General features: G+C 65.6%; 54 protein-coding genes, 1 tRNA gene and 1 riboswitch (1 of these 56 only partly in view). Of the genes, 25 read left to right on the top strand and 30 right to left on the bottom strand.

Features of this window, described 5'->3' with window-relative positions; genetic code table 11:
- Positions 1-921, bottom strand: the start of a protein-coding gene (locus IEW01_RS09860) for a Hint domain-containing protein (protein WP_188527469.1). It extends 1,728 nt beyond the left edge of the window; 921 of the gene's 2,649 nt are visible here — the first part of the coding sequence; the start codon lies at positions 919-921; its stop codon lies beyond the left edge, outside the window.
- Positions 922-1,304: 383 nt separating this feature from the next.
- Between IEW01_RS09860 and IEW01_RS09855 the strand changes: the two genes are divergently transcribed.
- Positions 1,305-2,906, top strand: a complete 1,602-nt coding sequence (locus IEW01_RS09855; protein WP_188527468.1) for an FMN-binding glutamate synthase family protein — start codon at positions 1,305-1,307, stop codon at positions 2,904-2,906.
- An 8-nt stretch (positions 2,907-2,914) separates the two neighbouring features.
- Here the strand turns inward: IEW01_RS09855 and folE2 are convergent, their stop codons facing one another.
- The 3 genes from folE2 to metZ all read right to left on the bottom strand — a co-directional run bounded on the left by folE2 (position 2,915) and on the right by metZ (position 6,346).
- Complete coding sequence (gene folE2, locus IEW01_RS09850; RefSeq protein ID WP_188527467.1) at positions 2,915-4,018, bottom strand: GTP cyclohydrolase FolE2; 1,104 nt, start codon at positions 4,016-4,018, stop codon at positions 2,915-2,917.
- Positions 4,019-4,134: 116 nt separating this feature from the next.
- Positions 4,135-5,175: an ATP-grasp fold amidoligase family protein gene (locus IEW01_RS09845; RefSeq protein ID WP_229738185.1), complete on the bottom strand. Its 1,041-nt coding sequence runs from the start codon at positions 5,173-5,175 to the stop codon at positions 4,135-4,137.
- Entirely contained in the window at positions 5,165-6,346 is a 1,182-nt protein-coding gene (gene metZ / locus IEW01_RS09840; RefSeq protein ID WP_188527465.1) for an O-succinylhomoserine sulfhydrylase, read from the bottom strand. Before metZ ends, IEW01_RS09845 begins: the two co-directional genes overlap by 11 nt.
- A gap of 52 nt (positions 6,347-6,398) precedes the next feature.
- A riboswitch (SAM riboswitch) is annotated at positions 6,399-6,476 on the bottom strand.
- A 65-nt stretch (positions 6,477-6,541) separates the two neighbouring features.
- Between metZ and IEW01_RS09835 the strand changes: the two genes are divergently transcribed.
- The gene (locus IEW01_RS09835; RefSeq protein ID WP_188527464.1) at positions 6,542-7,240 is read left to right on the top strand and encodes a glutathione S-transferase N-terminal domain-containing protein; all 699 of its coding nucleotides are present in this window, start codon (positions 6,542-6,544) and stop codon (positions 7,238-7,240) included.
- A gap of 87 nt (positions 7,241-7,327) precedes the next feature.
- On the opposite strand, the gene IEW01_RS09830 is transcribed toward IEW01_RS09835, so the two are convergent.
- From IEW01_RS09830 to IEW01_RS09810, 5 genes are all read right to left on the bottom strand, one after another.
- On the bottom strand, positions 7,328-7,936 hold the full coding sequence (locus tag IEW01_RS09830) for an inner membrane-spanning protein YciB (RefSeq protein WP_188527941.1): 609 nt from the start codon (positions 7,934-7,936) through the stop codon (positions 7,328-7,330).
- 23 nt (positions 7,937-7,959) lie between these two features.
- Complete coding sequence (locus IEW01_RS09825) at positions 7,960-8,871, bottom strand: DMT family transporter (protein WP_229738183.1); 912 nt, start codon at positions 8,869-8,871, stop codon at positions 7,960-7,962.
- On the bottom strand, positions 8,868-9,404 hold the full coding sequence (locus IEW01_RS09820) for a hypothetical protein (protein WP_188527463.1): 537 nt from the start codon (positions 9,402-9,404) through the stop codon (positions 8,868-8,870). Before IEW01_RS09820 ends, IEW01_RS09825 begins: the two co-directional genes overlap by 4 nt.
- Before the next feature lie 95 nt (positions 9,405-9,499).
- Positions 9,500-10,957, bottom strand: a complete 1,458-nt coding sequence (gene ftsY / locus IEW01_RS09815) for a signal recognition particle-docking protein FtsY (RefSeq protein ID WP_188527462.1) — start codon at positions 10,955-10,957, stop codon at positions 9,500-9,502.
- A 55-nt stretch (positions 10,958-11,012) separates the two neighbouring features.
- On the bottom strand, positions 11,013-11,648 hold the full coding sequence (locus IEW01_RS09810; protein ID WP_188527461.1) for a lysoplasmalogenase family protein: 636 nt from the start codon (positions 11,646-11,648) through the stop codon (positions 11,013-11,015).
- 123 nt (positions 11,649-11,771) lie between these two features.
- On the opposite strand from IEW01_RS09810, the gene IEW01_RS09805 reads away from it, so the two are divergent.
- On the top strand, positions 11,772-12,815 hold the full coding sequence (locus tag IEW01_RS09805; RefSeq protein WP_188527460.1) for an alkane 1-monooxygenase: 1,044 nt from the start codon (positions 11,772-11,774) through the stop codon (positions 12,813-12,815).
- Positions 12,812-13,213, top strand: a complete 402-nt coding sequence (locus IEW01_RS09800) for a hypothetical protein (protein ID WP_188527459.1) — start codon at positions 12,812-12,814, stop codon at positions 13,211-13,213. Before IEW01_RS09805 ends, IEW01_RS09800 begins: the two co-directional genes overlap by 4 nt.
- A gap of 75 nt (positions 13,214-13,288) precedes the next feature.
- On the opposite strand, the gene xseA is transcribed toward IEW01_RS09800, so the two are convergent.
- Both xseA and IEW01_RS09790 read right to left on the bottom strand, forming a co-directional pair.
- Positions 13,289-14,842: an exodeoxyribonuclease VII large subunit gene (xseA, locus tag IEW01_RS09795; RefSeq protein WP_188527458.1), complete on the bottom strand. Its 1,554-nt coding sequence runs from the start codon at positions 14,840-14,842 to the stop codon at positions 13,289-13,291.
- Positions 14,843-14,890: 48 nt separating this feature from the next.
- The gene (locus IEW01_RS09790) at positions 14,891-15,478 is read right to left on the bottom strand and encodes a glycine-rich domain-containing protein (RefSeq protein ID WP_188527457.1); all 588 of its coding nucleotides are present in this window, start codon (positions 15,476-15,478) and stop codon (positions 14,891-14,893) included.
- 147 nt (positions 15,479-15,625) lie between these two features.
- On the opposite strand from IEW01_RS09790, the gene purD reads away from it, so the two are divergent.
- The 3 genes from purD to IEW01_RS09775 are packed head-to-tail and all read left to right on the top strand — an operon-like array spanning position 15,626 to position 18,083.
- Positions 15,626-16,891, top strand: a complete 1,266-nt coding sequence (purD, locus tag IEW01_RS09785) for a phosphoribosylamine--glycine ligase (RefSeq protein ID WP_188527456.1) — start codon at positions 15,626-15,628, stop codon at positions 16,889-16,891.
- Positions 16,888-17,490, top strand: coding sequence for a hypothetical protein (locus IEW01_RS09780; protein ID WP_188527455.1), 603 nt, complete (start codon positions 16,888-16,890; stop codon positions 17,488-17,490). Before purD ends, IEW01_RS09780 begins: the two co-directional genes overlap by 4 nt.
- Positions 17,491-17,495: 5 nt before the next feature.
- Positions 17,496-18,083, top strand: a complete 588-nt coding sequence (locus IEW01_RS09775; RefSeq protein ID WP_188527454.1) for a DUF6962 family protein — start codon at positions 17,496-17,498, stop codon at positions 18,081-18,083.
- Here IEW01_RS09775 and IEW01_RS09770 read toward each other — a convergent pair.
- Complete coding sequence (locus IEW01_RS09770; RefSeq protein ID WP_188527453.1) at positions 18,080-18,796, bottom strand: FG-GAP repeat domain-containing protein; 717 nt, start codon at positions 18,794-18,796, stop codon at positions 18,080-18,082. The genes IEW01_RS09775 and IEW01_RS09770 overlap by 4 nt on opposite strands.
- A 64-nt stretch (positions 18,797-18,860) precedes the next feature.
- On the bottom strand, positions 18,861-19,184 hold the full coding sequence (locus IEW01_RS09765; RefSeq protein WP_188527452.1) for a 2Fe-2S iron-sulfur cluster-binding protein: 324 nt from the start codon (positions 19,182-19,184) through the stop codon (positions 18,861-18,863).
- Positions 19,185-19,310: 126 nt separating this feature from the next.
- Here IEW01_RS09765 and IEW01_RS09760 point away from each other — a divergent pair, with 126 nt between their 5' ends.
- Together IEW01_RS09760 and IEW01_RS09755 are read left to right on the top strand one after the other, a co-directional pair.
- Positions 19,311-19,685 carry an OB-fold nucleic acid binding domain-containing protein gene (locus tag IEW01_RS09760; RefSeq protein WP_188527451.1) on the top strand — a complete coding sequence of 125 codons (375 nt, stop codon included), beginning with the start codon at positions 19,311-19,313 and terminating at the stop codon, positions 19,683-19,685.
- Positions 19,686-19,744: 59 nt separating this feature from the next.
- Positions 19,745-20,296, top strand: coding sequence for a peptidoglycan-binding domain-containing protein (locus tag IEW01_RS09755; protein WP_188527450.1), 552 nt, complete (start codon positions 19,745-19,747; stop codon positions 20,294-20,296).
- Between the two features lie 4 nt (positions 20,297-20,300).
- On the opposite strand, the gene IEW01_RS09750 is transcribed toward IEW01_RS09755, so the two are convergent.
- The 4 genes from IEW01_RS09750 to IEW01_RS09735 form a co-directional block, all read right to left on the bottom strand.
- The gene (locus tag IEW01_RS09750; RefSeq protein ID WP_188527449.1) at positions 20,301-20,648 is read right to left on the bottom strand and encodes a hypothetical protein; all 348 of its coding nucleotides are present in this window, start codon (positions 20,646-20,648) and stop codon (positions 20,301-20,303) included.
- A gap of 97 nt (positions 20,649-20,745) precedes the next feature.
- Positions 20,746-21,618, bottom strand: a complete 873-nt coding sequence (locus tag IEW01_RS09745; RefSeq protein WP_188527448.1) for a 50S ribosomal protein L11 methyltransferase — start codon at positions 21,616-21,618, stop codon at positions 20,746-20,748.
- Between the two features lie 136 nt (positions 21,619-21,754).
- Positions 21,755-22,402 (bottom strand): peptide-methionine (S)-S-oxide reductase MsrA, encoded by a 648-nt coding sequence (msrA, locus tag IEW01_RS09740; protein WP_188527447.1) that lies wholly within the window; start codon positions 22,400-22,402, stop codon positions 21,755-21,757.
- A gap of 33 nt (positions 22,403-22,435) precedes the next feature.
- On the bottom strand, positions 22,436-23,671 hold the full coding sequence (locus IEW01_RS09735; RefSeq protein WP_188527446.1) for an MFS transporter: 1,236 nt from the start codon (positions 23,669-23,671) through the stop codon (positions 22,436-22,438).
- A 132-nt stretch (positions 23,672-23,803) separates the two neighbouring features.
- On the opposite strand from IEW01_RS09735, the gene IEW01_RS09730 reads away from it, so the two are divergent.
- On the top strand, positions 23,804-24,868 hold the full coding sequence (locus IEW01_RS09730) for a YeeE/YedE family protein (protein WP_188527445.1): 1,065 nt from the start codon (positions 23,804-23,806) through the stop codon (positions 24,866-24,868).
- 63 nt (positions 24,869-24,931) lie between these two features.
- On the opposite strand, the gene IEW01_RS09725 is transcribed toward IEW01_RS09730, so the two are convergent.
- A complete protein-coding gene (locus IEW01_RS09725; protein ID WP_188527444.1) occupies positions 24,932-27,130 on the bottom strand; it encodes a primosomal protein N' in 2,199 nt (732 codons plus the stop codon).
- A 132-nt stretch (positions 27,131-27,262) separates the two neighbouring features.
- Between IEW01_RS09725 and fsa the strand changes: the two genes are divergently transcribed.
- The 5 genes from fsa (at position 27,263) to IEW01_RS09700 (ending at position 31,286) form a co-directional block, all read left to right on the top strand.
- Entirely contained in the window at positions 27,263-27,916 is a 654-nt protein-coding gene (gene fsa, locus IEW01_RS09720; RefSeq protein ID WP_188527443.1) for a fructose-6-phosphate aldolase, read from the top strand.
- A 188-nt stretch (positions 27,917-28,104) separates the two neighbouring features.
- Positions 28,105-28,809 carry a DUF484 family protein gene (locus IEW01_RS09715; protein WP_188527442.1) on the top strand — a complete coding sequence of 235 codons (705 nt, stop codon included), beginning with the start codon at positions 28,105-28,107 and terminating at the stop codon, positions 28,807-28,809.
- A gap of 72 nt (positions 28,810-28,881) precedes the next feature.
- On the top strand, positions 28,882-29,817 hold the full coding sequence (locus IEW01_RS09710; RefSeq protein ID WP_188527441.1) for a tyrosine recombinase XerC: 936 nt from the start codon (positions 28,882-28,884) through the stop codon (positions 29,815-29,817).
- Between the two features lie 101 nt (positions 29,818-29,918).
- Complete coding sequence (locus IEW01_RS09705; protein ID WP_188527440.1) at positions 29,919-30,341, top strand: hypothetical protein; 423 nt, start codon at positions 29,919-29,921, stop codon at positions 30,339-30,341.
- Positions 30,342-30,578: 237 nt separating this feature from the next.
- Positions 30,579-31,286 carry a CDP-alcohol phosphatidyltransferase family protein gene (locus IEW01_RS09700; RefSeq protein ID WP_188527439.1) on the top strand — a complete coding sequence of 236 codons (708 nt, stop codon included), beginning with the start codon at positions 30,579-30,581 and terminating at the stop codon, positions 31,284-31,286.
- 18 nt (positions 31,287-31,304) lie between these two features.
- On the opposite strand, the gene ileS is transcribed toward IEW01_RS09700, so the two are convergent.
- The 7 genes from ileS to IEW01_RS09665 form a co-directional block, all read right to left on the bottom strand.
- The gene (gene ileS, locus IEW01_RS09695; protein WP_188527438.1) at positions 31,305-34,277 is read right to left on the bottom strand and encodes an isoleucine--tRNA ligase; all 2,973 of its coding nucleotides are present in this window, start codon (positions 34,275-34,277) and stop codon (positions 31,305-31,307) included.
- Between the two features lie 174 nt (positions 34,278-34,451).
- The gene (locus IEW01_RS09690; RefSeq protein ID WP_188527437.1) at positions 34,452-37,139 is read right to left on the bottom strand and encodes a DUF2339 domain-containing protein; all 2,688 of its coding nucleotides are present in this window, start codon (positions 37,137-37,139) and stop codon (positions 34,452-34,454) included.
- 73 nt (positions 37,140-37,212) lie between these two features.
- The gene (locus IEW01_RS09685; RefSeq protein ID WP_188527436.1) at positions 37,213-37,698 is read right to left on the bottom strand and encodes a DUF2269 family protein; all 486 of its coding nucleotides are present in this window, start codon (positions 37,696-37,698) and stop codon (positions 37,213-37,215) included.
- On the bottom strand, positions 37,698-39,011 hold the full coding sequence (locus tag IEW01_RS09680) for an SDR family oxidoreductase (RefSeq protein WP_188527435.1): 1,314 nt from the start codon (positions 39,009-39,011) through the stop codon (positions 37,698-37,700). Before IEW01_RS09680 ends, IEW01_RS09685 begins: the two co-directional genes overlap by 1 nt.
- Positions 39,012-39,014: 3 nt before the next feature.
- Entirely contained in the window at positions 39,015-40,034 is a 1,020-nt protein-coding gene (locus tag IEW01_RS09675) for a YcjF family protein (protein WP_188527434.1), read from the bottom strand.
- On the bottom strand, positions 40,031-40,507 hold the full coding sequence (locus tag IEW01_RS09670; RefSeq protein WP_229738181.1) for a GNAT family N-acetyltransferase: 477 nt from the start codon (positions 40,505-40,507) through the stop codon (positions 40,031-40,033). Before IEW01_RS09670 ends, IEW01_RS09675 begins: the two co-directional genes overlap by 4 nt.
- Positions 40,504-41,922, bottom strand: coding sequence for a YcjX family GTP-binding protein (locus IEW01_RS09665; protein ID WP_188527433.1), 1,419 nt, complete (start codon positions 41,920-41,922; stop codon positions 40,504-40,506). Before IEW01_RS09665 ends, IEW01_RS09670 begins: the two co-directional genes overlap by 4 nt.
- 159 nt (positions 41,923-42,081) lie before the next feature.
- Between IEW01_RS09665 and truA the strand changes: the two genes are divergently transcribed.
- The 6 genes from truA to IEW01_RS09635 all read left to right on the top strand — a co-directional run bounded on the left by truA (position 42,082) and on the right by IEW01_RS09635 (position 47,580).
- Positions 42,082-42,852 carry a tRNA pseudouridine(38-40) synthase TruA gene (gene truA / locus IEW01_RS09660; RefSeq protein ID WP_188527432.1) on the top strand — a complete coding sequence of 257 codons (771 nt, stop codon included), beginning with the start codon at positions 42,082-42,084 and terminating at the stop codon, positions 42,850-42,852.
- 111 nt (positions 42,853-42,963) lie between these two features.
- A complete protein-coding gene (locus IEW01_RS09655) occupies positions 42,964-43,146 on the top strand; it encodes a DNA gyrase inhibitor YacG (RefSeq protein ID WP_188527431.1) in 183 nt (60 codons plus the stop codon).
- Between the two features lie 78 nt (positions 43,147-43,224).
- Positions 43,225-43,299, top strand: a tRNA-Phe gene (locus IEW01_RS09650).
- Between the two features lie 137 nt (positions 43,300-43,436).
- Positions 43,437-44,579 (top strand): tyrosine-type recombinase/integrase, encoded by a 1,143-nt coding sequence (locus tag IEW01_RS09645; RefSeq protein ID WP_188527430.1) that lies wholly within the window; start codon positions 43,437-43,439, stop codon positions 44,577-44,579.
- 126 nt (positions 44,580-44,705) lie between these two features.
- Positions 44,706-45,755 carry an SIR2 family protein gene (locus IEW01_RS09640; RefSeq protein WP_188527429.1) on the top strand — a complete coding sequence of 350 codons (1,050 nt, stop codon included), beginning with the start codon at positions 44,706-44,708 and terminating at the stop codon, positions 45,753-45,755.
- Entirely contained in the window at positions 45,748-47,580 is a 1,833-nt protein-coding gene (locus IEW01_RS09635; protein WP_188527428.1) for an ATP-binding protein, read from the top strand. Before IEW01_RS09640 ends, IEW01_RS09635 begins: the two co-directional genes overlap by 8 nt.
- A gap of 127 nt (positions 47,581-47,707) precedes the next feature.
- On the opposite strand, the gene IEW01_RS09630 is transcribed toward IEW01_RS09635, so the two are convergent.
- The 4 genes from IEW01_RS09630 to IEW01_RS09615 all read right to left on the bottom strand — a co-directional run bounded on the left by IEW01_RS09630 (position 47,708) and on the right by IEW01_RS09615 (position 51,528).
- Entirely contained in the window at positions 47,708-49,240 is a 1,533-nt protein-coding gene (locus IEW01_RS09630) for a recombinase family protein (RefSeq protein ID WP_268236817.1), read from the bottom strand.
- Complete coding sequence (locus IEW01_RS09625) at positions 49,237-49,383, bottom strand: hypothetical protein (protein WP_188527426.1); 147 nt, start codon at positions 49,381-49,383, stop codon at positions 49,237-49,239. Before IEW01_RS09625 ends, IEW01_RS09630 begins: the two co-directional genes overlap by 4 nt.
- 115 nt (positions 49,384-49,498) lie before the next feature.
- Positions 49,499-50,251 (bottom strand): DUF932 domain-containing protein, encoded by a 753-nt coding sequence (locus IEW01_RS09620; RefSeq protein ID WP_229738177.1) that lies wholly within the window; start codon positions 50,249-50,251, stop codon positions 49,499-49,501.
- Between the two features lie 116 nt (positions 50,252-50,367).
- On the bottom strand, positions 50,368-51,528 hold the full coding sequence (locus tag IEW01_RS09615; protein WP_188527424.1) for a type IV secretory system conjugative DNA transfer family protein: 1,161 nt from the start codon (positions 51,526-51,528) through the stop codon (positions 50,368-50,370).
- 197 nt (positions 51,529-51,725) lie between these two features.
- Between IEW01_RS09615 and IEW01_RS09610 the strand changes: the two genes are divergently transcribed.
- Positions 51,726-52,259: a DUF3768 domain-containing protein gene (locus IEW01_RS09610; protein ID WP_229738175.1), complete on the top strand. Its 534-nt coding sequence runs from the start codon at positions 51,726-51,728 to the stop codon at positions 52,257-52,259.
- A 110-nt stretch (positions 52,260-52,369) separates the two neighbouring features.
- On the opposite strand, the gene IEW01_RS09605 is transcribed toward IEW01_RS09610, so the two are convergent.
- Positions 52,370-53,281 carry a hypothetical protein gene (locus IEW01_RS09605; protein ID WP_188527423.1) on the bottom strand — a complete coding sequence of 304 codons (912 nt, stop codon included), beginning with the start codon at positions 53,279-53,281 and terminating at the stop codon, positions 52,370-52,372.
- Between the two features lie 348 nt (positions 53,282-53,629).
- On the opposite strand from IEW01_RS09605, the gene IEW01_RS09600 reads away from it, so the two are divergent.
- The 3 genes from IEW01_RS09600 to IEW01_RS09590 all read left to right on the top strand — a co-directional run bounded on the left by IEW01_RS09600 (position 53,630) and on the right by IEW01_RS09590 (position 55,278).
- Positions 53,630-53,980 carry a helix-turn-helix transcriptional regulator gene (locus IEW01_RS09600; protein WP_188527422.1) on the top strand — a complete coding sequence of 117 codons (351 nt, stop codon included), beginning with the start codon at positions 53,630-53,632 and terminating at the stop codon, positions 53,978-53,980.
- A gap of 49 nt (positions 53,981-54,029) precedes the next feature.
- Positions 54,030-54,449, top strand: a complete 420-nt coding sequence (locus IEW01_RS09595; protein WP_229738174.1) for a hypothetical protein — start codon at positions 54,030-54,032, stop codon at positions 54,447-54,449.
- Between the two features lie 202 nt (positions 54,450-54,651).
- Entirely contained in the window at positions 54,652-55,278 is a 627-nt protein-coding gene (locus tag IEW01_RS09590) for a hypothetical protein (RefSeq protein WP_188527420.1), read from the top strand.
- The last annotated feature ends 345 nt before the right edge of the window (positions 55,279-55,623 follow it).

Raw genomic sequence — 55,623 nt, 5'->3', positions numbered from 1 at the left:
CGGATCGCCGCCGCTGCCGCGCGCGTCGTTGACGAGCTGGGTGCTGTCGAAACCCTGCGTGGTGCCGGTGCCGGCGAGGGTGCCGCTCTCGGCGTCGAAGGCCTGGCCGCTGGCGCTGGTGAAATTGTGGTTCCAGACCTCGTAGGCCCACAGCCCCGGGTCCGAGGGCCCGTCGCCGTAGATCACGTCGTCGCCGTCGCCGCCCGAGATCACGTCATCGCCCGCGCCGCCGGTGACGGTGTCATTGCCCGCGCCGGCGAAGATTGTGTCGTTGCCCGCGCCCGCGTGGATCACGTCGTCGTCGTTGCCCTGCGCGTTGTCGGCATTGTCGACGCGGTCGCCCTCGGGATCGTCGAGATAATCGGCGTCGATCACATCGTCGCCGCTCGTGCCCTCCACGACGCCGTCCCTGAGAGACAGCTGGAAGCGGTCGGCATACATGCCGTAAACGCCCGTGCCGCCCGCGGGCTGGGCGGTGCCGAGCGTCACCGCCTCGATCGGCTTGGCCTCCAGCGCGTCGGTGTAGGCGGTCGGCCCCGAGGAGGACGGGATCAGGTAGAGCCCGCCGTCGGTATCCTGCATCACGATCGCCTCGACCGTCGCCGTGGTGCCATCGGTATAGGTCAGCTCGGTATTGGCGTAGACCATCAAGGCATCGAAGGTGCGCGGGGCGCCGCCGTCGATCACGAAGCGCTCGTTGACCGCGTTGTTGTTGGCTGCGTAGGCCCCGGCATCGCCATCGGTGACCGGCCCCTGCACCGGATCGGGCGACAGCGTCTGCACCTGCAGCGCCAGCGGGTCGCTCCCGCTGCCGAAGGACAAGCCGTTCAGCGCATTGTGGTTTTCCGAGGTGTAGTTGCCCTCGACCGTATCGAACTCCGGCCCGACACCAAGGTAGAAAAGATCAAACGTCGTCGGCATGGTCAGACACTCGCACTCCGGGCGCGCTGGGCAGCGCCGGTTCGGCGGCAAGGCGCCGCGGACATCCCAACGCCCCCGTACGGGCCATAGCGCGAACCTTTCCGCCAGCCCTCATTGCCACCCGCAAGGGCCATAGAGCTCATTCCTCCAACACACCCGGACCCGGCAACAACCTGCGCGGCAATTCTTCATGGGCGGTAAACTCGCTCGGTAAAATGGCGCGGTTTTGTCTCCAATTGGACCGAACGGGGGAGGTTTCGCGGCGGGCGCAGCGGATCGCGGCCTTGACAAATTGTCGCACCCTGCCCGAGGCTGAAGCGGGGGAGCAGGCGCCGGCCAACGCGGAAAGCGGGACGGAGCCGGGGGTCTAGGGAGGTTTGTCCATGGTCGACGTGCGCTATCTGCCCTATCTCGGCTTCCTTGCCGCCGTTCCTGTCGGCGGCGCTCTGAGCATCGCCGTGCCATTCTGGGGCGGCGCCGTGCTGGCGCTCGGGCTCGCCGGCTCGGCGATCGGCACCTACGACATGCTCCAGCGCAAGCGCGCGGTGCTGCGCAATTACCCGGTGCTCGCACGGATGCGCTTTTTCCTCGAGAGCATCCGCCCCGAGATTCGCCAGTATTTCCTCGAGAGCGATCACGACGAGGTTCCGTTCTCGCGCGAACAGCGGGCGCTGGTCTACCGGCGGGCGAAGAACATCGAGGGGCTGCGCCCCTTCGGCACGCTGAAGAACCAGCAGCGGGTGGGGCACGAGTGGATCAACCACTCGATGCAGCCCAGCCATATCGACAGCGCCGATTTCCGGGTCACCTTCGGGGCCGCGCGGGCACAGCCCTATCACGCCTCGGTGCTCAACATCTCGGGCATGTCCTTCGGCGCGCTTTCGCCCAACGCGGTGGAGGCGCTCAACATCGGCGCGGCGCGGGGCAATTTTTGCCAGACCACCGGCGAGGGTGCGATCTCGCGGTTCCATGCGGCACACGGCGGCGACCTGGTCTGGCAGATCGGCTCGGGCTATTTCGGCTGCCGCGACGCGCAGGGGCGGTTCGACCCGGAGGCCTTCGCCGAGAAGGCCACCGGCGCCCAGGTGAAGATGGTCGAGATCAAGCTCAGCCAGGGCGCCAAGCCCGGCCATGGCGGCATTCTGCCCGGCGCGAAGGTGACCGAGCTGATCGCGGAATCGCGCGGCGTGCCGGTGGGGGTGGACTGCATCAGCCCGCCCTCCCACAGCGCCTTCTCGACCCCGATCGAGATGCTCGAATTCCTCGAACAATTGCGGACACTCTCAGGCGGCAAGCCGGCGGGGCTGAAGCTTTGCGTCGGCCATCCGTGGGAAGTGTTCGCCTTGGCCAAGGCGATGATCGAAACCGGGATCCAGCCGGATTTCATCACCGTCGACGGCTCGGAGGGCGGCACCGGGGCGGCGCCGGCCGAGTTCGCCGATCACCTTGGCGCGCCGCTGCGCGAGGGGCTGATGCTGATGCACAACACCCTGGTCGGCCTCGGACTGCGCGAGGGCACCCGGATCGTGGTATCGGGCAAGCTGATCTCGGCCTTCGACCTCGCCCGCGCCTTCTCGCTCGGGGCCGACACCTGCAACATGGGCCGGGGCTTCATGTTCGCGCTCGGCTGCATCCAGGCCCAGACCTGCCACTCGGGGCGCTGCCCCACCGGGGTCACGGCGCAGGATCCGCGCCGCTACAAGGCGCTCGACGTTTCCGACAAGGCCGCGCGGGTGGCGAATTTCCACGACAACACGCTTGGAACGCTCAAGGAAACCATCGAGGCCTGCGGGCTGAGCCACCCTGCCGATCTCGGCCCGGAACACCTGATGATGCGGATCAACAGCCGGGAGGTGCGGTCTGCGCAAAGCCAGTATGACTGGGTCGGCCCCGGCGAGTTGCTCGATCACAACGTCGCGCACCCGGCCTTCGCCAAGTTCTGGGACATGGCCCGCGCCGACAGCTTCGCCCCGGCGCGCGCCTGACCCTTGCCTCAGCCGGTGTGGATCAGCGTCGAGAACAGGCGCGGATCGAGCGACTGGCTGCGGAACGTCTCGCCCTCGGTGAGGATCGAAACCGCGTCGTGGCTGTGCAGGCTTTCCTGGTGGCTGGCCACCACGCGGAAATCGCCGATCCGCTCGTCACGCTTGAGCTGTTCGGTGAACAGCCGCGCGGCATCTTCCACGAAGATCGGGTTGGCGGCGTTGAGTTCGGCAAAAGCCTGCTCGTCTTCGCGCTTGACCATCACCTGCGTTTCCGTCGGAACCGCGTCGCGGGCCATGTCGACAAGGTCTTCGAACCACAGGCAGGATTTTTCGCAGATCACCTCGACGGAGATCCGCGCCACCGAGCGTTGGCTGTGCGGCGTGGCGAGTTGGCCGCGCACCTGGCGGGCGTGTTCGCTCAGTTCCAGCGAGCAGGGGCAGGTGGAGGAATAGACGTAATCGAGATGGACGAAGCGCCGCCGCACCCCGGCCTGTTCCACCAGTTCCAGCGCGATGTTGTAATATTGATAGCCTTCCAGCCCGGACCGCAGGCTCTGCACCTTCATCGGGAAGGAAAAAGACATCTCGATGCGCGCGTCGAGGCTCTCAAGGTCGGTCTTGTAGTCGTCGAGCGCGGCTTCGATCACCTCGAAGGAGAAGGTTTTCTCGGCATGGGCATAGAACGACCGCATGATGCGGCTCATGTTGATGCCCTTCTTCTCCGCTTCCAAGCTGACGGTGCCGGTGACGGAGGTTTGCAGCGTGAGATCGCCGTTGTCGCGAGTGTGGTAGCGGATCGGCAGGCGGAAATTCGAGATCCCGACGTGCTGGATCATCTGCTTCTCGCCCTGGATCAGCGAGGCGGGGCCGTTCTGCAGATCGGGCATTTCGGCCTTGTAGGCTGCATCGGGCACGAAATCGTGCGGATAGTCGCGGCTGAGGTCGGGATAGTTCGACATCACCCGCTCCGGCAGCAACCGGGCGATCGCCGGATCAAGCCGCGCAACCTCGGAAGGCTCCGCGCCACGGGCCCAATCGCGCAGGGTTTCGAGTGCCTGCCTTGCGTCTTCGGTGTCGGGCGCAGACAGGATCTTGGGGGTCAAATGGTTCATCGCGGCCTCCCGGCTTGGGGATCAAACATAGGGCCATCCGACCCGAGTGCAAGGATTACGCCGGGAAGAACCGCCCGGATCACGCAAGCCGCGAACTTTCCCGGCGCGCACCGCGCTCAGCCCCCCGCGGCGTCGATCCGGTCGAGTTCGCGCCGCAACGCGCCCTGATAAATCCCGCGCCAACCGCGCTGACGCTGGCTCAGGAACCTCGAACGACGGATGTCCCACAGCCGGTTGTCGCGGTAGTCCTCTTCAAAGCCGTGATGGGAATACTTGCCCGATAGGTTATAAACCGTCAGTTCCCCCAGGAAGAATTCCGTATCATTACACAGGAAATCCACCCGCATGTGATCGAAATGGGCGCCGATCTCGGAAGCGATAGCCAGCATCTCGTCGATGTGCTGCGGCAACGGCGTCTGGTCGATTTCATCGGAAACCGCGGTGTACTCGTCCGACAGGCGCAAGACCCCATCGTCCTCCATAAGCCACATCGCGGCGTTGCGCTGATCGCCCCGGGTGTAGATCGGCACAACCTGGCCGATCTCGCGCCCGAAGGTGTAGATCTTCACATCGAAACACCAGTCGCCCGCAAACAGCAGTTCCTCCACGATCAGGCCGGAGGGAACATCGGAATAGGCCCATTCATGAGCTTTCTCGCCATGGCGCTTCCCGACGAAGGCATTGGCTTCGGCGATGATGGCATCACGGTCGGCGGAAGGTTCGCGCAGGAAGATGTTCATCTTGCAGCCGTGCCGCGCCTTTATCACCGAGGGTGTATTGAACGCTTGCCAAGGGATTTGCGAAGCGTCGGCGCCGGTCCAGAGGGTCTTTGGCATTCGCACATCGCGGAAATGTCGACGCACCCAATCCTTGCAGGCCACCTTGTCGCTCAGCACAGTGAACCTGGGATCGTGGTCGAAGATCTTCCGCCAGGCGAATTTTTCATTGACGGTGCGGGGCACGGCGATGTTGATGCGCCCCTTGCCGGTCTGCCGGCGCCTGGCCTTGCGCAGACCGCGCACGATTCCCGGATGGGTTCGGGCGATCCATCGGTTCACGCGCGACAGAACCATAGCATCGAAACGGCGCAGGAGCCCGGGGGTTCCCGGAATCCCGGTCTTTCCGGCCAAGGCGGCAGCCCCGTTTTCAGCCGGCATCGTCGAGGGCGGCGAGGAGATCGGCCACGAGATCATCGGTGTCTTCCAACCCGACCGAAAGCCGCACCAGGCCGGGGGTGATGCCGAGGGCCTGCTTCTGGTCCTCCGGCAGGCGCTGGTGGGTGGTGGTGGCGGGGTGCGTCACGATGGATTTCGCGTCGCCGAGGTTGTTCGAGATCACGGGGATTTGAAGCGCGTTCAGGAAGGCGAAGGCCGCCGGCTTGCCGCCGGCGAGATCGAGCCCGAGCACGGTGCCGCCATGGTCCATCTGGCGCGCGGCCACGGCGCGCTGGGGGTGGCTGGCAAGCCCGGCATAGAGCACCCGCGCAAGCCTGGGGTGACCCTCCAGCGCCTCGGCGATGGCCTGGGCTGAAGCGGCGGCGGCACGCACGCGCAGCTCCAGCGTTTCCAGCCCCTTCAGCATCACCCAGGCGTTGAACGGGGAAAGCGCGCCGCCGGTGTGCTTCATGTAGGGTTCGACGGTGCCGCGGATGAACTCCGCCGTGCCGAGGATCACGCCGCCGAGGCAACGGCCCTGCCCGTCGATATGCTTGGTGGTGGAGTAGATCACCACGTCGGCCCCCTGCCCCAGCGCGTTCGAGCCCACGGGCGTGGCAAAGACGTTGTCGACCACCACCAGCGCGCCGGCCGCGTGCGCCAGTTCCGCCACCGCCGCGGTGTCGACCACCTCGAGCGTGGGGTTCGAGACGGTTTCGAAGAACACCGCCCGCGTGCCCGGCCGGATCGCCGCGCGCCACTGGTCCATGTCGGTGCCGTCGACCAGCGTGATCTCGACCCCGAAGCGCCCCAGCACCTCCTCGAGAATATAGAGGCAGGAGCCGAACAGCGCCCGCGCCGCCACCACGTGATCGCCGGCCTTGCAGATCGCCATCAGTGCGCCGTTGACGGCGGCCATACCGGAGGCGGTCGCGAAGGCATCCTCGGCGCCTTCGAGCGCGGCGATGCGGTCTTCGAACATGCGCACGGTGGGGTTGCCGTAGCGGGCGTAGATGAACTCGTCGGGCCCGGCCTCGAGAAAGCGCGCCTCGGCCTGCTCGGCGCTTTCGTAGACGAAGCCCTGGGTGAGGAAGATCGCCTCGCTCACCTCGCCGTACTGCGACCGGCGGGTGCCGCCGTGAACGGCCCTGGTTCGCGATTTCCAGTTGTCCATGCGCGCCTCCCGCACAAAAAAGCCCCCACCGCATGAGCGCCGGGGGCCGTCGGTCGTCCAGTCCCTGACTTTTTAGCGGCATGTTTAACGTGGCCCGCAATCCAGTGCACAAATCGCCACGAGCCGCTCGGTATCGTGACTTGCACCTTGCGTCAAGCAGTCGCAGTCTGGCGCGCGACGCAAAAGGAGAGGCAAATGACCCCGATCGAGCTCTATTACTGGCCAACGCCGAACGGATGGAAAATCACGATCGCGCTCGAGGAGATGGCGCTGCCTTACGAGGTGAAGCTCGTCAACATCGGCAAGGGGGAGCAATTCGAACCCGGTTTTCTCAAGATCGCCCCCAACAACCGGATGCCGGCGATCGTCGATCCCGACGGCCCCGACGGCGCGTCGATCAGCGTGTTCGAATCCGGCGCCATCCTGCAATACCTCGCCCGCAAGTCGGGCATGCTCTACGGTGAAGGCGAACGCGACCGGGTAGCGGTGGAGCAATGGCTGATGTGGCAGATGGGCGGGCTCGGGCCGATGGCCGGCCAGGCACACCACTTCCTCAGATACGCCCCCCGTCTCGATCCGCCGCAAGACCTGCCCTACGCCAAGGACCGCTACCGGGCCGAGGTGGCGCGGCTCTATGGCGTGATGGACCGCAGGCTGGCCGAGGCCGAGTTTCTCTCCGGTGATTTCTACTCCATCGCCGATATCGCCTGCTACGGCTGGGCCACCCTGTGGGAAGGCCAGGAACAGACGCTGGACGACAAGCCCAACCTGGCACGCTGGCTGGATACCCTGGGCGCGCGCGCGGCGGTGCAGCGCGGCATGGCGGTGGGTGCGGAGAAGCGCAAGAACGTGGCCGACGACAAGGACGCGCAGAAAGTCTTGTTCCGGCGGTGAAGCTTGGCGGGGGCGAAATCCGCAGCGGATTTCGTGTCGTTTTCTGCTGCAGAAAACGGGCCGTTTTCCGACCCGGAAAACGCGCCCCTACCCGTCCTTTTCCTCTTCGGCGATGCCGTGCCGGGCGAACAGGCCCGATTGCGCCATGAAGAAGGCGAAGATCGAAAGCGGCAGGCCGAAGGTCTTGAAGTTGACCCAGGCGTCAGTCGACATCGTGCGCCAGACCGCCTCGTTGGCCAGCGCCAGCGCGAAGAAGAAGGCGGCGAGGCGGCGCGTGAGGATCATCCAGCCCTCGCGCTTGAGCGGCATGGCCTGGTCCATCACCGCCTCGAGGTAGGATTGCCCGCGCAGGAGGCCAAAGCCGAGGATGCCCGCGAACAACAGGTAGATGATCGTCGGCTTCATCTTGAAGAAGCGTTCGTCGTTCAGCCAGACCGAGAGCCCGCCGAAGGCGACGACGAGCACCAGCGTGGCGATCTGCATCTTCGACAGGTGGCCCGACAAGCGCCACTGCAGGAAGGTGGCCACCGCGAGCAGCGGGATGAACATCGCCGTGACCGCGACGAAGCCGGAATAATCGGTGCCGGCCACGGTGAAGGTGCGGTCTTTCAGGAGCACGTATCCCACGAAGAACGCGATGATCGGCCCGTATTCGAGCGCGATTTTCACCGCCGGTTTGATCGCCTTGTCCGTCATCGCCTCGTCCGCCATGAAACCCCCTAGCCTCCGGCTTCCACTATCACAGCTCCCAGCGCGATCAAAGCCATCAGCGCGATGCGGCGCGGGCCCACCCGTTCGCCCAGAACCAGCCAGCCGATGAGCGCGGCGAAGACGGTCGAGGTCTCGCGCAGCACCGCCGCCTGGCCGACCTGGTCGAGTCGCGTCGCCAGCATGATCGCGCCGAAGGAAAAGAAGGCGACGAAGGCCCCGATGATCCCTCGCAGCGCCAGCGGCGCGAGCGCCGGCGGCGCCGCCATCCGCCGCCAGCGGATCGCCGCGAGCACCGGGAAGACGAGCCCGTCGATCATGAAGAACCAGGCGAGGAAGGTGAAGGGATCGGGCGTGGCGCGGATGCCCCAGGCGTCGACGGTGGTGTAGAGCGCCACGAAACCGCCGGTGAGCACCGCCATGGCGAGCGCGGGCCTGAGCCTGTCGCGGCCGATCTGCCAGTGCCGCAGGTTGTAGATCGCGAGGCCGTAGATGCCCGCGAGCAGCGTCGCGACGCCGAGCCATTGCACCGGCGTGAACCTTTCGCCGAACACCAGCCCCGCGCCGATTACGGCAAACAGGGGCCCGGTGCCCCGCACCACCGGGTAGACCACCGTGTAGGACCCGAGGCTGTAGGTGTAGCCCTGCGCCAGCTTGTAGGTGGTGTGCACCAGCCAGACCAGGGCGAAGAACGGGATCAGAGAGGGATCGGGCCAGGGCACGACGAACAGCGCCACCGGCGCCGCGATCAGCCCGTAGGCCGCGTCGATCGCACCGCGCGAGAGCCATGGGTCGTGCCGCCCCTTCTGCAAGGCACCGAACAGCGCGTGCAGCAGCGCCGCCATCAGGGCCAGCACCAGCGCCGCATCATGCCCCGCCGGCGTGCCCTCGATCGCGGTGATCCAGTCGGCCGCACCGCTCAAAAATGGAACCCTTTCGGCGCGCGCGGGATGCCGTCACGCGGGCCCGCGGGCACCGCTCTCGGCCGCCGGCGCCGGCCCGGCGGCGGCGGGATCGTGATCCGCCCGATCGGCTGCGGCCGCATCGCCTTGTCCTCGGCACGATTGGAGCGGCGGCGGGCAACGAAACCGGCGATCTCCATCGGCTCGCGATACCCATCCTCGATCACCCCGGTCTCGGTCAGTTCGTGGCTCGCGTCGGCGATCAGCCGCCAGGTGATCCGGCGCAGGAGCTCGTCCGACTGGAACCCTGGCAGCAGCCCGACCTCGACGATCCGGGTGATCGAGCCCGCACGCACCAGCGCGCCTGCGCCCACGACTTCCCAATCGGAAAACAGCACCGCCCGCGCCAGCACGTCGGCCATCGACGAATAGCCCGCCTGCCCCGCCTCCGGGTAGGGATGCGAGATCGCCAGCCGCCGCGCTTCGGCAACGAAGGACATCGCGGTGCGCGTGCCCTTGAGCATGAGATGCCTGTCGCGGCCTGCCTCGATCATCTGCTCCACTATCCTCGCCGCGCGCGCCTTCCGCGCCTGCCCGGCTTTCGCGTCGTATTTGCCACACGCCGGTTAACAGCGCGCATATGGCGCTATCAGGCCCCGGTGAGGGCGCGGGCGAAATCCTCCGGATCGAAGGGCGCGAGATCGTCGATCTGCTCACCCACGCCGATCGCGTGGATCGGCAGGCCGAACCGGTCGGCCAGCGCCACCAGAACACCGCCCTTGGCGGTGCCGTCGAGCTTGGTCATCACCAGCCCCGAGACATCGGCCATGCGCTGGAAGGTCTCGACCTGCGAGAGCGCGTTCTGGCCGGTGGTCGCGTCGAGCACCAGCAGCGTGTTGTGCGGCGCGCTCGGGTCGCGCTTGCGGATCACGCGCACGATCTTGGCAAGCTCTTCCATCAGGTCGGCCCGGTTCTGCAGCCGCCCGGCGGTGTCGATCATCAGCAGGTCAGCCCCCTCGGCCTCGGCCTTCGTCATCGCGTCGAAGGCGAGCGAGGCCGGGTCGGAGCCTTCCGGCGCGGTCAGCACCGGCACGCCGGCGCGCTCGCCCCAGACCTGGAGCTGCTCGACGGCGGCGGCGCGGAAGGTATCGCCGGCGGCGATCACAACGCTCTTTCCCGCTGCCTTGAACTGGCTCGCGAGCTTGCCGATGGTCGTGGTCTTGCCCGACCCGTTGACCCCGACCACGAGCACCACCTGCGGTTTCTTGGGGTAAAGCGGCATTGGCCGTGCCACCGGCTCCATGACACGGGCGATCTCGGCGGCCATCAGCGCCTTGATCTCGTCGACCGAGAGCTTCCGGCCCAGCCGCCCCTCGGCGATGTTGGCGGTAACGCGCACGGCCGTGTCGACCCCCATGTCGGAGGCGATCATCAGTTCCTCGAGGCTCTCCAGCATATCGTCGTCGAGCACCCGGCGGACGACGCTGCGCTTTTCCTTGCGGCCGAGAAGACGGCCGAGAAAACCGGGCTTCTGCGCGAACTCGACATCCGGCGCGCCGATGCTGGCGGGCATCACGTCGCCCAGTTCCGGCGGCGGGGCATCGGGCATCGGGTCGGTGGGTTGGGGCGCCTCCTGCGGCGCCGGTTCGGGGCCTTCGGGCGCAGCGGGCGGCACCTCTCCGGGCGTCTCGTCGGGGGCCTCCTCGGGCGCGGGTTCGGGCACTTCCTCGGGCTCGCTCGGGGCCGGACCGGGCACCGGCTCTTCCTCCGGTTCCGGCTCGGGCACCGGCGCCGGTTCAGGCTCCGGCAGCGGCTCGGGCTCGGGCTCGGGCGCCGGTTCGGGTTGCGGCACCGGGGTCGGCTCCGGCGCGGGGGTCGGCTCGGGTTCCGGCGCCGGCTCAGGCTCCGGCGCGGGCGCGGGCTCCGGCGCAGGTTCGGGCGCGGCCTCGCGCGGCAGGGTCTCCTCCGGGTCGGGCGCGGGTTCGGGCCGCGGTTCGGCCTCTTCCTCCTCCGCCACGCCACCTTCCTCGACAATCGCCTCCAGCCCTTCCTCGAGTTTCGACGAGGAGCGGGTGAGCTTGTCCTTGAGTTTCTTAAAAAACGACATGGGCCCTCCGATCTTGCCCTTCACCTAATGGGGATCGCGCGCCAAGGGAAGAGCCTCACCCCACCACCACGGCCAGGATCAGCGCCTGGCCCGCGACATAGAGCCCCCAGACCAGCCAACGCGCGGCGGCGGCGCGCGCATCGGTTTCGCGCAACCGGAAAAGCTGCACCGCGAGCAGCGTATCGGAGGCGATGAACAGCCCCGCACCCAGTGCGAGGAGGCCGAGCGGCTGGGTGAGCACCGCAAGCCCCATGGCGACGATCAGCGCCACGTAGCTCCGCACCGGCCAGGCCAGCCGCCCCACATGGGGCGTGAGCCAGAGCTCCGCCGAGAGGCCGAAGGCGACGAGCCCGGCGGCAAGCAGCGGGTTGAGCGCGAAGGCTTCCCACGGCGGACGCTGCGACATCGCGGTGAAGACCAGCACGTAGAGCAGATGCGCCAGCGCGAAGGCGGCAAGACCGTAAAGGAAGGCGGCGTCGCCGCGGCGCGAAAGCGCGAAATCGCCCGCTGCCGAGAAAAGCAGCGCGGCGGTGAACAGCGGCGGCGCGCCGACGCGCTCGGCGGCCAGGGCAAAGGCGAGAAGCGGCGCGGTTTTCAACACCGACCGTGGCCATGAAATCGGCGCGGGCAACCAGCGCAGGTAGACGATCGCAAGCGCAATCCCGGCCCAGAATGCAGGGTGGAATGTCATCGGCTGCCCCTTTCGGCGCAAGGATCACCCGCGCGCCGCCGCCGGTCAAGCCACCGCGACGCCGGTGCCCCTTGTGCCGCGGCGCGGGCGGGGTAGACTCGACAGCACTCCAAGGAGGTCTTCATGCACCCGGTTCGCGCCTTCGCCGTCGCCTCGCTCGCCCCGGTCGGGCTGATCGCGCTCGCGGCACTGTTCGGCGGGGCCTGGACCTGGGCGGCGCTCGCCTACATGACGCTCTTCGCCTTCGCGATGGACCAGATCATCGCCCGGATCGCCCCGCCGGCCGACCCCGACGCCGCACTGCCCGCCGCCGACGGGCTTTCGGCGACGCTGGCGCTGGCGCATTTCGCCCTGCTCGCGCTGGTGATCTCCGCGCTGGCCGGCGGCGGGCTCGACCCCGTCCACTGGATCGGGCTCTACGTCGCCGCCGCGCTGTTCTTCGGGCAGGTCTCGAACTCCAACGCGCATGAGCTCATCCACCGGGGCGACCGGCTGCTCTTCAACCTCGGCAAGTGGGTCTATATCAGCCTGCTGTTCGGCCATCACACCTCGGCCCACACCAAGGTGCATCACCGCTTCGCCGCTTCAGGGGACGACCCCAACACCGCCCGCCCCGGCGAGAGCTTCTACCATTTCGCGCCGCGCGCCTGGGTGGGCAGCTTCATTGCCGGCTACCGCCAGGAGCGGGCCGATCTCGCCCGGCGCGGGCGCGGCGGCTGGACGCCCTACCCGATCTACATCGGCGGCGCGCTGGCGCTTCTGGCCCTGAGTTACCTCGCCTTCGGCTGGGCCGGTCTCGGTGCCTATCTCGCGCTCGCGGCCTATGCCCAGCTGCAGCTTCTGCTTTCGGACTACGTCCAGCACTATGGCCTCACCCGCGCACGCGATGCAGACGGCAAGCTGGAGCCGATCGGCCCGGCGCACAGCTGGAACAGCCGGCACTGGTTTACCTCGCACCTGATGCTGAATGCCCCGCGCCATTCCGACCATCACGCCCACCCTGCCCGGCCCTACCCGCAACTGCAGCTTCACCCGGCGGCGCAAGCGCCGATGCTGCCCTCCTCGCTGCCGGCGATGGCCGCGCTGGCGCTGTTTCCCCGCGCCTGGCGGCGGGTGATGGGGCGGGCGCTGGCGAAGTGGCAGAAGACCGGGGGAGCGGCGGCATGATCCGGACCTGTCTCGCGCTCGCCTTCTCCCTTGGCCTCGCCGCCCTGCCCGCGATGGCCCAGGACCCGATGACCGGGCCCGAATTCGAAGCCTATACCACCGGCAAGACGCTGCTCTACGGCATCGGCGGGGAGGTTTACGGCGGCGAAGACTACCTGCCCGGCCGCCGTGTGCGCTGGTCGTTTCTCGACGGCCGTTGCCTTGCGGGGGAATGGTACGAGGAGGCACCCTTCATCTGCTTCGCCTACGAGGACGGTACCGCGCCGGTGTGTTGGACCTTTTTCGAGACCCCGGACGGCCTCGTCGCCTACCTCGACGGTGACGAGGGGCAGGCGCTGTATGAAACCGGCGAGGCGGTGGAACCGCTCATGTGCCTTGGGCCGGAAGTCGGCGTTTGAGGTGATCCGGCCGGGCGGCGGCGGAGGCGCGCATCGGCGTGACACCGTGTAGATGTTGACGGCCCCAGCAAGAGATCAGAACAACGAACCCTGCTCGGGCGGCGGTTTGGGCGGGGTCTTCTTCGCCGCCGGCTTCACCCCGGCCTCGGCCGGGGTGAAGCGGCCATCGGCGAACTCGATTTCAAGGCTGGCGGCCGATTTGGCGGCCTTGCGGCTGGTCACCACCGCGCCGTCGCCGCGCACCACGGCGTAGCCGCGCTTGAGGGTTTCGGTGTAGCCCAACGTCTGGCGGGTGCGGTCGAGGCTTTCGAGCCGGGCGCGCCAGGCCTGGGCCTGCGCCGCCGCGGCGCGGGCAAAGCGGGTGCTGAGCGCGTCGAGATCGCGGCCGCGCCGGGCGCGGGCTTCGCGGATACGCTCGGGATCGAGCCGGCGGGCACGCTCTTCCAGCTCCCGCGCCTTCAACCGGGCGGCCCGCGCCAGGGCCGGGGCGAGGCGGCCGGCGGCGTTTTCGAGCCGGGCGCGGCGATGGTCGATCCGGGTGCTGAGCAGGCTGGGCCGAAGCCCGGCCCCGGCCCGAGTCAGGCGGACGTGGCCGAGGTTGGCACGCATGGTGAGCGCGGCGGGAAGCCGGTCGGCGGCGCGGTCGAGGCGTTGGCGGGGGCCATCGAGCAGCGTCTCGGGGCGCGGCAGAAGGCGCGAGAGATCAGACAGCCGCTGGCCGCGGCGGGCAAGCGCCTGGGTCAGCGCGGCGGTGAGGCGCGCCTCCTGCTCGGCGGTCCAGGCCAGGAGGTCACGGCGCACCGGCACCGCCATTTCCGCCGCCGCCGTGGGCGTGGGCGCGCGCCGGTCGGCGGCGTAATCAATCAAGGTGGTATCGGTCTCGTGCCCCACCGCCGAGATCAGCGGAATCCCTGAGGCGGCAGCGGCGCGCACCACGATTTCCTCGTTGAAGCCCCACAGATCCTCGATCGAGCCGCCGCCGCGCGCGACGATGATCAGGTCGGGCCGGGGCAGCGCGCCGCCCGGCGCGAGCGCGTTGAAGCCCTCGATCGCGCGCGCCACCTCCGGCGCGCAAGCCGCGCCTTGCACCGCCACCGGCCAGATCAGCACGCGGCGCGGGAAGCGGTCGCGCAAGCGGTGCAGGATATCGCGGATTACCGCGCCAGAGGGCGAGGTGATCACGCCGATCACCTCCGGCAGGTAGGGGATGGGCGTCTTGCGTTCGGGCGCGAACAGCCCCTCGGCGGCGAGCTGGGCCTTGCGTTTTTCCAGCATCGCCATCAGCGCGCCGACGCCCGCGGGAGCGATCTCCTCGATCACGATCTGGTATTTGGACTGGCCCGGAAAGGTGGTGAGCCGCCCGGTGGCGACCACTTCCATGCCCTCCTCGGGCTGGGTCGCGAGGCGCCCGGCGACGCCCTTCCAGATCACGCCCGAGAGCACCGCGCGATCATCCTTGAGATCGAGGTAGACATGGCCGGAGCGCGGCCGCGAGACCCGGCCCACCTCGGCGCGGACGCGGACATGGGCGAACTCGCCCTCGATCATGCGTTTGACCGCGCCGGAAATCTCCGAGACGGTGAATTCCGGCGCGTTGCCGGCCTGGGAGGGATCGTCGATCAGGTCCATGGCGCCCAGATTAGCCCCGGGCACGACGCGGGGCCAGAGCCGATCCGTCTATTGCCCGGGCGTCCGGTTGAGAAAATGGCTCAGATCGTCGCTCATCCGGTCGCCGAAAGCGCGCCGCTTGCGGCCGAGGTGGGCGGTGTAGAGATCGGCCCCGTAAAGCACCAGCGCGAGGCCGACGCCGGCCGCGAGGAACAGCGGCTCACCCCGCCCGTAGGCGAATGCACCGGAGAGACCGAGAATCGCGGCATGAGCCACCAGCCATCGCGGCACCCGGGGCGCGACCCCGTCGGGCCAGTACAGCGCAGGCGGGCGATGGCCGAATTCGCGCATATAGGCGGCGCGGGTCTGGTGATAGGCCCGGGACGCGCCGAGCATGCGGGTGGTATCGTCAAGCGGCAGGGGCTTGCCCAGCACGCTGGTGCAGAAGTGCACGTAGTCGGGGTTGCGGGCGTGCATCTGCCAGGCCTGGCGGATCTGGGCGGGAACCACGCGTGGCGCGTCGGAGATCGCCGCGAGGTAGAGGAAGCGGCGATATTCGACCTCGATCTCGCGCGCATCGGCAAGCGGCAGATCATTGGCCTGGGCCAGCGCGCCGTGGAACTCGCGCCCGTCGCGCGTGGCGGGCAACGGGGCCATGAGGATTCGACTCCACAAACGGGGATCGGTCATGCCATCCGGCCGGACGGCGGATTTCTTCGTGGTGAACATGGTTCCTGCCACTTGTCTCAAGAGGGCCATGGGCCTAGACCCTGCCACGTAATTGCGACGACAAAAGGGCGGGCAATGAACATTCTTATCCTCGGCTCCGGCGGGCGCGAACACAGCATCGCCTGGGCGGTGAAACAGAACCCGAAATGCGACCGGCTGATCGTCGCCCCCGGCAACGCCGGCATCGCAGAGATCGCCGAGTGCGCCCGGCTCGATATCGAAGACGGCGGCGCGGTGGCGGAGTTCTGCGCCGAGAATGCGATCGATTTCGTCATCATCGGGCCGGAAACACCGCTGGCGGCAGGGGTGACCGACCGGCTGACGGAGGCGGATATGCTGGTTTTCGGCCCCAGCGCCGCGGCGGCACAGCTGGAGGCGTCCAAGGCGTTCACCAAGGAGATCTGCGACGCCGCCGGCGCCCCCACGGCCGCGTGGGCGCGGTTCACCGAAGCGCAGCCGGCCAGGGATTACATCCGGTCTCGCGGGGCGCCGATCGTGGTCAAGGCCGACGGGCTCGCCGCCGGCAAGGGCGTGATCGTGGCGCAGGACGAGGCCAGCGCGCTCGCCGCCGTCGACGAGATGTTTGCGGGCGCCTTCGGCGCGGCCGGGGCGGAGGTCGTGGTCGAGGACTTCATGACCGGCGAGGAAGCGAGCTTCTTCGTGCTCTGCGATGGCGAGAACCTTTTGCCGATCGGCACCGCGCAGGATCACAAGCGCGTTGGCGAGGGCGACACCGGGCCGAACACCGGCGGCATGGGCGCCTATTCGCCGGCGCCGGTGCTGACCGACGCGGTGGCCACGCGGGCGATGGAGGAGATCATCCGCCCGACGATGCGGGTGATGGCCGAGCGCGGCATGCCCTACCGGGGGGTGCTCTATGCCGGCCTCATGATCGAGAACGGCGAGCCCCGGCTGGTGGAATACAACGTCCGCTTCGGCGACCCGGAGTGCCAGGTGCTGATGATGCGGCTTGGCGCGCAGGCGCTCGACCTGATGCTCGCCACCGCCGAAGGCCGGTTGGACAAGATGCGGGTGAACTGGGCCGACGACCACGCGATGACGGTGGTGATGGCGGCCCGCGGCTACCCGGGAGCATACGAGAAGGGATCGGAGATCCGCGGACTGGAGGCGCTCGCCGAGGACTCGCGCCACATGGTCTTCCACGCAGGCACCACCGAGCGCGACAGCCGGGTCACGGCGACGGGGGGACGCGTGCTCACCGTTACCGCGCGCGGCGCGAGCCTCGCCGAGGCGCGCGACGAGGCCTACGCGATGATCGATCGGATCGACTGGCCCGAGGGCTTCTGCCGCCGGGATATCGGCTGGCGGGCGCTGGGGTGACGGCACCGCGCGCATATGCCTTCAAACCGGCGGCCCTGCGCGCCCCCATCCGCTACGAACTCGAGGCCGAACAGCTGCGCGAGACGGGCGGCTGGGACATCACGCTGAACGAAGTCACCGCCGCCGCCTTCGCGACGCAGGTGATGAAGGGCACGCGCTTCGTGCGGCTCGACCTCTGGGTGGGCGAGACGCGGCGCAGCCTCAGCTACAGCGGCGCCGCCGCCGGCTGGACGGCCGATCCCGACGCGCGCGCCTTCCTCGAACTCGCCCGCGACACGCTCGACGCCCTGGCCGGGCTGCGCCCCGATCTCGACGTGGCGCTGGGGGCCGCGGGTGGGCCGCGGCTGGCGATGTTCGGCATCGGGATCGCCGCGATCGTCATCGGCGGCGGTATCTTCGCGGCGGCGCTGGCGAGCGGTGTCTCCACCGACAGGCTGATCGCGGCGGCCGTACCGATGGCGCTTCTGGCGACGGTCGGCGCGCTCCTTGCCTTCGCCAACAGCCCGTGGCGCAAGCTGCCCGTGGGCCGGCCGCAGGCGGTGGCCCGGGTGATCGACGGGCTGATCGCGAAGCTCGCGGCCCCGCCGCCCGGAGCCTGAGCGGAATGACCGAGCGCGACACCACCTTGACCGATTTCGCCCTCGCCGCGCTCTGCGCCGCCTTCGCGGCAACCCTGCTCCAGGCGAGCGGTGCGGCGCTGCTCTACGCGGGCCTCTTCGCCGCGCTGGGGGCGGCGGCGCTGTTCGGGGCGCTCTGGCACGGGTGGTTCGCCGGGCGGCAGCAGGGCGCGGGCGGCGCGCTCTGGCTCGCGGTGATGCTGGCGATCGGGCTTGCCAACACGGCGCTCTGGCTGATCGCGGGCCGCGTGCTCGACCAGCCCGGCGGCCTCTTCGCGGCTCTGGCCTGGGGGCAATTCGCCGTCTTCGCCGCGGTTGTCCTGCTCGGCACGCGCAGTTTCCTGCTCACCTCGGCCTTCAGCCTGCCGCCGGTGCTGGTGCTGATCGCCGGCCATGCGATGCAGCCGGGGGCGGGGCACCGGCTGGCGCTGGCGGGCTTCGTTCTGGCGCTCGTCGCTGCCGGGTTGCAGGCGAGGCGGGTGGGGCTCGCCCGGTTCGGTCTGGGGCACAACGCGCTTTACCACCTTTTGCAGGCGCTGGCCTTCACGCTCGTGTTCCTGTCCGTGCCCCGCTAGGGACAGGCGAGGAACGGCGCGAAGCTTTCGGGGCCTTCATAGCGGGCCACGGGGGTGCTCACGAGGCGGCCCGCCTTGAGCCGCGTTTCCTCCACCTCGCGCCAATCGGCATCGGCGGTGACGATCAACGGCGCTGCGCCGGGGCAGGCGCGCACGCCGCCCTCGATCATCTCCGCGCCGTAGCGGTGGTTGCTGAAGCCGGTGGCGCTGGCCACGGGGGTGAAACGGGCCTGTCCGTCTTGAAGCACCACCCTCACGAGACGCAGGGTCTTGGCGAGGTGCGGGCGATCGACATAGGCGATCTCGTCATGACCATCGCCGTCGAAATCGGCGATCCCGGCGATGGCGAGCCAGCGGTGGCGCTCGCCGATCGCGGCGGTCTGGCCGAGCGGGCGGACCGCTGCGCCGTCATGGCCGAAGACCATCACCATCGCGCCGACTTCGAAGCCGGAGAGCACCGCCACCACCTCGGGCGCGCCGTCGCCATCGAAATCGTGCAGCCTTGGCGCGGTATCCTCGAACACCGCGCCATCGAAGCGGAAGATGTTACCACCGCCGTCGGCGTAACGCAGTTCCAGCCCGGCGTATTCGCCGTCTTTCAACGCGCCGTGACCATAGGCCCCGGTGGGATCGACATAGGCCGCGGCCACGATCTTTTGTGCGGCCGAGGGAGCGGGGAGCAGCGCAAGCGCGAGGCTGAGGGCGAGGCGCATGGAGCGGTCCTTTCGCCTCCTTGTCGCCCACCCGCCGCGCGCCTGTCCAGCAACGGCTGCGTGATCAGATCTGCTTTTCGGGCAGGTTCACCACGAGGCCGTCGATCGCGTCGGTGACCTGGATCTGGCAGGTCAGGCGCGAGCGCACCGGGTCGGGTTCCCAGGCGAAATCGAGCATGTCGGCTTCCATCGCCTCGCGGGCGGGGAGTTTTTCCACCCAGTCCTCGGCAACGTAGACGTGGCAGGTGGAGCAGGCGCAGGCGCCGCCGCAATCGGCCTCGATCCCCGGCACGCCGTTGTCGCGCGCGCCCTCCATGACGGTAAGGCCATTGGCGACCTCAACCACGTGTTCGGTCCCGTTGTGCTCGATATAGGTGATCTTCGCCATTGCGCCGTGCCTCCGCTCTGATGTTCCGCCGGGGTTCTAGCGAAGGCAGATGGGGGCTGCCAGCCCGTTTTGCCAGATCTCGGCGCAGGGCTTGCCTTCATCGAGCTATGTTCTATTTCTGTTCTCATGATACCCGCCTCATCCCCCGCGCGCTGGCCGCGCCCGCCCTCGGCGATCCCGCATCGCTGGCTCAGCCGCCCGCCGGTGGGCGCGCGGGTGACGGTGGCGGGGCTGGTGATGGTGCGCCAGCGCCCAGGCACGGCGAAGGGCGTGATCTTCATCACGCTGGAGGACGAGACCGGCATCGCCAACGTGGTCGTCTGGCGCCAGGCCTACGAGCGCCACCGCCGCGCCGTGGTGGCGGGGCGCGCGCTCAGGGTGACCGGACGGCTGCAACGCGAGAGCGGGGTGGTGCAGATCGTGGCGGAGGTGATCGAGGATATCTCGCCACTGCTCGACCGGCTGGCGCGCCCCCCCGGCGAGGCCAACGAGGCCCCCTAGCCCGGCGCGCAAATATCGGCTATGTTTCGCCAAACGGTCCACAGAACCGAAACGAGCAGATGACCAGATTTTTCAGCTTCCGTCCCGCCGCCGGGATCGTTCTGGCCGCCTTCGGGTTCACCGCCTGCACCGCGGACGGGGGCGAAGACGTCGCCCGTGCCGACCTCGGCGAGGAAGTGGTGATCACCGATTTCACCCTCGGCCCGCCCGGCGCCCGCCCCGGCGCCTGCTATGGCAAGGACGTGACCCCGGCGGTGATCGAGCAGGTGACCGAGCGGATGCTCGTCGCGGAGGCCGAGATCGGCCCCGAGGGCAATATCATCACCCCGGCGAAATACGAGGAACGCACCAGCCACCAGGTGGTGACCGGCCGCGAGGTGATCTATTTCGAAACCCCCTGCCCGCCGCGCTGGACACCCGACTTCATCGCCTCGGTGCAGCGGGCGCTCGCCGCGCGCGGGATCTACAAGGGCACCCCCAGCGGCACACTCGACCATGCCACGCGGCAGGCGATCCGCGCCTTCCAGGTTCGCAACGGCCTCAACTCGGGGATCCTCTCGACAGAGAACGCCCGCGCGCTCGGCCTTGTCGAGATAGATCTCACCGGCTGAGAGATCAGATCAACGCGCCGAACTGGCTGGCGATCCACAGCGTGATCGGATCGGCGCCCATGACCCAGCCGCCGAGCCGTTCAACGACGTTGCCCGCCTCCAGCATGGCCAGCCGGTCACCGTAGGTGATCGGGCCGATGTAGTTGAGCAGGAATCCCTTGAACAGCAGGAACGCCACGAGCGAAAGCGTGATACCGCGCAACGGAAGAGACCGGCGCGGCCGCGCACGCTCCACCGGCACGAGCACGCCATCGCGCTCCTCGAGCCGCACATAGCCCGCTGAAAGCCGCTTGTGACGCCCTTCGATCTCTCGAAGGCGCTTGCTGAATCTGGCGTAGTTCGCGTCAGCCATGACCAACTCCAAACCTCGCCCCCACCGGATGCAATTAAGGGCAGAAATGTGGCAAAAACGTGGCGGAGCGCGGGAAACAGTTTGTTTCCCCTTATTTTTAAGGGTTTCTGGTGAGCACCAATGTCGTCCAATCGCCATATTCTGCGCGTGACGCCAGCACGAAGCCCTGCGCCTTGTAGGCAGCCACCACCTCGTCGGCCTGGTGGTTCAGGATTCCCGACAGGATCGCGTGCCCACCGGGGGCGACGTGCACCGCCATTTCCGGCGCCAGCGCCAGCAGCGGGCCCTTGAGGATATTGGCGAAAACGAGATCGAAGGGCGCGGCGGCAGCGAGGTCGGGATGGTCGAACCCGGCCGCCTCGATCGCGTGCACGCGCTCCGAAAGCCCGTTCGCCTCGATGTTGGCGCGCGCCACGTCAACCGCCACGGCGTCGATGTCGGAGGCGATCACCGGCCGCGGCCAGACCTTCGCCGCCGCCATCGCCAGCACCGCCGTGCCGCAGCCGATATCGGCGATGTTGCGCTTCACCAGGCCTTGCGTCACCAGCGCGTCGAGCGCGCTCAGGCAGCCGAGCGTGGTGCCGTGATGGCCGGTGCCGAAGGCCATGGCGGCCTCGATCCGGAGCGCCACCTTGCCGGCGGGCACCCGATCGGCATCATGGCTGCCATAGACGAAGAAGCGCCCCGCCTCGACCGGCGACAGCGCGCGTTTCACATGCGCCACCCAATCGGTCTCGGGCAGTTCCGACACGGTGAAATCGCCCGCGCCGTGCACCTTGGCGAGCAGCGCCAGCGCGATCTCGTCGGGCGCCTCGGTGAAGTAGCCGCCCACCTCCCAAAGCCCCGAGCCGTCTTCCACTTCGAACACCCCCACCCCGGTGGGCGCGGGATCGAGATCCTCGAGCGCCGCGCCCAGCGCCTCGGCGGGAGCGTGGCCATCAAGCGTGGTGAAGGCGGTGAATGTGGGCATCGGCGGTCTCCTGCTGGCGCCCCGGCCTACCCCCGGCCCGCCGGGCGGTCAAGAACGCCCCCTGCTTCTTGGGTCCACAAATACCTCGGGGGGTGAGCCCGAAGGGCGAGGGGGGCAGAGCCCCCCTGCCCCGCCCTCAAGCCCCGGTGCCGATCGGGCAGCTCACGCCGGTGCCGCCAATCCCGCAATAGCCGTTGGGATTCTTGGAGAGGTATTGCTGGTGGTAGTCCTCGGCCCAGAAGAACGGCCCGGCCTCGGCGATCTCAGTGGTGATCGCGCCGTATCCCGCCGCGCCGAGCCGCGGGGCGAAGGCATCGCGGCTGGCCAGCGCGGCGTCACGCTGGGCATCGCTCGTCCAGTAGATCGCCGAGCGGTATTGCGTGCCCCGGTCGTTGCCCTGGCGCATGCCCTGCGTCGGGTCATGCCCTTCCCAGAACACCTTGAGAAGCTCGTCATAGGAAATCACGCCCGGATCGTAGGTAACCCAGACCGCCTCGGTATGCCCGGTGCGTCCCGAGCAGACCTCCTCGTAGGTCGGGTTCGGGGTGTAGCCGCCGGCGTAGCCCGCAAGCGTCATCCAGACGCCCGGCAACTGCCAGAACATGCGCTCGACACCCCAGAAACATCCCATCCCGAACACCGCCACCTCATGGCCCGGCGGCACCTCGAGCGTGAGCGGCCGGCCGAAGACGTGATGCGTCGCGGCGGTGGGGATCGCGGTGTTGCGCCCCGGCAGGGCCTCGGCCGGCGCGACCATCTCGATCTTTTTCGTCAAACCAAACATGCGCTTCTCCTTTGTCCTCGATATAGTCCCGCGTTACTCGGCCGGCGAGACGGCAAGGCCCGCGAACACCGTTTCGTGACCCTTCTCGGGGTGGCGCGGGATCATCAGCGCGAGCGTGAGTGAGCCGATCGCCATCGCTGCGGCGAGCAGGAAGACCCCGCCGGGCGAGGTGACCCAGAGGTAACCGAGCAGCGCGGGCAGGAACACGGCGGCGACGTGGTTGATGGTGAAGGCCACCGCCGCGGTGGGGGCGATGTCGGGAATATCGGCGATCTTCTGGAAATAGGTTTTCAGCGCGAAGGCGAGCGCGAAGAACATGTGGTCGATCACGTAGAGCGCCGCGGCCAGCGCCACGCCCCAGCCGAAATAGTAGATCCCGCCATAGGCGAGAAACACCAGCGCGAGGCCGATGTATTCGAAGGCCAGCGCGTTGCGCTCGCCCCACTTGCCCACCGCCCGCCCCATCAGCGGCGCGAAGACCATGTTGGCGAGGAAGTTGATCATGAACAGCGCGGTCACCTCGTGCACCTCGAAGCCGAAGCGCTCGACCATCATGAAGGCGGCGAAGACCACGAAGATCTGCCGCCGCGCGCCCGCCATCGCCTGCAGCGCGTAGTAGAGCCAGTAGCGGCGGCGCAGCACGAAGGTTTTGAGCTGCGGCTCGGGGCTTTCGAATTTTGGGTAGAGGGCCCAGGCGAAGATCGCGACCGCGAGGGTGAAACCGCCCGAGGCGAGGTAGACGAAGTTGTAGGAGAGATCGAAGGTTTTCCACGTCACCACCAGCAGCCCGTAGGCCACCAGCGAGGCGCCCGAACCGACCGCCATCAGCCAGCCCAGCATCTGCGGCGCGCGGGCGCGGTCGATCCATTGCAGTTGGAGCGACTGGTTGACCGTCTCGTAGTAGTGGAACCCGATCGAGCTGAGCATGGTGATCGTGAGGATCCCGCCGAGCGAGGGAAACCACGCCGTCATCGCCGTGGCCGCCCCGAGCAGGCCGAGGTTGAAGACCAGCAGCGTCTGTTCGCGAAAGAACATGATGAGCAGGATCACCCCGATCGCGAGAAAACCCGGCAGTTCGCGCACCGAATGCAGCCAGCCGATCTCGACCCCGGTGAACCCCGCCATCTCGATGACGAAGTTGTTGAGCAGGGCCGACCAGGTGGCGAAGGCGATCGGCATCGCCGCCGCCATCAGCATCAGCAGCGTGACCGGCTGGCGCCAGCGCGGCAGGCTTCGGGCCTGTTCGAGAGTCAGAGTTTGCGTCCGCATGGCGATTGATAGGCCGCGGCCCGGCACGAGGCGAGCGGAAAAACACATTCATTTTCACTTATGCAACTTGACGTCGATCAAGGCGGAGCGCGCGAATCGGGTGCATCTGCGCGCCACGCAGGAGGCATCACCATGGATATCATCGCACTCTTGGACCGGGTCGGCGAAGCCGAAACCGCCGCGCTCTTCGGACTGGCCACGGGGATCGTCTTCGGCGTCTCGGCGCAGCGCTCGCGGTTCTGCCTCCGGGCGGCGACGATCGAGTTCGCCCGCCGCACGCTGGGGGCCTCGGTTTCGGTCTGGCTTCTGACCTTCTCGACGGCGATGGTCTGGGTGCAGGCCGCTGTGCTCCTGGACTATATCCAGCCCGCCGACGCGCGGATGATGGCCGTCACCGGCTCGTGGTCGGGGGCGATCATCGGCGGGCTTCTGTTCGGCGTCGGCATGGTGCTGGCCCGCGGCTGTTCCGGCCGGCTTCTGGTAATGGCGGCCTCGGGCAACCTGCGTTCGATCGTCTCGGGGCTGATCTTCGCCGTGGTGGCGCAGATGAGCCTCAAGGGCTGGCTCGCGCCGCTGCGCGACGATCTCGCCATGCTCTGGACCACGAAAGGCGGGCGCAACGTCGATCTGCTCGCCGCGCTGCGGCTGCCCGACTGGGCCGGGCTCGCCCTCGGGCTGGCGATCGCGGCGCTGGCGCTGGTGCTGGCGCGGCGCAACCGGATCGGCGCATCGCGGCTGGTGTTCGCCTCGGGCGTTGGCTTTGCCGTGGCGCTCGGCTGGGCGCTCACCTCGGCGCTGGCGCGGGTGGCCTTCGAGCCGGTCACGGTCACCTCGGCCACCTTCACCGGCCCCTCCGCCAACACGCTGATGTTTTTCCTCGAGCGCAACCCGGTGCTGGAATTCGACGTGGGCCTCGTGCCCGGCGTGGTAATCGGCGCCTTCCTCGCGGCGCTGATCTCGCGCGAGTTCAGGTTCCAGGGGTTCGAGGGCGAGGCCAACATGCGCCGGGCAATGGTCGGCGCGGCGCTGATGGGCTTCGGCGGGATGTTGGCGGGCGGCTGCGCCATCGGCGCGGGAGTCACCGGCGGGTCGATCTTCGTGGCCACGGCGCTGGTGGCGCTGTTCTTCATGTGGGTCGGCGCGATGGCGGCCGATTACCTCGTCGACCAGCGCAGACTGGTGTTCCAGCCCGCCTGAGCCGGGCGGCAGACGCGATCGCGCGATCGCGTGGCACGCCGCCGCGTGGCGGCGTCCGCCCGGTCAGTAGAAACTCTGCGGGTCGATATCGACCGAGAGCCGTGTATCGCCCTTCGGCGTGAACTGCGCGATCCAGGCCTTGAGCGCAGTCTGCAGCGGCGCGCCCTTGTCGGCCTTCACCAGCAGGCGCACCCGGTGGCGGCCGCGAATGCGCGCGATCGGCGCGGGGGCCGGGCCGTAGAGCTGCGCCCCGACCTGGCGGAGCGGCGCGTCGGCGCGCGCCAGCGCGTTGCCGAGATCGAACGCCGCCTCCGCCGTCGAAGCCGAGATCACGATCCCCGCAAGGCGGCCATAGGGCGGCACCCCGGCCGCCTGCCGTTCCGCCGCTTCGGCCCGCCAGAACCCCTCCTCGTCGCCCGACAGGATCGCGCGGATCACCGGGTGTTCGGGCTGGAAGGTCTGCAACAGCGCCAGCCCCGGCTTTTCGGCCCGCCCGGCGCGCCCGGCCACCTGCCGGATGAGTTGGAAGGTCTTTTCCGCCGCGCGCAGGTCGGAGCCTTGCAAGCCCAGGTCGGCGTCGATCACGCCCACCAGCGTGAGCAGCGGGAAGTTGTGCCCCTTGGCCACCATCTGCGTGCCGATGATGATATCCGCCCCGCCGCCCGCGATCAGCTGGATCTGCGCCTTGAGCGCGCGGGCGGAGGCGAAGAGATCGGACGAGAGCACCGCCACCCGCGCCTCGGGGAAGCGTTCGCGCACCTCCTCGGCGAGCCGCTCCACCCCCGGCCCCACCGGCGCGAGCTTGCCTTCGGCCTCGCAGGACGGGCAGACCTCGGGCATCGGTTTGGTCTCCCCGCACTGGTGGCAGACGAGGCGTTTCAGGAACCGGTGCTCGACCATGCGCGCGTCGCAATGGTCGCAGCCGATCTGGTGGCCGCAGGCCCGGCAGATCGTCACCGGCGCGTAGCCCCGGCGATTGAGAAACAGGAGCGCCTGTTCACCGTTCTCGATCCGGGCGCGCACATGGGCCTCCAGCGTCGGGCTGATCCAGCGGTTGGCGGGCAGGTCTTCCACCCGCATGTCGATCGCGCGCATCTCGGGCAGCACCGCCGGGCCGAACCGCGATGAAAGATCGAGCCGGGTGTATTTGCCGGCCTCGGCATTGGCCCAGGTTTCGAGCGAGGGGGTGGCGGTGGCCAGCACCACGCGCGCGGCATTGATCGAGGCGCGCAGCACCGCCATGTCGCGCGCCGAGTAGAGCACGCCGTCTTCCTGCTTGTAGGATTGGTCGTGCTCCTCATCCACCACGATCAGCCCGAGATCGCGGAACGGCAGGTAGAGCGCCGAGCGCGCGCCCACCACCAGCGGCGCCTCGCCCTCGCCCGCCATGCGCCAGAGCCTCCGCCGCTCGGTCATCGTCACGCCGGAGTGCCACTCCGCCGGCCGCGCGCCGAACCGCGCCTCGACGCGCTTGAGGAACTGCGAGGTGAGGGCAATCTCGGGCAGAAGCACCAGCGCCTGCCGCCCCATCCGCATAGCCTCGGCCACCGCCTCCATGTAAACCTCGGTTTTCCCCGAGCCGGTGACGCCGCGCAAGAGCGTGGTGCCGTAGTCGCCCGAGCGCAGGCCCGCGCAAAGCGCCTCGGCGGCAAGGGTTTGATCGTCGGTCAGCGGCTTGCCGGGGGCGCTTGCGTCGAGCCGGGGATAGGGCAGATCGCGCGGGCTTTCCTCCTCCGCCACCGCGCCGAGCTTCACCAGCCCCTTCACCACCGACGAGGTCACCCCCGCCATCTCCGCCAGTTCGCCAAGCGTGAAGGCCAGCCCGCCGTATTGCTTCAGAACCTCCAGCACCCGCGCCCGCGCTTCCGTCATCCGTTCGGGACGGCCGGCGCCGAGGCGGTAGACCTTGCGCATCGAGGGCGGATCGGTGAGCCCCGGCGCGCGGGTGGCGAGCCGCAGCATCTGGTGCAGGGGCGTGAGCGTGTAATCACCCACCCGGGTGAGAAACTCCGCCATCTCGCGCCGCATGGGCGCCACGTCGAGCACGCGGGCAACCGCGCGCAGCCGGGCCGCGTCGAACCCGGTCTCGCCCGGCCCCCAGACCACGCCCATCACCTTGCGTGGCCCCAGCGGCACCTCGACGAAGGCCCCCTGCCAGCAGCCGCCCTCGGGGGCGCGATAGGTCAGCATCCGGTCGAGCGGCTGGGTGGTGAGCACCGCCACGCGTGTGCCCGCGTCGAAGAACGCCGCCCCCGCGCTCATTCCTCCGCCCCCCGGCAGAGCCACGGATTTGCGCCGGGCCGCGCCGCACAGGCCGCTTTGCCCTTTCTGCCGCGCTCGCCTTCCTGTATGAGGCGGGCGACGAAAAACCGCAGCAGACGACCGAGGGATGCCATGAAGTTCTTTGCCGATACCGCCGATGTCGACGCCATTCGCGAGCTTGACGAACTCGGGCTTGTTGACGGGGTGACGACCAACCCTTCGCTGGTCAAGAAATCCGGCCGCGACATCATCGAGGTCACCAAGGAGATCTGCTCCTTCATCGACGGCCCGGTTTCGGCCGAGGTGCTGGCGACGGAGGCCGACGCGATGATCGCCGAGGGCCGCAAGCTCGCCGACATCGCCAAGAACATCGCGGTGAAGGTGCCGCTTACGCTCGATGGCCTCAAGGCCTGCAAGGTACTCTCCGGCGAGGGCCACATGGTCAACGTCACGCTTTGCTTCTCCGCCACCCAGGCGCTGCTCGCCGCCAAGGCCGGCGCGAGCTTCATCTCGCCCTTCATCGGGCGGCTCGACGATATCGGCATCGAGGGCATGGAGCTCATATCCGAAATCCGCCAGATCTACGACAATTACGGTTTCGAGACGGAGATCCTCGCCGCTTCGATCCGCACCGTCAACCACGCCAAGGCGGCGGCGCTGATCGGTGCTGACGTGATGACAGCCCCGCCCTCGGTGATCAAGGCGATGGCGGCCCACCCGCTCACCGACAAGGGGCTCGACACCTTCCTGAAAGACGCGGCGGCGGCCGGGCTGAAGATCCTCTGAGCGCCGCTGGCCGGTTTTTGACGGGCGCCTTCGGGCGCCCGTTTTCATTTGCCGCGCCTTGCGCCGAATGAGAACTTTTTCGCTCTTGCCCCGTCTGAACGCAGGTTGCTGCGGAAAAAAGTTGCAGAAATCCGATCTCGCCTCTGCTATTCTTGGCGCAAACAAGAAAATACGAGGCAGCGACAGACATGACGAGCCAGGCTCCGATCAGCGACGAATTGCGCGAACAGCTCATATCCCAGCCCGAGGTGATCCTGGAGGATCACGACATGATGCGCGCGCTGGTGGCCGCGAACGAGCGCGCCATGGGCGCCAATATCGTCGACCTTCGCGGCATCGCGATGGAGCGGCTCGAGGCCCGGCTCGACCGGCTGGAGGAAACCCACCGCAGCGTCATCGCCGCGGCCTACGAGAACCTCGCGGGCATGAACCTCATTCACCGCGCCGTGCTTCGGATGCTCGACCCAGGGGATTTCGAGGTGTTCATGAACGATCTCGGCGGCGAAGTGGCCGAGATCCTGCGCGTCGATTGCGTGCGGCTGGTGCTGGAAACGGCGGTGGCCGAAGAGAGCCCCGCGGTCAAACGGCTGGGAAAGGTGCTGGTGGTGGCCGAGCCGGGCTTCATCTCCACCTATCTCGGCCAGCAGGCCCATACCGAACGCCCCGTGACATTGCGCCAGATCCGCGAACAGGACGGACAGATCTACGGCGACAGCGGTTTCTGGGTGCGGTCCGAAGCCTGCATCCGGCTCGACCTCGGCGCGGGCCGTCTGCCTGGGTTGCTGGTGATGGGCGCGGAAGACCCGCACCAGTTCAAGCCGGGCCAGGGCACCGATCTGCTGGCCTTCTTCGGCGGCGTCTTCGAACGTGCGATGCGCCGCTGGCTTTCGTGAGTTATTGTTGGAAAACTGAAAACGCTATCCGGCTATCGCGCCAGTCAACGCGCCAAAATGTTCGAAAATTCGATGTCTGACACACTCGCCATATCGCCGGGCGCGCGCGATGCCCTTGCCGGCTGGCTCGATCACATCCGCGCGCTCGACGGCGCCGCGGAGAACACGATCGAGGCTTACCGCGCCGACGTAGCCGGGTTTCTCGCCTTCATGGCAGAGCATCACGGCGCCGGCCAGGGGCGCGCGGCGCTGGCCCGGGTGGGGCTCAGCGACATGCGCGCCTGGATGGCGCATGAGCGCGGGCGCGGCGTCGGCCCCCGCTCGCTGGCGCGCGCACTCTCGGCGGTGAAAGGCTTCTACCGCTGGCTCTCGGAGCGCGACGGGTTCGACGCCACGGCGGTGCTCTCCACCCGCAGCCCGAAGTTCACTCGCAAACTGCCGCGCCCGGTCTCGCAGGACGCAGCACGCGAGGTGATCGCAACCGCCGAAACCCAGGCCCGCACAGGCTGGATCGGGGCGCGCGACGCGGCGGTGATCACCCTGCTCTACGGCTGCGGTCTGCGGATTTCCGAAGCTCTCGGGCTCACCGGGCGCGATGCCCCGCTCGGCGAGGTGCTGCGGATCCGTGGCAAGGGCGGCAAGGAGCGGCTGGTGCCGGTTCTGCCCGCGGCGCGCGACGCGGTGGCGGCCTATCTCGCGCTCTGCCCCCATCCGCGCGAGGCCGGCGCCCCGCTGTTTCGCGGCGCGCGCGGCGGCGCGCTCAACCCCCGCATCGTGCAGAAGGCGATGGAAACCGCGCGCCTCCAGCTTGGCCTGCCCGCCACGGCCACCCCGCACGCGATGCGCCACAGCTTCGCCACCCACCTGCTCAACGCCGGCGGCGATCTGCGCGCGATCCAGGAGTTGCTCGGCCACGCTTCGCTGTCGACGACCCAAGCCTATACCGCCGTCGACACCGCGCGGCTGATGGAGGTTTACGAGGCGAGCCACCCGCGCGCGCGATCGTGACGATTTGAGCCAAATCGTGCAGATCGCTGCACGGTTTGTTCATCCTTCCGAGTCATCCTGATGCGGTTTGAAGGCCCCAGCTTGACCAGAAAGGACGAGCCATGAACTCGCTGTCACCCTACTCGCTCGCCGATGTCCACCGGCCCGCAAAGGCCATCGGCGCCGCGCTGCAGTCCGCCGGCAATCTTGTCGACAAAGGCAAGGCGATGATCGCCGAGCACCGCCAGGCCGAGAGCGGGCCGCGCGCCCGAATCGAGGCGTCGAAGGATTTCGCACAGGCTTTGGTGCACGGTCTCGACCGCGGGGTCGACGCGGTGAAAACCTCGATCGACCACGTGCGCGCCAACCCCGAAAGCGCGATCGCGCTCGCCGCGTTCGCCGCCGAACGTGCGGCCCAGGCGCATCACCGGATCGCCAGCGCCCCGCCTACCCTGCCCGGCGCGCCCGCCGCGCAGGCACCTGAAAACCTGCCGGATTTCAGCCATATCCGCGCCGCCTACACCGCCCTGATCCGGCTCACCTGAGGGTTTCGAAGGCGGGCGCAGCCGCGGCGGCAAGCGGTTTTCCCGGTGGGTCAGGCGCGTTTGCCGGGCTTGGCGCCCGACCGGGCGATTCGCCCGTCGCTGGTGCGCCCGTCCTCCTGCAGCCCCGCCAAGCGCCATGCCGCGCGCCCATGTCGAAAACCTTCAGGCCCGGCGTTTGCCCGCGCCAGTCGTTCAACGGCGTTGAACGAAAGCGATGTTTCCGCCATGAAGGCGGGCATGAGACTTTCGACCAAAGCCCTGTTCGTTCACCTCTTCACCGCCATCGGCGCAGTGTTCGCCATGCTGGCGATGCTCGCCGCCGTCGAGGAGCAATGGGGGTTGATGTATGTCTGGCTCGTGGTGGCCTTCGTCGTCGACGGCATCGACGGCCCACTCGCCCGGCGCTACGACGTCAAGACCAACGCCCGCCAGATCGACGGCGTGCTGATGGACCTGATCATCGACTATCTCACTTACGTCTTCATCCCGGCCTATGCGCTGTTCAAGTCGGGCCTGCTGCCGGGCTGGACGGGCTGGATCGCGATCATCGTCATCACCTACACGTCGGTCGTTTATTTCGCCGATACGCGCATGAAAACGAAGGATAATTCCTTCGCCGGCTTCCCCGGGTGCTGGAACATGATGGTGATCGTGATCTTCGCGATCAAGCCCGATTTCTGGATCACCCTCGCGCTCGTCGTGGCCCTCGCGGTGACGATGTTCACCCCGCTCAAGTTCATCCACCCGGTGCGCACACGGCGTTGGCGCGCGGTCTCGCTGCCAGTGGCCGTGGCCTGGACGGGCTTTGCCGGCTGGGCGGCCTGGGTCGATTTCGACCCCGAAAGCTGGGCCCATTGGGGGCTGGTGGCAACCTCCGTCTACCTGCTTTTCGCAGGCATCGCGCAGCAACTGCTCCCGCCCCGGAACGGCCGCGCGCCAGCGTGAGGCGGCGCGCGGCGGCGCTCAGGTCAGGGCGCTGTTGCAGCGGGCGCAGGTGCCCGGGTGTGCATGGCTCCCGACATCGGGCAGGATCTTCCAGCAGCGTTCGCACTTCTCGCCCTCGGCCTTCTCGAATACCACGCCCACGCCCTCGATCTCGGGAAGGCGGAACGCCTCGTTCGGCATCGGATCGGCGGTGATCACGATATCGGAGGTGATGCAGATATCGGCGAAATCCACCGAGTGGAGCGCCTCGGCGAGATCGGCGTCGCGCACGTGCACCACGGGGGCGGCCTCGAGCGAGGCCCCGATCACCTTGTCGCGCCGCTGCAGTTCGAGCGCGGCGGTGACGACACGGCGCGCGCGCCGGATGCCGGCCCACTTCCCGGCGAGGAGCGGATCGAGCCAGGCCTCGGGCGTTTCGGGGATGTCGACGAGGTGCACCGAGCTGTCGTCGCCCGGGAAGCGTTCGAGCCAGACCTCTTCCATGGTGAACACCAGCACCGGCGCGAGCCAGGTGGTGAGGCGATGAAACAGGATGTCGAGCACCGTGCGCGCGGCGCGGCAGGTGGTGCCGTCGGCCGGATCGCAATAAAGCGCGTCCTTGCGCACGTCGAAGTAGAACGACGAAAGCTCAACCGTGGCGAAGTTGAACACCGCCTGGAAGGCGCCCTGGAAGTCGTATGCGTCGAAGCCCTCGCGCACCGTCTTGTCGAGCTCGGCGAGCCGGTGCAGCACCCAGCGCTCCAGTTCCGGCATCTCCGCCGGATCGAGCCGCTCGGCCTCGTCCCAGCCCGCGAGGTTACCGAGGATGAAACGCAGCGTGTTGCGCAGGCGGCGGTAGCTGTCGGCGGTGCCCTTGAGGATCTCCGGGCCGATGCGCTGATCGTTGGTGAAATCGGTCTGCGCCACCCACAGCCGCAGGATGTCGGCGCCGTATTGCTTCGTCACCTCCTCCGGCACGATCGTGTTGCCCAGCGACTTCGACATCTTCATGCCCTTCTCGTCGAGCGTGAAGCCGTGGGTCAGCACGCCCCGGTAGGGCGCGCGGCCCTTGGTGCCGCAGGCCTGCAGCATCGAGGAATGGAACCAGCCCCGGTGCTGGTCGGTGCCTTCGAGGTAGAGATCGGCGATCCCGTCGGGGCTGCCGTCCTCGCGGTCGCGCAGCACGAAGGCATGGGTCGAGCCGCTGTCGAACCACACATCGAGCACGTCGAACACCTGTTCGTAGTCTTCCGGGTTCACGATGCCGTCGAGCACACGGGCCTTGAAGCCCTCTTCATACCACACGTCCGCGCCGTTCTCTTCGAAGGCGGCGGTGATGCGGGCGTTGACCTCGGGGTTCTGGAGCAGGAAATCCGCATCGGTCGGCTGCGCGCCCTTCTTCGTGAAGCAGGTGAGCGGCACGCCCCAGGCGCGCTGGCGCGAGAGCACCCAGTCGGGCCGGCCCTCGATCATCGAGTAGAGCCGGTTGCGGCCCTTGTCGGGGGTGAATTTCACCAAGCTGTCGATCGAGGTGAGCGCACGCTGGCGGATGGTGTCGCCGTAAGCGCCCATGCCGTCGTCGAGCTTGTGGTCGATGGCCACGAACCACTGCGCCGTGTTGCGGTAGATCACCGGTGCCTTGGAGCGCCAGCTGTGCGGGTAGGAGTGCTTGATCTTGCCACGCGCCAGCAGGCCGCCAACCTCGACCAGCTTATCAATCACCGCGCCATTGGCGTCCCCTTCCCAATCTCCCTTTTTGGCTTTCTCGCGCAAGATGCGTTTGCCGCCGAAAAAGGGCAGGCCATCGCGGAAAGCGCCTTCATCCGTCACGTTGTAGGTGATGACCTGATCGAGCATCCCAAGACCGCGATAAAGTTCGTATTCCTCCATGCCGTGCGAAGGTGCGCAATGAACGAAACCAGTGCCTTCCTCGTCGGTGACGAAGTCGGCAGCGCGAAAATCGCGCAGGTCGTCCCATTCCCCGTTCGCGCCTTCAGCGTGGGCGAAGGGGTGTTGCAAAAGGATCCCTGAAAGGTGCTCTTGGGGCACGTCTGACACACGCTTCCACATGCCGTCTTCCAGCCGGGCGCGGCGCATCACGTCGTCTGCCAGTTTGTCAGCGAGGATGAAGCGGTCACCTTTCGCGGCCCAGCATTCCCCGGGCGTGTCGGTGACTTCGTAGAGGCCGTAGGCAATATCCGCGCCATAGACCACAGCCTTGTTCGAAGGGATGGTCCAGGGTGTCGTCGTCCAGATTACCACACTCGCATCCAGCAGATATTCTTTTTCTTTCCGCGCCTGCGCAGCTTCTTCATCGGATTTCCCGGTCCCTACGAGTTGCGGATAGATCGGGAACTTCACCCAGACCGTGAAGCTCTCCTTGTCGTGATACTCCACCTCGGCCTCGGCCAGCGCGGTTTTCTCCACCGGCGACCACATCACCGGTTTGGAGCCCTGGTAGAGCGTGCCGTTCATCAGGAACTTCATGAATTCCTCGGCGATCACCGCCTCGGCGTGGTAATCCATCGTGAGATAGGGATCGTCCCACTTGCCGGTGATCCCGAGGCGTTTGAACTCGTCGCGCTGGATGTCGATCCAGCCTTCCGCGAACTTGCGGCATTCCTGGCGGAAATCGACGATGTCGACCTTGTCCTTGTCGAGCCCCTTGGCGCGGTATTGCTCCTCGATCTTCCACTCGATCGGCAGGCCGTGGCAATCCCAGCCCGGCACGTAGCGCGCATCGCGGCCCATCATCTGCTGCGAGCGCACGATCATGTCTTTCAGGATCTTGTTCAGCGCGTGGCCGATGTGCAGGTGGCCGTTGGCGTAAGGAGGGCCATCGTGCAGGATGAAAGGCTCGCGCCCGCCTTTCTCGCGCAACCGGTCATAGATGCCAATCCGCTCCCAGCGCTCGAGCCAGCCCGGCTCGCGGGCGGGCAGGCCAGCGCGCATCGGGAAGTCGGTTTCGGGAAGGTTGAGCGTGTCTTTGTAGTCGGGCGTATCGGCGCACATCGCTTGCGTTCCTTGGCAAAAGTCGCGTGAGTTCTAGGGGAAGGGCGGCGCGGGGTCCATACGCCTTTACCCGGCGGCTCGTGGTCAGAGCGCCGGGCTCGTAATTCGAATGACGATCGCGTGTGCCAGCATCATGGCCGCGTTATAGGCGCGCAAGCGAAGGCCGTAAAGCCGCTAGGGCGCGGCGCCGGTCCGCCCCGCCGCCCAGCGGTTGAGAAAGGCCAACCCCGCCAGCGCCAGCCCGAGCGCGAGGAAAGAGGCCACCCTGAGCAGCCCCACCAGCCCCGAGGCGTCGACAAGGAACACCTTGGCGACGGTGAGCGCGATCACCGCCATGGCGAGCTTGCGCAAGCCCCCCGAGCGGCGCGCGATGGCCTGGTAGAGCAGCCCCGCGCCGATGACGAGCAGCGCGATGGTGTAGGAATAAAGCTCCGGATCGGTGAAGCCCGCGGCATTCATCGCGTCGCCACGCCAGGCGTGGCGGATGGCGAGGAAGAGCCACACGGCGGCAAGAACCGACGCCGCCGTGCCGATAACCCGGCGCAAGCCCAGGCCGAGAAAGGCGAAGCGCGCGGCGATGAGCGCGAGCACCGCCCCGGGCAGCAGGTAGGCGGGCAGAAGCGTGTTGAGGGCGATCGGGCCGAGCACTTGGGTATTCGCCCCGCCATTGACCAGCGGATTGAGCGGCCCCAGGGCAACGGCGAGCGCGACAAGACCGATCAGGCCGTAGATCGCCGCCAGCACACGGCGGACGCGCGCCATCATCCCGCCGGTCTGCATCCGCCAAAGCTGCGCCGCCGCCATCGTGAGCCAGATCGTGGCAAGGAGGCCGAAGGCCCAGTGCGTTTCCGTGCCGCGGCCCGGCGCCGCATCCTCGATGATCCGCATCAGCAGCACCGAGGCGAAGACCGCCGCGAGCGACCAGGCCGCGCTCTCGGCGACCATCACGGTCTTGGGCCGGGCCAGCGGGCGCAGAAGCACCAGCGCCGCCACCAGTGCGCCCACCGCGCCGCCATAGCCCAGCACAAGTTCCCAATAGGGCGCGTGCTCGGCCCAGGGCAGGCCCGGGTCGATCACCAGCCGCCAGCCCATCAGCACCGCGCCCGCCTGCACCACCGCACCGAGCGCGGGCATGGCGAAGCGCCGGTCGAGCGTGGCCGCGGCGAGGGTGAGCGCGGCGAAGGCCAGCGTGAGCGCGGTTGTCGTCAGGATCAGGCTCAGCGCGAAGGCGATGAGGGCGAAGGCGGCCAGCACGAAGCCCGCCGCGCGGGCCTTGCTTGCGCCGTCGACGCGGGCGAAGGCGAGCGCGAGCGCCGTCATCATCGCCGCCAGCGCGGTGGCGGTGAGCGCCCAGGGGTAGGCGCCGAGCACCTGGGCCGGGCGCCACAGGGTTTCGAGCGCGGCGAGCATCGCCGGAGCGGTCAGCGCCGCCCCCGCCGCCCAGGCCACCGGCCAGCGTGCGCCGCGCCGCGCGCGCCATGCGGCGGCGAGGCTGGCGAGGGCGGCGAGCGCCACGAGGAGGATCGGGTCTTGCGGCACCGGCGTGCCCTCGGGGGCGGTGAGCGTCGCCCGGAAGGCGCGAAACGCGGGTGCGCCATCAAGCGCCTGCGCCGCCGCCAGCGCGACCAGCCCAAGCGCGGGCAGGGCCGCGAGGTCTTCCAGCGCCTCGGCCCGGTCGGCCCAGACCGCCACGGCGAAAACCAGCGCGACGAGCGCGATGGCCGCGATCCAGAACGCACCCGCGCTGTCGAGCGAGACGAGCACCAGCGAGCCGGAGGCCACCGCCATGCTCGCCGCCACCAGCCGGGTCGGAAACGCGGGCCAACCGCGCGGGCGGCCCTTGGCGAAAGCTTCGACGATGGCCGCGCCGCGATGCGCGGGCGACAGGCTCAGCACCGGCACCGCCATGCTCGCCGCCACCAGCCCGGCGAGGAAGGCCACGAAAAACTCCGGGTAGCCCGCGCCGAGAAACAGCAGCCACCCGGCGGGAAAGGCCAGCGCCAGCGTCAGCACCGAAACCCAGGCCCAGCGCCGCACCGCGTCGATCGCGAGGCCGGCGAGCGCGATCAGGGCGAAATAGCCGTAGAAGGCTTGCGGGATATCGCTCTCGCCGCCCACGAGGAAGGGCGCGACGAAGGCGCCGGTGAGGCCGACGGCGGCCAGCAATGGCCCGGAATACCAGCCCAGCACGATGGCCAGCGCCGCCACCGCGACGAGCCCGGCGAGCGCGGTGCCGGGGCCGATCAGGGCGTAGAGGTGCAGCGCCGCAAGCAGGGCGAGAAACAGCGTCACGATCCCGGCGCCGGAGAAGACCGAGGGCAGGTAGGCGGTGGTGGCCTCTTTCGTGTCGCCCCAGCGGCGGCGGATGTATTCCCCGGCCAGCACCAGACCGGCGCCGAAGACGAGCGCCGCGATGACCCGCGCCGACGGGGTGAGCAGACCGGTTTCGATGCCGTATTCGACGAAGTAGAGCCCCGCGAACGCGAGCGAGATGGCGGAGACGGCGTAGATCCAGTTCGCCTTGAGCCAGGTCAGGAGGGCGCGGGCCTTGTCGGCGCGCAGCACCACCGCGCGCGGTGGGCTATCGGGCCGATCCGGGGCCTTTGCGGCGGCAGGTTCGGGTTCGGCGGCCTCGCTCGTGGCGGGGGCCTGCGTGGCAGCGGCTTCGCGCGGCGTGGCCTGTCGGCTGTCCCTGCCCGGCGCTGCCTCCGGGGCAACACCCGCCTGCCCGCGCAGCGCCTCCAGCGCGGTTTCCAGCGCGCGCACCCGCTTTGCTAGGCCCACCGTCCACACCGTGACGACGATGAGCAGAACCGGCAGCGCCAGCCCGGCGAGCACCATGAGAGCGATCAGCGCGTCCATACCCCTACTCCACCACCCCACCCGGAGCATATCCGGCCAGATTGGCGGAAATCCCCTTCCCCGTCCAGCGGCGTCAGCCCCAGGGCAGCGTGAGCGCAGGCCGGCTGAGCATCAGCCACAGGATCGCCAGAACCGAGAGGAACGCGGGAAAGCCGAAGGCGAACCAGATGCGGTTGAGCCGGTCGAACCGCGCCGGCAGCGGTTCACCGCTGGCAACGCAGGCGCGGGCGATGTCGCGCAATTGCGCCTGGATCCAGACGACCGGCAGCCAGAACGCGCCGACCAGAACGTAGAGCGCCAGCGCGGCGACGATCCAGCCCTCGGTGAGCGGCCAGCCCAGCGCCAGCGCGAGCAGGATGCCGGTGACCGGCTGGGCCACCACGGCGGTGGCGGTGAACACCATGTCGGCCAGCACCACGACGCCCGCGACATGGGCGATGAGCGCCGCCTGCCGCGTGCGCACCGCCATGACCATGAAGAAGGCGATCCCGGCCCCGGTGCCCAGGAGCACCGCCGCGCCGATCAGGTGCAGCCAGCGCAGGAGATCGACCCAGAGCATCAGCGCGCTTCGAGCATGGCCCGGGTGGCGAGCGCGGCGGCAATGATCAGCAGAAGGTTCGCCCCGGCGCCGAAGGGATCGGCCCACATCGCGGGCGCCATGAAGCTCAGCGCGGCACCGTAGAAGATCGTCACGAACACCATCATTACCAGCGTGCGCACCGCCAGCCGCCGCACGAAGAGCGAAAGCCCCAGCGCGATCGAGAGCGTCGAGAGCGCGGCGACGACGAGACGGGTGGTGAACTCGGGCATGCCACGGGTGATGAGCGTTTCGGTGACCCCCGGGAAGGCCCACAGCCCCGCTGCGCCCTTCCAGATCCAACTGACCGCCAGCGCGAAGAGCAGGAGCGGCACGAGCAGTTGAACGCGGGCGAACAGGCGGTCTTCCACCCGGGCGGGGAAGCCCCGGTAGGTCTGTTCGAGCGAGAGCGCGTCGCGTCCGAGCGCGCGCTGGGTGCCTTCGGCCCGACCCACCACGCCGCCCTCGATCGCCCGGAGCGCGGTGCTGCGCAATGGCGAGCGCCAGCCGAGGCGGCCGAAGAGATCGGCCACATGCCCGACCATCGCCACCAGCGGCCTTGGCAATCCGACGGTGAGCCGCGCGGGCTTGAAGCCGAGCCAGCGCCGGGTGGCGGCGACGATATCGACGACCGGGTGCACCTCGCGCGCGACGAGATCGGCCTCGGTGCCGGGCGGGGTGATGCCCTCGACGGTACGCACCACCGCCAGCGCCACGTCGTCGACCGAGACGGTCTGCACCGGCGCGGTTGGCAGCGCGATCGGTTGCAGGAAGGGCACGGCGGCGAGCGTGCGGATCAGCGTGGTGCCTCCGTAGGAGGTGGGCGCGATGACAAGGCCGGGGCGGAAGATCCACCAATCGGTGCGCGCCGCGCGCACCAGCGCGTCGCCCCCGGCCTTGGTGCGGTAGAAGGCAAGCGGCGCATCGGGCTCCGCCCCCACCGCCGAGATCTGCACCAGCCCGGTGCCCGCCCGCTCGCAGGCCGCCGCCAAGGCACCGATGGCGTGCAGGTGCACCGCCTCCAGGTCGTCGGCGCGCGACGCCTGCAACGTGCCCGCGCAATTCACCACGACATCCACACTCTGGGTGAGCGGCCCCCAGGCCTCGGGCCGGGTCATGCGCCTGAGGTCGTGATAGACCCAGGGCAGGTCGGGCAGCACCCGGCGCGCCATTGCCCGGTCGCGCCCCAGCGCCACGACATCGTGGCCGCGCGCGGCAAGCGTCCGGGCGACATGGGCACCGATGAGCCCGTAGGCCCCGAGCACGAGAATCCGCGATGGCTGGTTATCGGCCATGGCTCAGGATTCCGGCCTTGCCGCCGACCTGTCAAACAGCCCGGTCAGCGCCCGCTGGACGATCGAGGTGACCGAGGGGCGCTTGAGCGCGGCAAAGGGCAGCGGGCGGCAGACTTCCATCGCCGCGACCCCGACACGGGCGGTGAGCGCGCCGTTGATCACCCCCTCGCCGAAGCGGCGCGAGAGCTTCGAGAGCACCGAGCCGCCGGCGACCGAGCCGATCATGTCGTCCCCCACCGCCACCGCCCCGGTCGCGACGAGATGGGTCAGCACCGCGCGGGTCAGCCGCCAGGCCCCAAGCGTGCCGGCCCGCCCGCCGTAGATTTCGGCAATGCGGCGGATCATCCTGAGGTTGGCGGTGAGCGCGGTGATCAGGTCGGCCAGCGCCAGCGGCACAAGCGCGGTGACGGCCGCCACCTGCCGCGCGGCGGTCTCGACCTCGCGCCGCGCGGTGGCGTCGAGCACGGTCAGCAACTCGGCTTCGGCGAGCGCGATGAGCCCGTCGGCATCGAAGATATCCGCTTCGCGCTCGTCGAGGCGGGCAAGCCCCCAGCGCAGGTCCTCGCGTCCGGCGTAGAGGCGTTTGAGATCGCGCAGCACGGCGCGCGCGGCTTCGAGATCGTCGCGCGCGGTGGCGGCCTCGGCCGCCTCGTGCAGCGCATCGACGCGCCTGAGCCGCGCAAAAGCGGCCATTTCGCGCAGCGCGATCACCACGAGCACCACGAGGAAGGCCGCGAGCAAGACCGAGGCCGCAAGCCCCAGCGCCGGGTTGCGCGCCAGAAGCCCGGTGGCGAAATCCCACGCCGCGACCGAGGCGACGAAACCCACCAGCGCCACAGCCAGCGCCCAGAACCAGCGCGCCAGCCGCGAGGGCTTTCGTGCCGCGAGGCGGGCGGCGATCTGCATCGCCGCAGGCTCGGGCAGCCCCGGATCCGGCTCGGGCACCGGCGGCGCGGTGGCGGGGGTTTCGCCAGTGGGCGTGTCGATCTCGATCAGCACGGGGCCGTCTTTCCGGTTTGTCATCGCGGCCTCTCCCAGACATAGCGGATATCGGGCAGTTTCTCGTCATTGCCCGCCCCGCCGGTGCGCTCGACCTCGCGGAAACCTTGCGCCTCGTAGAAGGCGCGCGCCGGATCGTTGAACTGGAAGGTCCAGAGGCTGAGGTGCGGCGTGGTCTTCTGTGCCCGCGCCACGAGGGCCTTGCCAATACCCTGCCCGCGCGCATGGGCGGCGACGTAGAGCGCGAGAATGTCATCCCCATCGCGCGCGAGAAAGCCCGCAACCCGGCCGCAGCGGCGCGCCACGATGACCCAGCCGCGCGCCACCAGATCGCGGGCGAAGGCCTGTTCGTCCTCGCGCTTGTGAATGCGCGGCATCCACGGGGTTTCGTCGATCCAGTCCGACAGGATCAGCCCGATCGCCTCGGCATCGGTGGGCCGGGCCGGTTCGACGATCGCCCGCGAGCCGGGCCGCAGTTTTGCGGAGAAGAAGTTCACAGCCGGTCCCCGATCAGGAAATCCGCCGCCCGGTCGAGCCGGATATGCGGCGGGCCCTCGCCGGGACGCCCTTCCGCACCCGAGGGCGCGAAGCGCATCACCCGGTAATCGGCGTCGAGCCAACGCTCGGCGCCCTCGCGGGCGGGCGCGATCAGCCGCATCGGATCATCGGGCAGCCGCCCGGGGTAGAACGCGGCCGAGGCGCCGGTGTCGAGCAGGGTGCCGCGCACGAGATCGAGCTTGCGGCCCTCGTGCTCGCGGCTTTCCTCGGTGGTCGCGCGCAGCGCGGCGATCGACATCGCCGCCGTCTCGGCCCCGGCGAAGGCGGCCCGGTCACGCGCCTCGCGCATCAGCGCCTCGGTGATCGCGGTGAGCCGGGGGTGCTGGGAATGGTGCAGGTGATCGGCCTTGGTGGCGGCGAACAGGATCTTCTCCACCCGCCGGCCGAGCAGGAGCCGGCTCAGGAAGGCGTTGCGCCCCGGGCGGAAGGCGGCGAGCGTATCGGCCATGGCGCGGCGCAGGTCTTCCAGCGCGGCCGGCCCGGCGTTGATCGCGCCGAGCACGTCGATCAGGACCACCTGACGGTCGATCCGGGCGAAGTGATCGCGGAAGAAGGGTTTGACCACCCGCGCCTTGTAGGCCTCGAACCGCCGTTCCATCTCGCGCCAGAGGCTCTTGCGCGGCGGCGTGCCATCGGGCCCGGGCAGCGGCGCGAAGGTCAGCGCCGGGCTGCCCTCCATCTCGCCCGGCAGCAGGAACCGGCCCGGCGTGCAATCGGAGAACCCCGCCTCGCGGGCGGCGCGGAGGTAGCCCGTGAAGGCGGCGGCGAGTTCCTTGGCCACGGCCTCGTCGAACCCGGCGGCAGCCTCGGCCCGGTCGGCGGCGGCGAGAAACTCCGCCGCCATGTCGCGCGAGGTGATCCGCGCCAGCGTCTCGCGTGACCAGGTGGCATAGTCGCGATCGAGCAGTTCGAGATCGAGCAGCCATTCGCCGGGATAGTCGACGATGTCGAGGTGCACCGTGCGCGGGCTCCTGAGCCCCGAAAGCAGCCCGCCCGGCCGCACCCGCAGGCTGAGCCGCAGCTCGCTCACCGCCCGGGTGCTCTCGGGCCAGCGCGGCTCGGGGCCGGTCATCGCCGCCAGGTGCGCCTCGTAGTCGAAGCGCGGAACGGTATCGTCGGGTTGGGGCTGCAGGAAGGCGGTGAGAATGCGCCCCTCGGCCTGCGGCATGAACTGCGCCATCCGCCCCCGGTCGAGCAGGTTGGCCACCAGCGAAGTGATGAACACGGTCTTGCCCGCGCGGCTGAGGCCGGTCACGCCAAGGCGCACGACCGGCTCGAACAGCGCCTCGTGCACACCATCGCCCAGCGCCTCTGCCCGGCGCACGATTCCGTCGGCGATATCACCAAGCCCCAATCGGAAACCTCCTCGCGTTTTGCCCTAGATAACCCTTCGCCGCGCTCTGCGCCAGCGGGCGAGCCCGGGGGTTTCACACCCCCGGACCCCCGTGAGGTATTTGGGCCAGGATGAAGGGGAGACTTGCTGGGGGAGTTGGGGCGGGCTATCCCGGCGGACATGCCACGCTATGCGCTGAAAATCGAATATGACGGCGGGCCGTTCGCCGGGTGGCAGCGGCAGAAGGACCAGCCCTCGGTTCAGGGCGCGATCGAGGCTGCGCTGGCCCGGCTGGAGCGCGATCTGCCCGCGATCGCCGCCGCCGGGCGCACCGATGCGGGCGTGCACGCGCTCGGCCAGGTGGCGCATTGCGACATGGGCAAGGACTGGGCACCGTTCCGGCTGATGGAGGCGCTGAACTACCACCTCAAACCCGCGCCGGTGGCCGTGGTGGCCTGCGCGCCGGTGGCCGATGACTTCCATGCCCGGTTCTCGGCGCGGGAGCGGCGCTACCTGTTCCGGCTGGTAAGCCGCCGCGCACCGCTGGTGCATGACCGCGGCCAGGCCTGGCGGGTGGGCCACGCGCTCGACCTCGCCGCGATGCAGGCCGGCGCCGCGCGCCTGATCGGGCGGCACGATTTTACCACCTTCCGCTCGCTTCAATGCCAGGCCGAGAGCCCGGTCAAGACGCTCGATGCGCTCGACGTGGAGGCCCTGCCCTACCCCGGCGGCGGCACGGAATACCGCTTCCACGTCCGCGCCCGCAGCTTCCTGCACAACCAGGTGCGCAGCTTCGTCGGCACGCTGGAACGGGTCGGAGCCGGGGCATGGTCGCCCGACGACGTGAGCGCCGCGCTCGAGGCGCGCGACCGCGCCGCCTGCGGCCCGGTCTCCCCGCCGGGCGGACTTTATCTCGAGCGCGTCGGCTACCCCACCGACCCGTTCGCCTGATCCAGGGGGCGCGCCGCGGCTCACGACACCCGCCCTTGCCGCGGCATTTCCTGTCAGGCATTGCTTCGGACAGGCAACAGGAGAAGTGCAACGACGAGATGAGGTAAGCAGATGCCCTGCCCGATCTGCCGCAACGAGACCAGCGAGAGATATCGTCCCTTCTGTTCGCGACGGTGTGCCGATGTCGACCTCGGCCGATGGCTGCGGGGCGGTTACGCGGTGCCGACCGATATCCCCGCCACGCCCGACGAGGCCGGAGAAGAGGTCGAAAAGCCCGGTCCGCGGCAGGACTGAGATTTCCCAGATTCCCTCTGGACACCAGCCCGCCGCGTGACTAGAAAACCGCGACCCGAACGAAGATCGTTCACCCGTGCCCGGGTAGCTCAGGGGTAGAGCAGTGGATTGAAAATCCTCGTGTCGGTGGTTCGATTCCGCCCCCGGGCACCACTCACCCAGAACATGGCTGAACATATATGTCCGCAATGGACTGATAAATAATGATAAAAATATCCCCTTTGCCTCAGCATTGAACATCGTGGTACATAGCTTCACACGTACCAGGGTGGGCTAAAAGGTGGGCTGAGTTGACGGTCTCCAACGCGCTAACGCAGATCAAGGCAAAGAACCTCGGCAAGGGAAAGTATGCCGATGGTCGAGGCTTGTGGCTAGTGAAGTCACGCAAAGATGCCGGCAAGTGGATCCTTCGAATCGTCGTCGATGGCAAGCGCCGCGAAATGGGGCTCGGCCCGTGGCCGGATGTGTCGATCGCTGAGGCTCGTGAAAGCGCCAGTGAAGCACGCAAGAAGCTCCGGCAGGGGGCCGACCCGATCCAAGACCGCCGCACTCAAAGATCGCGGTCAAGTCGCTTGACGGTAGCTGATGCAGTGCAGGGGTGTTTTGAAGCTCGGCAGGCCGAGCTCAAAGGCGACGGCAACGCCGGACGCTGGATGTCGCCTCTTGCAGTGCACGTGTTGCCCAAGATCGGCAACCTGGCGATTGAAGATGTCGACCAACACGAGTTGAAGCGCATCATGGAGCCCATCTGGCACGAGAAGCCGGACACCGCCCGGAAAGCCATGAACCGCATGAACCTGACGTTGAAGCACGCGGCGGCGCTCGGGCTGGATGTCGACCTTCAAGCGGTAATGAAGGCACAGGCCTTGCTTGGGAAGCGGCGGCACGAAGTGAAACACATCCCGTCATTGCCTTATCAAGAGGCCCCAGCATTCTACAAATGGCTTTGCGAGAAGCCGTTCGTATCGGCTTTGGCGCTTAGGTTCCTAATCCTAACGGTCGCCCGTACGAGCGAGGTTCGCTTTGCCACCTTCGATGAGATTTCCAACGGCGTTTGGATGATCGCGCCCGAGAGAACGAAGACGGGCAAGGAACACCGCATCCCACTTTCTAATGAAGCAATGTCGATCGTGGATCAGGCGAGAGTTGTCAAAGGGCAAAACCTTCTGTTCCCATCGACCAGAGGAAACCCGATCTCCGATGCGACCATGAGCGGGTTCATGAAGCGCGAAGGCTACCAAGCACGACCACATGGTTTCCGGGCGACGTTCCGCACTTGGGTCGAAGAGACCACTGACACGCCGTTTGAGGTCAAAGAGAGCGCGTTGGGGCATCAGATTGGCACCGACGTCGAGCGAGCGTACCAGCGATCCGACCTCCTTGAAAAACGAAGACAATTGATAGACGACTGGTCCAAATTCTTGCTTGGGTGATTGGCCTGGGGTCGGAACGCACGTGCGGTCGGATACGGGCAAAAGATCCCCCACGTGACAACCTCCTTCCGATACACCTTCCGGAAATTTCTCCTCGTGGTAGTATGGGGAAAAGGCAGGATTCATATGGCGCAAACCATCATACTCACAGAAGAAAAGTCAGAAATCGTCAAGCTTCTTGAAGCACATGTGCAGTCTGGGAACTTGAATTTTCTCTTTGGTTCTGGCGCGTCTATGCCAGCCATCAATGTGGCCAAAAATATCGAGAAGGAAATCAACGATCTGCTTGCAAAGGGAGAAGATGCGCAAGCGGACAAAAAAGCACTCGAATTCCTCGAGGAGCTTGAGGATGTAAACAATGATGTTGTTGCCAATATCACGGGTGGCGCCATCGAAGACGTGTTGACCAATTACACCACTTTTCTTGAGGCAGTAGATCAACTTGTGTTTGAAAGAAAAAACCTATTGCTACCGAGGCAAGCGAACATCTTTACAACCAACTACGACTTTTTCTTCGAGCAAGCAGCAAGCGATTTGCCGACCGTAGTGCTCAATGACGGTTTCGATCGAACTTCTGCGGCAATAGATGGTTTCCCATTTTCACCGGAGAAGTATTTTGATCGAACATTTCGCTCGGGAAATGTGTACGATCGGCAAGCCGAAGTCCCCAGCATTAACCTGATCAAGATTCACGGCTCACTATCTTGGGCCCGTGGAGAAGGCGAATATATCCGATACTCTTTACGTGAGCACAAAGCGTTGTCCGATGAGGAGCGGGATGATCCGGAAAAGGTAAGAACCGCTCTCACGCAACGTGCGATCATCTTGCCAAATGTTCGGAAATTCGAATCGACCGTATTGGATCGCGTGTACTTCGACCTCCTTAGGCTATACTCGAATTCTCTAGACAAAGAGAACGCGCTACTCTTCACTTTTGGGTTTTCATTTGCAGATGAGCACATACTAGATGTTACGAGAAGAGCTCTACGAAATCCGACGGCGAAGCTAATTATTTTTTCCTACAGTGAAGAAGCCGCAGTTTCGTTTGCTGAAAAATTCAAACAGCAAAGAAATGTTCTTGTTATTTCGCCTGCTAAGGGCGCAAATATCGATTTTCCAGAAATGAACTCACTTTTCCAGGGGATAGCACCTTTAAAGCGTCAGAGCTATGAGTGATGAGAGATTACAAAAAGAAGCTGTGCTTCGAATTGGAGAAGTGTCTGCGGTCACAGGTCGGCGAATTTCGATTGCTGTCGACAAAGATAAGAACTTGTCAGAGCTTTTCTTTGATGGGGACCTGGTTCGGAACATTGCTGTCGGGAGTTATGTTGACATAAGAAAGGGATACCTAAGCTTAATTGGAAAAGTTGATGGAGAAAATGCTCAACCCGATGAAAATGGGAAAAATGAGTTAAAAGAAACAAAACTCAGCCGAAGAGTTCTGTCAGTGTCTTTGGTGGGCTTTCTAGATCGTCGCGGCGAGTTCTCTGGAGGCACTAAGGAGCTCCCGCTGGTAGGCAACGAGGCATACCTCCTAACCAGGGAAAAGGTATATCAGGTTCATAATCTCGTGTCGCGGAACGGGATTGCGCTTCACGTAGCTAGTTCGGACTACGAAGGCTATGATATCGCGTTGCCCGTGGATGGTTTGATGAACAGCCACATCGCGATTTTTGGGAATACGGGAAGCGGCAAGTCAAACACCTTGGCGATACTCTACCAGAGCTTCATTTCCGAGATGAGAACCCGCAATAAAGATGCCTTCGATGCGAATTGCCGGATCCTTGTGTTTGACTTCAATGGTGAATACTCGGGTAACGATTGCCTAACTCAAGAGAAATCGGTCTACGATCTCTCGACCAGGGTGGACGGTGGCGACAAGATTCCGCTGTCAGACGATGGGCTTTTGGATATCGAGATGCTCTCGATCATTTCTGATGCTACGGAGAAAACGCAAAAACCGTTTTTGAAAAGAGCCTTGGCACTCAGGAAAAGAGTATTGTCAGGCGATGATGCTCTCGAGCACACTAGGAACATTATCCGGAACCAGGTCAGGCAAATTCTTCAAATGTCGGACAAGGTTCGGGCAGATTTGCTACTCGATTATCTTCGCCAGATCCTGCCCAATGTTGATCTTGAAGGGATGCCGATAGAACTTGCAATTGATTTGGACTGGAACAACAAGTTTGCTGAATTCACCTGGAACGGCAACTACCTGAAATCAGATCCAGAACAGATTCCAAACACGTTCGTCTACAACCACGTTGCCAACTTTGTGCTCAGTGGCGACATCATTTCGGATTTCATTGTTTTTACATATGTGCAAATGATTTACGACGTTCTTTCAAATCGTGCGCAGAATGAACACATTGCTCCTGCCATCAACAAGTTAAAGAGCAAACAAAAAGACATTCGCAAGGTCTTCGATTCCAGCCCAGAAAGCAAGTTTTTCGATTCAAATGTCGTAGTCGTAAATTTGCACGATGTGAATCTTGAAATGAAGAAAACAATACCTCTTTTGCTTTCGAGGATGGTTTATCAGGACCACAAGAAGAACTACGTGGGAAAGTCCCTCAGTATTGTGATTGACGAGGCTCATAATATTCTTTCACGTGAGTCGGCGCGTGAGGCGGAAAGCTGGAAAGACTACCGCCTTGAGACCTTTGAAGAGATAATCAAGGAAGGTAGGAAGTTCGGCGTTTTCGTCACGATTGCGAGCCAGAGGCCAAATGACATTTCCCAGACGATCACATCTCAGGCTCACAATTATTTCATTCATCGTCTAATCAACCAAAAGGATTTGCAGTCAATTGCAAGTGCGGTGTCTTATATTGATAAGCTAACAGAAGAATCCATTCCGACGCTTCCCACAGGGACTTGTGTTTTTAGTGGTATTGCTGGTCAGATGCCACTGAAACTGTCGATCAAGGAACTAGATGCACATCTTCAACCCCGAAGCACGACACTCAAATTTGGCGAAATAGTGTCTCCAGATGGATGATTGGTTTCCGCTCGTCATACCTGATCCGTGATTGATTTCAGTGGTCCAGGAACGGCAGCTTCCTCGTGTTGCGGTGTGACTGGTATCTTTCCTGTCGATAAAAGTTCGAGAAGTGGGCCGTCTTGGGTCACATATCATTCGACTCGATCTTCATCGGTCTAGGCGTGACGTCGAGTTCGTCCTCTGGTGAGACAGGAATCTTCCCAGCCGATAGTAGTTCGAGAATTGGGCCGTCTTGGGTCACCAAAGGGGTCAGAGAAGCAACATCTCTGACCTGGAGCCAGTTTGACGGCTCTAAGCAAAGCTCTCTGCCGGTCACGGTCCGGTTCGAGAAGCAGTTTTGGACCATCCACCTTTTTTCTAGTGGTTTTGCAGAAATGTGAAGCTGTGCAAGGTTTTTCATGAGTTCGAGGAATTGTGTCATGTCCTGATTGGACAGGCCTATTTCGTTGGCTTTTTGTCGTTCGTCTTTGAGGTCCACGAGCTCCATCGTGAGTCTTCGTTTTCGGTCGTTGTACTCGGTCTTCGTGATGGTGAAGTCGATGAGGAGATCTGTAAGGCGCGCCAATCGTTGCTCACATTGTGCCATCCGCAGTTCGAGAGATCGAACTTCGTCCTGGCGTTGGCTGCTGTTGATCCAGCGTTGCCAGTCGCGTTCGAGCTTCGCAGCCTGGTCCGGCTTGATCTCCAGTCCTTTGAGCGTTTCGTACACCTCCTTGGAGATCTGGTCTTCACGGATCGTCTTCGTCGGGCAGTCCGAAGTTTGGCAGCGGTAATAGACGTGACCTTTCTGTCGCTCAGGCGGCATTGTCGAGCCACAGATGCCACACCGAAATAGGCCACGATAGGTGTGGTTGTGGCGGGTGACTTTCTTACCTGCCTTCCCGGCCTTCAGGTCTTGGACACGTCGGAAGTTCCTGGCATCAACGATGGGCTCATGCATGCCTTCGTAGACCGCGCCGGTCCTCTTGATATGGATCAGGCCCGTGTAGAAGGGGTTGCTCAAGATCTTCTCGACACCATGCTTTGAGATGGGTTTACCTGTCGGACCGCATAGACCAAGCCTGCCCAGCTCTGCCTGGAGCGAAATGATCGAGTGCTGCCCGCTCGCATAAAGTCGAAACGCTTGCTGGACCAGGGGTGCCTTCACCGGGCAGGGCGTTTTCGGTTGGCCGCGCCCGTTGTCGACGTAGCCGATCGGAGCTTTGAACGGATAGAGACCCTGCTTCAACCGCCCCGTCAGGCCCTTGATCGTCTCTTCGCGCAGATTGTGGATGTAGTCCTCGGCGATGACGGCTTGAAGGTTCGCAGCAAGGCGACCGCCGCGCGAACGGAAGTCGAGGCTTTCGGTCGCAAAGAAGATGTCGATCCCGAGGTTCGGCAGTTCGGAGACCAGTGCCCAGTCGCGCAGGTTTCGAGCGGAGCGGTCGATCTTGTGCATCACCAGGCCTGCGGCTCTTCCGCGTTTGAGCTCTCGGATCATTTTGTTGAAGACAGGACGCCCGCGCTTCGCGGCCGTTTCCTTTTCCTCGAACCATTCGACGATCTTGAGATTGTGTTGACTCGCAAAGGCCGTGATTGCGTCAACTTGTGCTTCGAGCGACACGCCCAGTCCTTGCTTCTGGGTGGACACTCGGATGTATCCAAAGCACGGCTTCATACGTCTTTTTTGATATCGTCAGACTCTACCAGATCCTCGGAAATTTGCGAGTCGCGCCACGGCCAAGTGCCGTCCTTCAGCATTCGCAGATAGATGGTTTTGCACAGCTCCAAGTGCTGTTTGAGGTGGTCGTCTTTGCTCATGCCCGAATTCTACCCGGTCAAGCATATCGGCATAGACGCCGAAAACCCTGGCCAAGCGATATTGCTTCATCAAAGAAAAAGGCGGCCCGATCTGGGCCGCCTTTGAGGCGCAACCTCATTCCTGTGACAGAAGCCTGCCGACGGAGTCCGGAGGTGGCCGGTGGACGCAAGTCGCTTCGATCACCTGGTGCAACCGCTCAGTCAGCACCGGCTGTTCTGCGATTCGGCCCTCCAGCGCGTGTGTGACGCAATTGAAGAGCCGCCAAGCCGTCTTCACGCCCCAGTCATGCGGCGGGTTCTCCCACCGATCCATCACCGCCCCGATCCGGGTCACGGTGATCACATCGGCTCGGTAGAGTTCCATCACGGCGTGATCGGCCGCGTCTTGGGTCAGGGTCGTGGTCCGATACCGGGTCATCACCCGGTGTTGGGCCTCACGCTGATCTGCCAGGGGCTCGATCAGTTCGCCGACTAGGCCAGGCAGATCACGCTTGGCATTGGCCGTGTGTTTCCGGCGCACCACGTGATCGGCGATGAAGGCGAGGTTGTCGCAGACGAAGACCCGCGAGCCGAAGGAGATCCCGATCGGGAAGGTCTTGTCGTGGCTGTTTCTGAGCCCCACCGTATCGGTGTAGTCGCCGTAGGAACTTTTCAGGGACAGCACCCCGAAATACCGCATCCCATCGGGCGTCACCCCGTGGTGTTCTTCCTCTACGGCATGACCGTAGAAGCCGAGCGTATGCCGGACCGCGTCCACCAGCCGGTGGTGCGGGATCGGCACATGGGTGGCAGTCGCCTCCGGGGCTTCCAGTTGCCGGAGGTCGTCGTAGTCGAGCGGGTTTGCGCCCGCATGCAGCATGAGCGTCATGGCTTGTCTCCATTGATGTTGGGAAAGGAACAGGGTTCCGCCATCCATTGTCAGGCCAGAGCGCTTCGCTCGCTAGGTAACGGAATATCGGGTCCAGCTATGGCCGATGGCTCATATCATCCGGGCGGGAAGGTCGTCGCCGAGAAAGCCTTGCGCGGTTCACCATCGACCATGAGTTGCACGAAGGCCCGGTAGTTCGGGAGATTAACGAGATCCGGCACCGCAACGGTGCCGAGTTGGCGCTCGAAGGTCGGGGCGTCTTGAGCACCGGTGCGAAACACCATCAGGCTCCCGGCGTTGCCGAGCACCGCCTCGAAGACGTCAGTTTCGGTCTGCACGATGTGCTGATGCGCGAGCGTGAGGCCCAGGCCGTATTTGCGGGATTCCGACATCATGCCGGCTAGTGCTGAGGTCGTGAAAGAATGGAATTCGTCGACATAGAGCATGAAAGGCCGGCGCTGCTCGTCCGGCAGGTTATGGCGCGTGAAGGCCGCGTTCATGATACTGGCGACGATCAAGCCGCCCAGCACGTTGGAGGTATCGGTGCCCAGCCGTCCCTTCGCCAGGTTCACGATCAGGATCCCGCCTTCATCCATGATCCGGCGGAACCGGAGCGGCTCTTCCGGCTCGCAGATCGATTTGCGCACCACCGGGTTGGCCAGAAACGCTCCTAGCTTGTTGGCAATCGGCGCGACCCCATCGACGGCGGTCTGGTAGTTCATGTTGGGGAACTCCCGGGTCCAGAAGGCATAGACCTGTTCGTCGGTCACGCGAGCCACCACGGCGCGCCGGAAATCCTTGTCGACGTAGAGGCGCACGATGTCCCGGATATCCGCCTCACGCTGCTCCAGGAGCGCGAGAACGGCATAGCGCAGCAAATGCTCCATGCGCGCGCCCCAGGCATCGGCCCACTGCTTCTTGAGGGCTTCGATAAAGCCGGATGCGACCAGCGGGCGAAACTGGGCGGCCACAGGGGTCAGCGGGTTGTATCCGTATGGGCTATCTTCGTCCGCAACGTCCCAGTACCGATGCTCGATGGCAAGCGACTGCGACAACTGCTTGGCCAGATCGCCGTGGGGATCGACGAGACAGAAGCCAATACCAGCGCCTGCGTCCTGCCGGGCCGTGTTGCCGAGCAAGGTCGACTTGCCGGTCCCGGTCTGACCGATGACGTAGAGGTGCATCAGCCGGTCCGCGAGACGGATGCCAAAGGGGAAATCGCCGTAGTGGCGATAGGCTTGGCCAAGCAAGGTGACGTGATCGGGCGGTGGAAACATCGCTCAATTCTGACTGGTCCCACGACGTCACCCTAGGCGGTCAAAAACCGGCGGACCGGATATCGTTGCGCTAGATGCTTCGGCGCCTAGTGGGCTCCAACCTGTCGCGTATCATGCCAACAGATCGTTCTTTCCCGGATCGCCTCTTCCCGGGTGCGCCTGTCATCCCGACGGGACCACCTGAACAGGAGGTGATCATGGGACATTCGCAAGTCGATGGTATCGATTCCATTGGTACGGTGCCGGTCTGCAAGAGCTGCGGTTCGGAGCGTGTGGCGCTCGACGCCTGGGCGTGTTGGAACCCAGAGTATGGGTTGTGGGAGTTAGAGCATGTCTTCGACGATGCCCACTGCCACGCCTGCGAGGATGCGACCACGCTGGTGTGGAAGCGCCTTGATGGCGCAGGGCCGCGCCAGGCGATCCGCGAACTCAACGATCGGTTTCGGCGCGAGGGGCGCGGCAACGGGACGGTGGTGGTGACGCCCGGTGTTCGAGCGCTTGGGCGGGACTTCCTTCAGCGCGCATTCCAGGCCGTCCGTGACTTTGACCAGTTCTCCGAGGACAACGACCCCTGGGGCGAACATGACTACGGCGCGGTCGAGGTCGACGGCGAGAAAGTGTTCTGGAAGCTCGACTACTACGATCCAACGCTCACGCAGGGTTCGGAAAACCCGGCCAACGAAGCCGTCACGCACAGGGTGCTGACCATCATGTTGGCAAGCGAGTATTGACTAACCCGCCCTTGGGTCAAGGGCGGGTATTCTATTATCTTCGGGCCGAGATGATCATACGAAAATTTTTAGAATTCAGACTGACCAACTTTGGTGAGCGCAAAGAGCGTTTATAGGTCCACATCGTAGAGAATTGACCCAATTTTCAAGGCTACCTCTCGAATCTTCGATCTGTTTTTCACGTGGGGCTGCTTGCCTTCACCATTTGATATTCTGATGGCGTCAATCAACGGTACGTGGCTTAGAAACGCTATTGTCTCAATCGGTAGGTCAGTTTGATCATAGAGAAGTTCAGCCAAGAACGCGCGATCTTGTGGATCAGATACTTTGCCAAAGCTTTCAAGTACATCCCTAAAGCAGGAAGTCGCGCGCTGAATGCGCAAAGACCCCACGCGATCAAACACTTCTTCTTTCCAAATACTTGGAAAAATTTCAAATCCATCTGACGCATCGTCTGGTATGAAGAAGAATTTCCTCTGGCCCCAAGAAATAATGATGAAACATCCATTTGGAATCCGATGCCGCGTACAAAAATAACCAATAGTGCGTGAGTATTCTTCATCGCCGAAATTCACACGCCTTCTTGGGCCCCAAGAGTGTTGTAGGTATGTGGATTGGTGGTCTTTTAAGACGGCGAAGAATCTCCAGTTTCCTTTTTTCCACAATAACTTTGCAAACACACGTTGCGGCTCAAGTTCGTACGGTCCCAGAGCCTCTGCTGCGTTGTTCGGGCGTTCTAGGCGCAATTCAGGTTCATTTTCGAAGCACGGATGCTTGGTCCACGGGATGCCCAATTCATCAAACCAGACCTTGGATCCGAATTCGTTCTCGTAGTAATAACAAGCCCCCCCGCATAGCGGGCAGGTCGTTTGAAACGTAACTTGCCGCAAGTCAGTCTGTGGCAGCGCTACGTCGCCCAATGACCAATAGTTGGAGGCACCTGGAGTGTTGCCGGTATCGCCGCCGAAACCACAGCTACAGTCGGTTGGATGGTTGTGCGCATTACAACCCATTTGGAGCACCCTGTTTGGTCATTCGGGAAAGAACAAGCTGTCATATCCGTCATCGATAGGGAAGACACCCCATATCGGGTTACCATTTCTCGCCGTCTAGCATCCGGCAGCTGATCCTTGGTATCCTGACCCCGTCAGGGAGTTCATGAGCAAACCACCTTCCGAACCACCACCAGCCCGGTATGGCGAGCCCCGGAAAGGTTTCACCTTTCCGGGATCTGCACGTCCATACCGGGCTGGTGGTGTTGTTGTTTGAGAGGGTGGGTTGGCATCGAAAATGGGGATTTTGCGCCTCCTTGTTGGGTGAAGGCGGACCCCATAGACTGGTGAGCATTACAAGCATAAGCAAATCACCATATGACAACCGAATTTGCACTCGACCTCCGCACGGCGCGGCGCAAGGCGGGGTTCGTGCAGAGCGATATCGCTCACATGTTGGCGTCGCATCAATCCCGGGTCTCTGACCTGGAACAGGGGCGAAAGCTTCCGACACTTACGGAAACCGTCATGTTATCGCTGATCTTCGGCAGGTCGTTCGAAAGCCTGTTTTCGATGGTCATGCGTCAGGCGCGCAGGGATCTGCGGAAACGGGTCCGCAAGCTGCCGAAGAACACCCGTGACTTCGCGGGTACGTTCAACCGGGCGTCGTCGATCGAACGCCTGAGAGACCGTTTAGCCGCCGAAGACGAGGAACATGGCGGACCATAGAATTCTGGCAGTCGCGGCGGCTTCCGGTCGGGTTGGCTATGCTTTCCTGGTGGGCGACAAGCTCAGGGATTGGCATGTGTCATACACCGCTGCGAAATCGCCGACCAAGGCCGCCGAGGAGGCTCAGAAATGGATCAACCGGCTGAAGCCCGACGTCGTGGTCACCGAGAAGGCCGCAGAAGCGGCCAGGAAGGGCAAGAAGACCAAGGCGATCATCGGCGCGATCGCCCGGACGGCCGAGCACAACTACCTGCTCAATGTGTCCGTCGCGCGGGTCCATGACTACGCCAACAAGTACGAGGAGGCTGCGGCGCTGGCCGCGCAGTATCCTGCGATCGAGCCCTGGCTGCCGAAGAAGCGCCGGTTCTTCGACAACGAACCTCGCAACACTGTTCTTTTCGAAGCCCTCTCCTTTGCCGACACCATCCGGCGCGGTGGCTCGATCGGCCTCGCAGCCATGATGGGCTAGTTCTTCGCTTTTTCGATACGAACCTCGGGAACGGTCACGCAAGACCCGCCGTCCTCCAGGAGGGCGGCTCTTGGGTGTTGGCGGTCAAAGTTTGGTCTCGGAGACAACAGTTGGGTTACGAACGACAGACCCGGGCTCAATCACAAGTTGACAGACAAAATTCGTGGTTACAGCCTATCCCCGGGAAAACGGAGGTATTCTGATGAGATCTTACGAAGCGGCGCGGACATATTTCAGCATTTTGGAAATTCTTTCGTGGTGTGTCATCGCGGCCGGCGGAATTGTCGCGGTGGTCGCGATGGCGGCACTCGAAGAGATGAGTCGTGGTTTTGGTGGTTCGTCAATTGCGGGGCTGGCCGGGATCGTACCCGGGTTGGGGCTGATGTTCTCCGGGTTTATAGGGCTCGTCCTGACACAGATCGGACGCGCGGGTGTCGATTCCGCTGAGTACTCTCAACAGATGCTCAAGATCGCGCGGGACCAGTTGGAGGTTTCGCGGCAAGCGTTGCGCGGCCCGAACGCCCCGGCCAACAGCTTTGCCGATGCTGTCGAGGCAGCCCCGGGGGCTACTTCCGGATATGAAGGTCTTTCGGCAAGAGACGGTGAAACGGGAGCCACCAAAGCAGAGATTCCGGCAATCGAGAAGGCTGAAGACACCGAAATCCGAAGCGGACACGAGATTGAAAAAGCCGATGATGTTTGGCGTGTCGGGGATCAGGAATTCAAGAGCTTGGAAACGGCCAAGCTCTATGTCGCAACCCTTTCCACTGAAGGCGCGAAAGAGACCGAAGATGTGCTGGAATGGAAGGGCGAAACTCGGCGCAAATGAGCTCCCTTAGCCCCCATACACGACCCCCATACTCATCCCCAACCTCTATGGGTATCCGGTATGTGGACACGCCGCAGAACATCGTGGAACATGGCGGAGCGAAAACACCGTCACGAACACCGTGACTTCATACATATTTCAAATGGAAAAATGCATCCCCTCCGCCATAGCTGCGGGGATGAACGGACAGCAAGGGGCATGAATTCGGATGCGAGTCTCGATCTCTCATCATACCGTGCAGAAAGGCTGTAACCATCCGGCGTGGACCGCGGATGGGGGCTGTTCTCAGGTCGTGCCCTCGGGGGCTTTGGGTTTGCGGGGCCGCGGAGCCCATTTCTTCGCAAG

The organism is Sinisalibacter lacisalsi, assembly GCF_014640115.1.
In the GTDB taxonomy this organism is placed as follows: Bacteria; Pseudomonadota; Alphaproteobacteria; order Rhodobacterales; family Rhodobacteraceae; genus Sinisalibacter; species Sinisalibacter lacisalsi.
This window is presented reverse-complemented; position numbering and strand designations above follow the sequence as displayed.

Excerpts from the sequence above, each read along its gene's own strand:
- IEW01_RS09855 (WP_188527468.1), top strand. The coding sequence starts at position 1,305 with ATGGTCGACGTGCGCTATCTGCCCTATCTCGGCTTCCTTGCCGCCGTT.
- folE2 (WP_188527467.1), bottom strand. The coding sequence starts at position 4,018 with ATGAACCATTTGACCCCCAAGATCCTGTCTGCGCCCGACACCGAAGAC.
- IEW01_RS09845 (WP_229738185.1), bottom strand. The coding sequence starts at position 5,175 with ATGCCGGCTGAAAACGGGGCTGCCGCCTTGGCCGGAAAGACCGGGATT.
- metZ (WP_188527465.1), bottom strand. The coding sequence starts at position 6,346 with ATGGACAACTGGAAATCGCGAACCAGGGCCGTTCACGGCGGCACCCGC.
- IEW01_RS09835 (WP_188527464.1), top strand. The coding sequence starts at position 6,542 with ATGACCCCGATCGAGCTCTATTACTGGCCAACGCCGAACGGATGGAAA.
- IEW01_RS09830 (WP_188527941.1), bottom strand. The coding sequence starts at position 7,936 with ATGACGGACAAGGCGATCAAACCGGCGGTGAAAATCGCGCTCGAATAC.
- IEW01_RS09820 (WP_188527463.1), bottom strand. The coding sequence starts at position 9,404 with ATGATCGAGGCAGGCCGCGACAGGCATCTCATGCTCAAGGGCACGCGC.
- ftsY (WP_188527462.1), bottom strand. The coding sequence starts at position 10,957 with ATGTCGTTTTTTAAGAAACTCAAGGACAAGCTCACCCGCTCCTCGTCG.
- IEW01_RS09810 (WP_188527461.1), bottom strand. The coding sequence starts at position 11,648 with ATGACATTCCACCCTGCATTCTGGGCCGGGATTGCGCTTGCGATCGTC.
- IEW01_RS09805 (WP_188527460.1), top strand. The coding sequence starts at position 11,772 with ATGCACCCGGTTCGCGCCTTCGCCGTCGCCTCGCTCGCCCCGGTCGGG.
- IEW01_RS09800 (WP_188527459.1), top strand. The coding sequence starts at position 12,812 with ATGATCCGGACCTGTCTCGCGCTCGCCTTCTCCCTTGGCCTCGCCGCC.
- xseA (WP_188527458.1), bottom strand. The coding sequence starts at position 14,842 with ATGGACCTGATCGACGATCCCTCCCAGGCCGGCAACGCGCCGGAATTC.
- IEW01_RS09790 (WP_188527457.1), bottom strand. The coding sequence starts at position 15,478 with ATGGCCCCGTTGCCCGCCACGCGCGACGGGCGCGAGTTCCACGGCGCG.
- purD (WP_188527456.1), top strand. The coding sequence starts at position 15,626 with ATGAACATTCTTATCCTCGGCTCCGGCGGGCGCGAACACAGCATCGCC.
- IEW01_RS09775 (WP_188527454.1), top strand. The coding sequence starts at position 17,496 with ATGACCGAGCGCGACACCACCTTGACCGATTTCGCCCTCGCCGCGCTC.
- IEW01_RS09770 (WP_188527453.1), bottom strand. The coding sequence starts at position 18,796 with ATGCGCCTCGCCCTCAGCCTCGCGCTTGCGCTGCTCCCCGCTCCCTCG.
- IEW01_RS09765 (WP_188527452.1), bottom strand. The coding sequence starts at position 19,184 with ATGGCGAAGATCACCTATATCGAGCACAACGGGACCGAACACGTGGTT.
- IEW01_RS09760 (WP_188527451.1), top strand. The coding sequence starts at position 19,311 with ATGATACCCGCCTCATCCCCCGCGCGCTGGCCGCGCCCGCCCTCGGCG.
- IEW01_RS09755 (WP_188527450.1), top strand. The coding sequence starts at position 19,745 with ATGACCAGATTTTTCAGCTTCCGTCCCGCCGCCGGGATCGTTCTGGCC.
- IEW01_RS09750 (WP_188527449.1), bottom strand. The coding sequence starts at position 20,648 with ATGGCTGACGCGAACTACGCCAGATTCAGCAAGCGCCTTCGAGAGATC.
- IEW01_RS09745 (WP_188527448.1), bottom strand. The coding sequence starts at position 21,618 with ATGCCCACATTCACCGCCTTCACCACGCTTGATGGCCACGCTCCCGCC.
- msrA (WP_188527447.1), bottom strand. The coding sequence starts at position 22,402 with ATGTTTGGTTTGACGAAAAAGATCGAGATGGTCGCGCCGGCCGAGGCC.
- IEW01_RS09735 (WP_188527446.1), bottom strand. The coding sequence starts at position 23,671 with ATGCGGACGCAAACTCTGACTCTCGAACAGGCCCGAAGCCTGCCGCGC.
- IEW01_RS09730 (WP_188527445.1), top strand. The coding sequence starts at position 23,804 with ATGGATATCATCGCACTCTTGGACCGGGTCGGCGAAGCCGAAACCGCC.
- IEW01_RS09725 (WP_188527444.1), bottom strand. The coding sequence starts at position 27,130 with ATGAGCGCGGGGGCGGCGTTCTTCGACGCGGGCACACGCGTGGCGGTG.
- fsa (WP_188527443.1), top strand. The coding sequence starts at position 27,263 with ATGAAGTTCTTTGCCGATACCGCCGATGTCGACGCCATTCGCGAGCTT.
- IEW01_RS09715 (WP_188527442.1), top strand. The coding sequence starts at position 28,105 with ATGACGAGCCAGGCTCCGATCAGCGACGAATTGCGCGAACAGCTCATA.
- IEW01_RS09710 (WP_188527441.1), top strand. The coding sequence starts at position 28,882 with ATGTCTGACACACTCGCCATATCGCCGGGCGCGCGCGATGCCCTTGCC.
- IEW01_RS09705 (WP_188527440.1), top strand. The coding sequence starts at position 29,919 with ATGAACTCGCTGTCACCCTACTCGCTCGCCGATGTCCACCGGCCCGCA.
- IEW01_RS09700 (WP_188527439.1), top strand. The coding sequence starts at position 30,579 with ATGAGACTTTCGACCAAAGCCCTGTTCGTTCACCTCTTCACCGCCATC.
- ileS (WP_188527438.1), bottom strand. The coding sequence starts at position 34,277 with ATGTGCGCCGATACGCCCGACTACAAAGACACGCTCAACCTTCCCGAA.
- IEW01_RS09690 (WP_188527437.1), bottom strand. The coding sequence starts at position 37,139 with ATGGACGCGCTGATCGCTCTCATGGTGCTCGCCGGGCTGGCGCTGCCG.
- IEW01_RS09685 (WP_188527436.1), bottom strand. The coding sequence starts at position 37,698 with ATGCTCTGGGTCGATCTCCTGCGCTGGCTGCACCTGATCGGCGCGGCG.
- IEW01_RS09680 (WP_188527435.1), bottom strand. The coding sequence starts at position 39,011 with ATGGCCGATAACCAGCCATCGCGGATTCTCGTGCTCGGGGCCTACGGG.
- IEW01_RS09675 (WP_188527434.1), bottom strand. The coding sequence starts at position 40,034 with ATGACAAACCGGAAAGACGGCCCCGTGCTGATCGAGATCGACACGCCC.
- truA (WP_188527432.1), top strand. The coding sequence starts at position 42,082 with ATGCCACGCTATGCGCTGAAAATCGAATATGACGGCGGGCCGTTCGCC.
- IEW01_RS09655 (WP_188527431.1), top strand. The coding sequence starts at position 42,964 with ATGCCCTGCCCGATCTGCCGCAACGAGACCAGCGAGAGATATCGTCCC.
- IEW01_RS09640 (WP_188527429.1), top strand. The coding sequence starts at position 44,706 with ATGGCGCAAACCATCATACTCACAGAAGAAAAGTCAGAAATCGTCAAG.
- IEW01_RS09635 (WP_188527428.1), top strand. The coding sequence starts at position 45,748 with ATGAGTGATGAGAGATTACAAAAAGAAGCTGTGCTTCGAATTGGAGAA.
- IEW01_RS09630 (WP_268236817.1), bottom strand. The coding sequence starts at position 49,240 with ATGAAGCCGTGCTTTGGATACATCCGAGTGTCCACCCAGAAGCAAGGA.
- IEW01_RS09625 (WP_188527426.1), bottom strand. The coding sequence starts at position 49,383 with ATGAGCAAAGACGACCACCTCAAACAGCACTTGGAGCTGTGCAAAACC.
- IEW01_RS09620 (WP_229738177.1), bottom strand. The coding sequence starts at position 50,251 with ATGACGCTCATGCTGCATGCGGGCGCAAACCCGCTCGACTACGACGAC.
- IEW01_RS09615 (WP_188527424.1), bottom strand. The coding sequence starts at position 51,528 with ATGTTTCCACCGCCCGATCACGTCACCTTGCTTGGCCAAGCCTATCGC.
- IEW01_RS09610 (WP_229738175.1), top strand. The coding sequence starts at position 51,726 with ATGGGACATTCGCAAGTCGATGGTATCGATTCCATTGGTACGGTGCCG.
- IEW01_RS09600 (WP_188527422.1), top strand. The coding sequence starts at position 53,630 with ATGACAACCGAATTTGCACTCGACCTCCGCACGGCGCGGCGCAAGGCG.
- IEW01_RS09590 (WP_188527420.1), top strand. The coding sequence starts at position 54,652 with ATGAGATCTTACGAAGCGGCGCGGACATATTTCAGCATTTTGGAAATT.